The 41,748-nt window shown below is 67.7% G+C and carries 40 protein-coding genes, 2 tRNA genes, 2 pseudogenes and 1 riboswitch; of the genes and pseudogenes, 19 read left to right on the top strand and 25 right to left on the bottom strand.

Features of this window, described 5'->3' with window-relative positions; all coding sequences use genetic code 11:
* Positions 1 to 62 precede the first annotated feature (62 nt).
* From ABD810_RS16425 to galU, 7 genes are all read right to left on the bottom strand, one after another.
* Positions 63 to 136, bottom strand: a tRNA-Ala gene (locus ABD810_RS16425).
* Positions 137 to 399: 263 nt separating this feature from the next.
* A complete protein-coding gene (gene sepX / locus ABD810_RS16420) occupies positions 400 to 1,467 on the bottom strand; it encodes a divisome protein SepX/GlpR (RefSeq protein WP_344940018.1) in 1,068 nt (355 codons plus the stop codon).
* 273 nt (positions 1,468 to 1,740) lie between these two features.
* A complete protein-coding gene (locus ABD810_RS16415) occupies positions 1,741 to 2,373 on the bottom strand; it encodes a GNAT family N-acetyltransferase (protein ID WP_344940015.1) in 633 nt (210 codons plus the stop codon).
* A 71-nt stretch (positions 2,374 to 2,444) separates the two neighbouring features.
* Positions 2,445 to 2,921: a MogA/MoaB family molybdenum cofactor biosynthesis protein gene (locus ABD810_RS16410; RefSeq protein WP_344940012.1), complete on the bottom strand. Its 477-nt coding sequence runs from the start codon at positions 2,919 to 2,921 to the stop codon at positions 2,445 to 2,447.
* A complete protein-coding gene (gene moaC / locus ABD810_RS16405) occupies positions 2,918 to 3,388 on the bottom strand; it encodes a cyclic pyranopterin monophosphate synthase MoaC (RefSeq protein WP_344940009.1) in 471 nt (156 codons plus the stop codon). The genes ABD810_RS16410 and moaC overlap by 4 nt, the downstream gene beginning before the upstream one ends.
* On the bottom strand, positions 3,385 to 4,623 hold the full coding sequence (gene glp, locus ABD810_RS16400; RefSeq protein ID WP_344940006.1) for a molybdotransferase-like divisome protein Glp: 1,239 nt from the start codon (positions 4,621 to 4,623) through the stop codon (positions 3,385 to 3,387). Before glp ends, moaC begins: the two co-directional genes overlap by 4 nt.
* A gap of 37 nt (positions 4,624 to 4,660) precedes the next feature.
* Complete coding sequence (gene galU, locus ABD810_RS16395; protein ID WP_344940003.1) at positions 4,661 to 5,566, bottom strand: UTP--glucose-1-phosphate uridylyltransferase GalU; 906 nt, start codon at positions 5,564 to 5,566, stop codon at positions 4,661 to 4,663.
* A gap of 24 nt (positions 5,567 to 5,590) precedes the next feature.
* Here galU and ABD810_RS16390 point away from each other — a divergent pair, with 24 nt between their 5' ends.
* Positions 5,591 to 6,151, top strand: a complete 561-nt coding sequence (locus ABD810_RS16390) for a 5-formyltetrahydrofolate cyclo-ligase (RefSeq protein ID WP_344940000.1) — start codon at positions 5,591 to 5,593, stop codon at positions 6,149 to 6,151.
* A 101-nt stretch (positions 6,152 to 6,252) separates the two neighbouring features.
* Here ABD810_RS16390 and ABD810_RS16385 read toward each other — a convergent pair whose 3' ends face one another.
* On the bottom strand, positions 6,253 to 7,320 hold the full coding sequence (locus ABD810_RS16385; RefSeq protein WP_344939997.1) for an LCP family protein: 1,068 nt from the start codon (positions 7,318 to 7,320) through the stop codon (positions 6,253 to 6,255).
* 126 nt (positions 7,321 to 7,446) lie between these two features.
* Between ABD810_RS16385 and ABD810_RS16380 the strand changes: the two genes are divergently transcribed.
* The 4 genes from ABD810_RS16380 (at position 7,447) to ABD810_RS16365 (ending at position 12,528) form a co-directional block, all read left to right on the top strand.
* Positions 7,447 to 8,949, top strand: coding sequence for a potassium/proton antiporter (locus tag ABD810_RS16380; protein ID WP_344939994.1), 1,503 nt, complete (start codon positions 7,447 to 7,449; stop codon positions 8,947 to 8,949).
* 641 nt (positions 8,950 to 9,590) lie between these two features.
* On the top strand, positions 9,591 to 9,935 hold the full coding sequence (locus ABD810_RS16375) for an FmdB family zinc ribbon protein (protein ID WP_344939991.1): 345 nt from the start codon (positions 9,591 to 9,593) through the stop codon (positions 9,933 to 9,935).
* A 526-nt stretch (positions 9,936 to 10,461) separates the two neighbouring features.
* Entirely contained in the window at positions 10,462 to 11,268 is an 807-nt protein-coding gene (locus ABD810_RS16370; protein WP_344939988.1) for an S-methyl-5'-thioadenosine phosphorylase, read from the top strand.
* Between the two features lie 612 nt (positions 11,269 to 11,880).
* Positions 11,881 to 12,528 (top strand): RcpC/CpaB family pilus assembly protein, encoded by a 648-nt coding sequence (locus tag ABD810_RS16365; RefSeq protein ID WP_344939985.1) that lies wholly within the window; start codon positions 11,881 to 11,883, stop codon positions 12,526 to 12,528.
* Between the two features lie 263 nt (positions 12,529 to 12,791).
* On the opposite strand, the gene ABD810_RS16360 is transcribed toward ABD810_RS16365, so the two are convergent.
* Entirely contained in the window at positions 12,792 to 13,826 is a 1,035-nt protein-coding gene (locus tag ABD810_RS16360) for a D-alanyl-D-alanine carboxypeptidase family protein (RefSeq protein ID WP_344939982.1), read from the bottom strand.
* A 2,650-nt stretch (positions 13,827 to 16,476) separates the two neighbouring features.
* Between ABD810_RS16360 and ABD810_RS16355 the strand changes: the two genes are divergently transcribed.
* A tRNA-Arg gene (locus tag ABD810_RS16355) sits at positions 16,477 to 16,552 on the top strand.
* Positions 16,553 to 16,736: 184 nt separating this feature from the next.
* Here ABD810_RS16355 and ABD810_RS16350 read toward each other — a convergent pair.
* From ABD810_RS16350 to ABD810_RS16320, 7 genes are all read right to left on the bottom strand, one after another.
* Positions 16,737 to 17,939 (bottom strand): cytochrome P450, encoded by a 1,203-nt coding sequence (locus tag ABD810_RS16350; protein WP_344939978.1) that lies wholly within the window; start codon positions 17,937 to 17,939, stop codon positions 16,737 to 16,739.
* Between the two features lie 36 nt (positions 17,940 to 17,975).
* Positions 17,976 to 19,361, bottom strand: coding sequence for an NAD(P)/FAD-dependent oxidoreductase (locus ABD810_RS16345; RefSeq protein WP_344939976.1), 1,386 nt, complete (start codon positions 19,359 to 19,361; stop codon positions 17,976 to 17,978).
* Positions 19,351 to 19,560, bottom strand: a complete 210-nt coding sequence (locus ABD810_RS16340; RefSeq protein WP_344939974.1) for a ferredoxin — start codon at positions 19,558 to 19,560, stop codon at positions 19,351 to 19,353. The genes ABD810_RS16345 and ABD810_RS16340 overlap by 11 nt, the downstream gene beginning before the upstream one ends.
* A gap of 547 nt (positions 19,561 to 20,107) precedes the next feature.
* Positions 20,108 to 21,037, bottom strand: a complete 930-nt coding sequence (locus ABD810_RS16335; protein ID WP_344939971.1) for a tyrosine-type recombinase/integrase — start codon at positions 21,035 to 21,037, stop codon at positions 20,108 to 20,110.
* Positions 21,038 to 21,096: 59 nt separating this feature from the next.
* Positions 21,097 to 21,477 carry a hypothetical protein gene (locus ABD810_RS16330; protein ID WP_344939969.1) on the bottom strand — a complete coding sequence of 127 codons (381 nt, stop codon included), beginning with the start codon at positions 21,475 to 21,477 and terminating at the stop codon, positions 21,097 to 21,099.
* Positions 21,474 to 21,665 (bottom strand): helix-turn-helix transcriptional regulator, encoded by a 192-nt coding sequence (locus ABD810_RS16325; RefSeq protein WP_344939966.1) that lies wholly within the window; start codon positions 21,663 to 21,665, stop codon positions 21,474 to 21,476. Before ABD810_RS16325 ends, ABD810_RS16330 begins: the two co-directional genes overlap by 4 nt.
* A complete protein-coding gene (locus ABD810_RS16320) occupies positions 21,662 to 21,835 on the bottom strand; it encodes a hypothetical protein (protein ID WP_344939964.1) in 174 nt (57 codons plus the stop codon). The genes ABD810_RS16325 and ABD810_RS16320 overlap by 4 nt, the downstream gene beginning before the upstream one ends.
* Positions 21,836 to 21,864: 29 nt before the next feature.
* Here ABD810_RS16320 and ABD810_RS16315 point away from each other — a divergent pair.
* The 4 genes and pseudogenes from ABD810_RS16315 to ABD810_RS16300 all read left to right on the top strand — a co-directional run.
* A pseudogene (locus tag ABD810_RS16315) lies at positions 21,865 to 22,176 on the top strand (ATP-binding protein); the annotation flags it as partial.
* A gap of 141 nt (positions 22,177 to 22,317) precedes the next feature.
* Positions 22,318 to 22,728 (top strand): HIT family protein, encoded by a 411-nt coding sequence (locus ABD810_RS16310; RefSeq protein WP_344939961.1) that lies wholly within the window; start codon positions 22,318 to 22,320, stop codon positions 22,726 to 22,728.
* Between the two features lie 333 nt (positions 22,729 to 23,061).
* A complete protein-coding gene (locus tag ABD810_RS16305) occupies positions 23,062 to 24,324 on the top strand; it encodes a hypothetical protein (RefSeq protein WP_344939958.1) in 1,263 nt (420 codons plus the stop codon).
* An 85-nt stretch (positions 24,325 to 24,409) separates the two neighbouring features.
* Positions 24,410 to 25,345, top strand: coding sequence for a hypothetical protein (locus ABD810_RS16300; protein WP_344939956.1), 936 nt, complete (start codon positions 24,410 to 24,412; stop codon positions 25,343 to 25,345).
* 304 nt (positions 25,346 to 25,649) lie between these two features.
* On the opposite strand, the gene ABD810_RS16295 is transcribed toward ABD810_RS16300, so the two are convergent.
* Positions 25,650 to 26,147, bottom strand: coding sequence for a DUF6933 domain-containing protein (locus ABD810_RS16295; RefSeq protein ID WP_344939954.1), 498 nt, complete (start codon positions 26,145 to 26,147; stop codon positions 25,650 to 25,652).
* A gap of 149 nt (positions 26,148 to 26,296) precedes the next feature.
* Between ABD810_RS16295 and ABD810_RS16290 the strand changes: the two genes are divergently transcribed.
* Positions 26,297 to 26,767, top strand: a complete 471-nt coding sequence (locus ABD810_RS16290; RefSeq protein ID WP_344939951.1) for a UPF0158 family protein — start codon at positions 26,297 to 26,299, stop codon at positions 26,765 to 26,767.
* Positions 26,768 to 27,317: 550 nt separating this feature from the next.
* Here the strand turns inward: ABD810_RS16290 and ABD810_RS16285 are convergent.
* The gene (locus ABD810_RS16285) at positions 27,318 to 28,076 is read right to left on the bottom strand and encodes a phosphotransferase enzyme family protein (RefSeq protein ID WP_344939948.1); all 759 of its coding nucleotides are present in this window, start codon (positions 28,074 to 28,076) and stop codon (positions 27,318 to 27,320) included.
* Between the two features lie 133 nt (positions 28,077 to 28,209).
* On the opposite strand from ABD810_RS16285, the gene ABD810_RS16280 reads away from it, so the two are divergent.
* Positions 28,210 to 29,019 (top strand): HAD-IA family hydrolase, encoded by an 810-nt coding sequence (locus ABD810_RS16280; RefSeq protein WP_344939946.1) that lies wholly within the window; start codon positions 28,210 to 28,212, stop codon positions 29,017 to 29,019.
* An 80-nt stretch (positions 29,020 to 29,099) separates the two neighbouring features.
* Here the strand turns inward: ABD810_RS16280 and ABD810_RS16275 are convergent, their stop codons facing one another.
* Both ABD810_RS16275 and ABD810_RS16270 read right to left on the bottom strand, forming a co-directional pair.
* Positions 29,100 to 30,722 (bottom strand): AMP-binding protein, encoded by a 1,623-nt coding sequence (locus ABD810_RS16275; protein WP_344939943.1) that lies wholly within the window; start codon positions 30,720 to 30,722, stop codon positions 29,100 to 29,102.
* Between the two features lie 8 nt (positions 30,723 to 30,730).
* Positions 30,731 to 31,441 (bottom strand): sulfotransferase family protein, encoded by a 711-nt coding sequence (locus tag ABD810_RS16270; protein ID WP_344939940.1) that lies wholly within the window; start codon positions 31,439 to 31,441, stop codon positions 30,731 to 30,733.
* A gap of 1,022 nt (positions 31,442 to 32,463) precedes the next feature.
* Here ABD810_RS16270 and ABD810_RS16265 point away from each other — a divergent pair.
* Positions 32,464 to 32,634 carry a hypothetical protein gene (locus tag ABD810_RS16265; RefSeq protein ID WP_344939937.1) on the top strand — a complete coding sequence of 57 codons (171 nt, stop codon included), beginning with the start codon at positions 32,464 to 32,466 and terminating at the stop codon, positions 32,632 to 32,634.
* A gap of 222 nt (positions 32,635 to 32,856) precedes the next feature.
* Here the strand turns inward: ABD810_RS16265 and ABD810_RS16260 are convergent, their stop codons facing one another.
* Complete coding sequence (locus ABD810_RS16260; RefSeq protein WP_344939934.1) at positions 32,857 to 33,468, bottom strand: NAD(P)-dependent oxidoreductase; 612 nt, start codon at positions 33,466 to 33,468, stop codon at positions 32,857 to 32,859.
* 102 nt (positions 33,469 to 33,570) lie between these two features.
* On the opposite strand from ABD810_RS16260, the gene ABD810_RS16255 reads away from it, so the two are divergent.
* The 3 genes from ABD810_RS16255 to ABD810_RS16245 all read left to right on the top strand — a co-directional run bounded on the left by ABD810_RS16255 (position 33,571) and on the right by ABD810_RS16245 (position 35,708).
* Positions 33,571 to 33,864 carry a putative quinol monooxygenase gene (locus ABD810_RS16255; RefSeq protein WP_344939931.1) on the top strand — a complete coding sequence of 98 codons (294 nt, stop codon included), beginning with the start codon at positions 33,571 to 33,573 and terminating at the stop codon, positions 33,862 to 33,864.
* A 62-nt stretch (positions 33,865 to 33,926) separates the two neighbouring features.
* Positions 33,927 to 34,601, top strand: a complete 675-nt coding sequence (locus tag ABD810_RS16250; protein ID WP_344939928.1) for a TetR/AcrR family transcriptional regulator — start codon at positions 33,927 to 33,929, stop codon at positions 34,599 to 34,601.
* 351 nt (positions 34,602 to 34,952) lie between these two features.
* Positions 34,953 to 35,708, top strand: coding sequence for a ZIP family metal transporter (locus ABD810_RS16245; protein WP_344939925.1), 756 nt, complete (start codon positions 34,953 to 34,955; stop codon positions 35,706 to 35,708).
* 54 nt (positions 35,709 to 35,762) lie between these two features.
* Here ABD810_RS16245 and ABD810_RS16240 read toward each other — a convergent pair.
* From ABD810_RS16240 to ABD810_RS16230, 3 genes and pseudogenes are all read right to left on the bottom strand, one after another.
* Positions 35,763 to 37,342, bottom strand: a pseudogene (locus ABD810_RS16240) (IS1182 family transposase).
* 127 nt (positions 37,343 to 37,469) lie between these two features.
* Positions 37,470 to 37,985 (bottom strand): DUF2247 family protein, encoded by a 516-nt coding sequence (locus ABD810_RS16235; protein ID WP_344939922.1) that lies wholly within the window; start codon positions 37,983 to 37,985, stop codon positions 37,470 to 37,472.
* Between the two features lie 90 nt (positions 37,986 to 38,075).
* Positions 38,076 to 38,336 (bottom strand): hypothetical protein, encoded by a 261-nt coding sequence (locus tag ABD810_RS16230; protein WP_344939919.1) that lies wholly within the window; start codon positions 38,334 to 38,336, stop codon positions 38,076 to 38,078.
* Between the two features lie 344 nt (positions 38,337 to 38,680).
* A riboswitch (ZMP/ZTP riboswitch) is annotated at positions 38,681 to 38,764 on the top strand.
* A gap of 23 nt (positions 38,765 to 38,787) precedes the next feature.
* On the opposite strand from ABD810_RS16230, the gene ABD810_RS16225 reads away from it, so the two are divergent.
* Positions 38,788 to 39,672 carry a bifunctional 5,10-methylenetetrahydrofolate dehydrogenase/5,10-methenyltetrahydrofolate cyclohydrolase gene (locus ABD810_RS16225; protein WP_344939915.1) on the top strand — a complete coding sequence of 295 codons (885 nt, stop codon included), beginning with the start codon at positions 38,788 to 38,790 and terminating at the stop codon, positions 39,670 to 39,672.
* 162 nt (positions 39,673 to 39,834) lie between these two features.
* Here ABD810_RS16225 and ABD810_RS16220 read toward each other — a convergent pair whose 3' ends face one another.
* Positions 39,835 to 40,137 (bottom strand): transposase, encoded by a 303-nt coding sequence (locus ABD810_RS16220; RefSeq protein ID WP_344939912.1) that lies wholly within the window; start codon positions 40,135 to 40,137, stop codon positions 39,835 to 39,837.
* 190 nt (positions 40,138 to 40,327) lie between these two features.
* Here ABD810_RS16220 and ABD810_RS16215 point away from each other — a divergent pair, with 190 nt between their 5' ends.
* Together ABD810_RS16215 and ABD810_RS16210 are read left to right on the top strand one after the other, a co-directional pair.
* Positions 40,328 to 41,005: a DUF4328 domain-containing protein gene (locus ABD810_RS16215; protein ID WP_344939909.1), complete on the top strand. Its 678-nt coding sequence runs from the start codon at positions 40,328 to 40,330 to the stop codon at positions 41,003 to 41,005.
* Positions 41,006 to 41,318: 313 nt separating this feature from the next.
* Positions 41,319 to 41,748 (top strand): cellulose binding domain-containing protein (locus ABD810_RS16210; RefSeq protein ID WP_344939906.1); only part of this gene is annotated, 430 nt, incomplete at its 3' end.

Here is a 41,748-nt window from a genome sequence, read left to right as displayed (position 1 = left end):
ATCGCAATGATCAGACGGGATCCCGTCAACTTCAGTCCAGCCGTCTCAAGAACGGCCCTGGGTGGAGCTGAGGGGATTCGAACCCCTGACCCCTTCGATGCGAACGAAGTGCGCTACCGGACTGCGCTACAGCCCCTAGGACTCGACCAGATTAGCAAACATTCACCACCACCGGAGCCACCCAGTCGGGTGGCAGGCCGCCGGCGGCATGATCGCCGAGGTCCGGCACCCGTCAACGGGGAGAGGGCCGCGCGGTCCCGATATGTCTGACCGACCGGCGTGGACGCGCAGGCCGTACGGCCGGGCACGGCGGACATGGAAGCGTGTTCGGCCGAGCGGCGTGGGCGTGACGCAGTGGGCATGCGGTTGAGGGTCACCCCGAGGGATGCGTGGCCGGGGTTAGTCGCCTACGGCGCGACGGGAGCGGTCGGCGTACTGGTCGAAGGGCTCGGCGCGCCTGCGGAACTCGAGGATCTCGGCCTCGGCCTGCTGCGCGGCGAGTTCGAGCTCGCGCCGGCGCTCCTGCTCGATCCGCTCCAGCCGCTCCCGCTCGGCACGGGCCTTCGCGGCCTCGACGCGCCGCTCCGTGTCCACGGTGACGGCGATGCGCAGTACCGCCAGGTAGGACACCAGCAGGAGCCCTGCGGGTGCCACGCTCCACCAGGGCGCCACGCCGACAGCCGCCGTCACGATCGAGGCGATCTGGAGTAGCACGGTCCAGAGCAACCACCGGCGGCGGCGTGCCATCACCCGGGCCCGGCGACGGCACTCGGTCGGAGACGGGTTCTCGAGGTGAAGATCTTCGTACGAAAGGCTCTCGTCTGACGGCGAGGTCTCGTGTGACGAGCTCTCCTGTGAGGGAGTCTCACCTGATGGGCTCTCTTTGGAGAGCTCAGGAGAGACGGTGCCACCGGATGCGTCCTGCCTGGCAGGAGGAGTGCCGGCGGGCGCCTCCTGGCCCGAGGCCGAGCTGTGGCCGGAGCCGCCGAGCTTTCCTTGGTTATGCGTTCCCGGCTGGATGGGAGACTCACCGGGCCTGGCCACGGACTCGCTACGCGTTCCCGGCCGGACGGCGGCCTCGCTACGCGTTCCGGGCTGGGCGGTGGAGTCGCTTCGGGTGCGGGGGGCGGTGGGGAGGAGGTCCATGGTGATCTCGTCGTCGGCGGGATCGGTGCCGATAGCGGCACGGGCGCCGGGGACTCCGGACACCGGGACGTCGGTGAGGGTGTCGCCGTCCTTGCCGTCGGACCCTTCGCCGTCGAAACCGTTGCCGTCGGACCCGGAATCCTCGCCGTCGGAGTCGTTGTCGGACTCGTCGCCATCGGAACCATCGGAACCGTCGCCGTCGATCTCCTCGTTGTAGAGCTCGGCGATGTCGACCGTGTGACGGTCACGGCGGAGCCACATCGGCACCAGGACGCACAGCCACATCACGACGATGCCGAGATAGAGGAAGGCACTGCTCATACGCCCACCTCTGCACCGTGTGCGGGGACAACGAGAAGAGCGCCGCTCAAGCGGCGTGCGAGATCGGCCCGGTGGGCGCGACCCCGGAATGTGCTACCCATGGGACCACCCCCAGGCAGCATGAACACACCACGGGACCGGTGCCGTCGCAAATGTGTTCACGTCACGCACCGTAGGACCGCGTGTCACTGGTTGACGAGCATTCGGTGCGGTGTGTCGCGAGATCGTCAACCTGTTTATCACCAGGCCTGGCTCAAAGCTGTCCATGCCCCTCTAGGAGAAGCCGTCGTGAGCTGTTTTCTCCCGAGTCTGCCGCCACTGGGCCATCAGCCCTCGGGGCACGTCTTCCAGGGTCAGGGCGTAGCAGATGTGGTCGCGCCAGGCGCCGTCGATGTGGAGCTGCCGGCGGCGGACCCCTTCCTCGCGGAAGCCGAGTTTCTCCACGACGCGCCGGCTGGCGTGGTTCTCCGGGCGGATGTTGGCCTCCAGCCGATGCAGGCCGACCGTGAAGAAGCAGTGATCGACGGCCATGGCGAGCGCGGTGGGGATGATGCCGCGCCCCGCGAGCGCGCCGCTCACCCAGTAGCCCACCTGGGCCGATCGGGCCGAGCCCCAAACGATCGCGCCCACGGTGAGCTGGCCGGCGAACGCCCCCTGCCAGGTCACCACCCAGGGCAGCGCGAGGCCCTGCCGTGCCTCACGGCGCAGGGTGCCGACCATGGAGATGTACGGCCCGAGGCCGGTGCGGAAGAGCGGGGTCTCGGGGTTGCTGGGCTCCCACGGACGGAGCCAGTCGGCGTTGCGCAGCCGTGTCTCACGCCAGGCACCGACGTCGCGCAGCCGCAGCGGCCGGAGTCCCACCGGTCCCTCGTTAAGGGTCGCCGGCCAGCCGCGAAGTCGGTCCACACGTCAATCATCCCCTGTCGGAACCCATATTCGCCATGGTGCCCCCCAGACCTCCGCTTTGACAGGGCGTGTCAGTGACGGGGGTGGTCGCCGCCCCTCATCTGGTCGACGGCGTGCCTGAGAATCGGGGCGAGGACGGCCATGCCGTCGCGTACGCCGCCGGACGATCCGGGAAGGTTGACGATGAGTGTCGTCTCCGCCTGACCGGCCAGCCCGCGCGACAGGATCGAGGTCGGCACCTTCTCGCGGTTGGCCTGCCGTATGGCTTCCGCGATGCCCGGGATCTCCCGCTCGATCACCCGGCGGGTCATCTCCGGGGTGAGGTCCTGCGGGGTCAGCCCGGTGCCTCCGGTGGTGACGATCAGGTCGTATCCGTCGCGTACGCCCGCTCGGAGGGCGGACTCGACCGGCTCTCCGTCGGGGACGACCTGAGGACCGTCGACCTCGCAACCCGCTTCAACGAGCAGCTCAGCCAGCAGTTGTCCTGATTTATCGGGGTAAATGCCCGAGGCGGCGCGGTTCGAAGCGGTCACCACCAGAGCTCTCATGGCCGGGTCCAGACGCCGGTCTTGCCACCGGTCTTCTCCTCGACCCGCACATCGGTGATCACCGCCGCCGGATCCACCGCCTTGATCATGTCGATCATCGCCAGCCCCGCGACGGTGACGGCCGTGAGCGCCTCCATCTCCACGCCCGTACGGTCGGCCGTCTTCACGCGGGCGGTGATCTCCACGCCCGTGTCGACCACAACGATCTCCACCTTGACGCCGTGCAGCGCGATCGGATGGCAGAGGGGGATCAGATCGGGAGTGCGTTTGGCGCCCTGGATCCCGGCGATGCGGGCGACCCCGATCGCATCGCCCTTCGGAACCGTGCCCGATCTCAGGATCTCCACGGCCTCGGGCGACAGCAGCACCCGGCCGGTCGCGCACGCCGTACGGACGCTGACGTCCTTGGCGGACACGTCGACCATGCGCGCGGCACCCGACTCGTCGATGTGCGTCAACTCGCTCATAGCGGGATCACCTCCACGACCGTGCCCTCGGGCACGTCGGTGACGTCCTCGGGGACCACGATCAGCGCGTTGGCCAGGGCGAGCGCCGCGAGCTGGTGGGAACCTTGCCCGTGCACCGGAGCGACCACGGCCCCGCCGCCCCGCTCATCGGCGACTCCACCTCCAGCGGCACCTCCGCTGAGCACTCCTCGCAGGAACGAGCGCTTGCCCGCCGGGGAGCGCAGCGCCGATGTCGTCGTCGCCGGCACGGTGACCGGGGGCCCGGCGGGCAGGCCGCGCATCCTGTCCAGCGCGGGCTTCACGTACAGCACGAACGAGACGTACGACGAGACCGGATTGCCCGGCAGGGTGAAGATCGGAACGTGCCGCTCGCCCAGCAGGCCGAAGCCCTGGGGCATGCCCGGCTGCATCGCGACCTTCTCGAACCGTACGGTCCCCAGGGGAGACAGCGCCTCCTTCACGGGCTCGTAGGCGCCCATCGAGATGCCGCCGCTCGTGATCACGGCGTCGGCCTCGCCGATGACACCGTTCAGGACCGTGGAGAACTCGTAGGGATCGTCGCCGACGGCGCTCCGCCGGGACGCCTGCCCACCGGCCTGCTGAACCGCCGCGACCAAGGTGTAGCTGTTGGACTCCCAGATCTGCCCGTGGCCGAGCGGCGTACCCGGCTCGACCAGCTCGGCTCCGGTGCACAGTACGACCACCCGGGGACGCGGATGGGCCAGGACGGCGCGCCGCCCCACCCCGGCGAGGATGCCCAGCTGGGCGGGGCCGAGCACGGCGCCCGCGCCCAGCACGAGATTCCCGGCCCGGACGTCCTCCCCCGACCTGCGGATGGCGTTGCCCACCGGGGCGGGCCGGCGGATCGCGACCTTGACGGTGCCTCCGTCGGTCCACTCGACGGGCACGACGGCGTCGGCGCCCTCGGGCACCGGCGCCCCAGTCATGATCCGCGTGACGAACCCGCGCTCCACCGCGCGCGGCTCCAGGTCACCTGCGGCCACGTCGGCGGCCACCGGCAGCACCACGGGCTCGTCTTCGGTCGCCCCCGCGACGTCCTCGGCACGTACGGCGTAACCGTCCATGGCCGAGTTGTCGAAGGGCGGCAGCGCGACCGGCGAGGTGACGTCCTCGGCCAGGGTCGAGCCGAGCGCCGCCTCCAGTCCGAGCTCGACCGGGTCGAGCGGTCGCACCGCTTCGAGAATCTCGGCCAGATGGGCGTCAACCGTCTTCATCGCATCCGTCCCCGGAAGGTCATCCAGCGCACCGGCTTCACCGGGGAACTTCGTCCAGGAACTCGCGCAGCCACGCTATGAATTCGGGGGCCAGATCAGGCCGGTCCGCCGCGAACTGGACGACCGTGCGCAGGTAGTCGATCTTGTTCCCGGTGTCGTAACGGCGACCCCGGAAAAGCACGCCGTGCACCGGGCCGCCCTCGTCGTTGCCGCGGCCGGCGAGCTCGAGCAGCGCGTCGGTGAGCTGGATCTCGCCGCCGCGCCCGGGCGGGGTGTTCTCCAGCACCTCGAACACGGCCGGGTCGATGACGTAACGCCCGATGACGGCCCAGTTCGACGGGGCGTCCTCCGGCGCGGGCTTCTCCACCAGGCCGGTCACGCGGACCACGTCGTCCTCGGAGGTCGGCGAGATCTCCGCACAGCCGTACAGGGAGACCTGCTCCCTCGGGACCTCCATCAGCGCGACGACGCTGCCGCCGTAGGTGTCCCGCACCTCGATCATGCGCTTGAGCAGGTGGTCGCGGTAGTCGATCAGGTCGTCGCCGAGCAGGCAGGCGAACGGATGGTTGCCGACGTGCTGCTTGGCGCACAGAACCGCATGGCCGAGGCCCTTGGGCTCCCCCTGCCGCACGTAGTGGAAGGTGGCGATCTCGACCGGTTCGAGGACCTGCGAGAGCCGTTCGGAGTCGCCCTTGGCGGCCAGCACCTCCTCCAGCTCGTACGCTCTGTCGAAGTGGTCCTCGATGGAGCGTTTGTTCCGGCCTGTCACCATGAGGAGGTCGAGGAGCCCGACCGAGACCGCTTCCTCGACGACATACTGGATGGCCGGCTTGTCGACGATCGGCAGCATCTCTTTGGGGGTCGCCTTGGTCGCCGGCAGGAATCTCGTACCGAGACCCGCGGCCGGGATGACAACTTTCGTCACTGGATCGTAGTCAGCCATGGATGCACCTTAATGGAGGGCCGAGTGGACAAAGCGGAGCTGCGCCGGAGGATCGTCGCCGCACGAGCAGGGCTCTCCGATCCACGCGGCTCGGCGACCGCGATCAGAGAAACGCTACTCGACCAACCGTGGGTGCAGATGGCCGGGCTGGTCGCGTGCTACTGGTCGATGGGTGACGAGCCCGCGACGCACGGCCTCGTGTTCGCCCTCTGGAAGCACGGCGCCACGGTGATCCTGCCCGTGCTGAAGCCCGACAACGATCTCGATTGGGCGGTCTACGACGGGCCCGACTCGATGGCCCTCGGGCCGCGCGGTCTCATGGAGCCCGTCGACACGCGGCGGGGCGTGGGCACCATCCGCACGGCCGCGCTGGTGATCGTCCCCGCACTGGCGGTCGACCCCTCCACCGGGATCAGGCTCGGGCGCGGCGGCGGTTCGTACGACCGTGCGCTGGCGAGGGTGGGGCCGAACGTGCCGACGGTGGCGTTGCTGCACGAGGGCGAGCTGGTCGAGGGCATCCCGGCCGAGCCCCACGACCGGGCGGTGACGATGGCGGCGCTTCCTTCGGGGATCGTCACTATCTGATCGTCCGGGATCGGCGGTCAGGGGAGGATCGTCGCCTTCTGGTCCGCCACGATCACCTGTCAGGGGAAGATCATCCCCACCTGGTCCTCCCCGACCACCCGTCAGGGAAGGATCGTCAGGTCGTTCAGGCCTCCGCTGTCCTCGAAGTACTGCTCCAGGCTGTCGTTCCTGATCGCCTCGTAGAACAGCGCGCCTGCCCGCTTGTCCAGGCGTACGACGCTGGCGCCCTTGACGGTGGCGGTGCCCAGCGTGGGAATGGTGGCGGAGTCGACGTTGTCCGGCCGAATGCTCCTGAGCTCCAGCGCCAGGTCGCGCAGCGTGCTCAGCGTCACGCCGGAGTCGACGCTGACGGCCCGCGTGAGCGCTTCGAGGAAGCCGTTCAGCTTGAACGGATCCGTCAGCAACTCCCTGCTGATGATCTTGTGCCCCATCGCGCCGATGAAGGCCTGCTGCCGCTTGATGCGGTCGAAGTCGCCCCCCGGCAGGTTGTACCGCTGCCGTACGAACAGCAGCGCCTTCTCGCCCTCCAGATGCACCTGGCCCTGCGGCCATGTGATCTTGTTCATCGGGTCGTAGACCTTGCGGGACACGTAGACGTCCACGCCGCCGATCACTTCGGTCATGCTGACGAAGCCCTGGAAGTCCAGCGCCGCGAAGTGGTCGATGCGCACCTTGGTGAGGCTCTCCACAGTCTTGATCAGCAACTGCGGGCCACCGAAGGCGTACGCCGCGTTGATCTTGTTGTTTCCGTGACCGGGGATGCGGACATAAGAGTCGCGGGGGATGCCGATGAGGGTGAGCCGATCCCGGCCGGCCGGGACATGGACGATCATGATCGTGTCGGCCCGCTGGCTGCCCGCCTCACCCGGCCGCTTGTCCGATCCGATGAGCAGCCAGTTCTGCGCGTCGCCCACGGTCTTGGCGGGGCGCCCGGCGTCCTCGGGGAACGCTCCAGGGATACGCTCGATATTGCCATTGAGCGTGACCTGACGCTCCATCACCAACGCGAACCCGGCCGCGAACACCATGGCGAAGATCAAACCGGTCACGATCAGCAGCCGGCGCAGCAACCGCCGCTTCTTCAATCGCTTGGCCGGAACGGCCTCCTCGCCATCGGCCGAATCGTCCTTCCTCGTGTTCTCCAGAACCGGGGAAGTCTCGTCGGTCACTTTGCCACCTGATGCCCGTCCATATAGCTACCGCTGTCTCGCGTGTGACGGTAGCCCATACGTGTTCATCGTGGTAGGGCCGTATACGAATACGACACAATGGGCGGGACGCGAGAAGGGAGGCCGGTGAACCTGAACGTCTGGTTGCTCCTAGCCTCCGTCGTCGTCATCGCCGCCATCGCGTCCGTACGAGTAGCCCACCGCACCGGACTGCCCAGCCTGCTGATCTATCTCGGGATCGGCCTGCTGATCGGCGAGGCGGGCCTGGGCATCCACTTCGAGAACGCGCGCCTGGCCCAGCAGATCGGCATGGTCGCCCTCGCCGTCATCCTGGCCGAAGGTGGCCTCACCACGAACTGGCAGCACGTCCGCGAAGCCGTACCGGCCTCGATCGTCCTGGCCACGGTCGGCGTGGGCGTGAGCATCTTCGCGCTGGCGGGGGCCGTGTACTGGCTGCTGGACATGGACTGGCGCACGGCGCTGCTGCTCGGCGCCATCCTCGCCTCGACCGACGCGGCGGCCGTCTTCTCCGTGCTGCGCCGGCTACCGCTCCCCCCGCGACTGTCCGGCATCCTGGAGGCCGAGTCCGGATTCAACGACGCGCCCACCGTCATCGTCGTCGTCATGCTCAGCCAGGTGAACGCGCCCTTGCCGAACGTCGGGTACGTCATCCTGGACGCCGTGTTCGAGCTGGGCGTCGGCTCCGCGGTCGGTCTCGTGATCGGCCCGATCGGGGGCTATGCCCTGCGCCGCGTGGCCCTGCCGTCGTCGGGCCTCTACCCCCTCGCCGTACTGGCCCTGGCGTTCGTCGCCTACAGCGGTGCGGCGCTCCTGCACGGAAGCGGCTTCCTCGCGGTGTACCTGGCCACGCTGGTCCTCGGCAACACGCGGCTGCCCCACCGGCAGGCGACCCGGGGATTCGCCGAAGGCGCCGCATGGCTCTCCCAGATCGGCCTGTTCGTCATGCTCGGCATACTCGCCAGCCCGCACGAGCTGCCGACGGCGGTCGCTCCCGGGCTGATCGCCGGACTGGTCCTCCTGCTGTTCGCACGACCGCTGTCGGTCGCCGTCTCGGCGTTGATCGTGCAGCTGGCGGGCGTCGACAGGATGTCCTGGCGGGAACAGGCCTTCCTGTCCTGGGCGGGACTACGCGGAGCCGTGCCCATTGTGCTCGCGACCATCCCATGGGCGGCCGGGATCGCCGGCGCCAAAGGCGTGTTCAACGAGGTCTTCATCATCGTGATCGTCTTCACGATGGTTCAGGGGCCCACGCTGCCGTACCTCGCGCGGCTCCTTCGCGTGAGCGCCCCCGACGAGGCCCGCGACCTCGGCGTCGAGGCGGCCCCCCTCGAAGAGCTCAACGCCGACCTCCTGCAGATCACCATTCCCCCTGGCTCCGGCCTGCACGGCGTCGAGATCTTCGAACTCCGCCTGCCGTCGGACGCGGCGGTCACCATGATCGTACGAGAGGGCCGTTCGTTCGTCCCCGAGGGCTCAACGCGCCTGCGGGCAGAGGACCAGCTCCTGGTCGTCACGACGGCCGCCTACCGCCAAACCGTCGAACGTCGCCTACGCGCGGTAAGCCGCCGCGGCAAACTGGCCGGCTGGTACGGCGAACGCGGCGAGTAACCAGAACGCAACGAGCACCCCAACCCCACCAACAAACCGCCCAGCGTCCGCTGTACGGCGACTGACCGCTGAGAGCCGACGGCTGCTGTACGGCGACTGACCGCTGACAGCCGACGGCTGCTGTACGGCGACTGACCGCTGACAGCCGACGGCTGCTGTACGGCCGACTGACCGCTGACAGCCGACGGCTGCTGTACGGCCGACTGACCGCTGACAGCCGACGGCTGCTGTACGGCCGACTGACCGCTGAGAGCCGACGGGTATCGCAGCGGCCTCATCCTCCGGGGGTATCGGGCCTTGTGACATGTCGTGAACAGTCCGCTGTCACAAGGGTTCCCCAGTACGCTGACCACGCCACCCCAACCCGGACACACCCGGCAGCCCCAGTCCGCCGGGCCGTCCGGCGCCCGCCGCTTCGCTGTCTTCGCCATGGAGGCACTCCCGGACCTGACGGGATACAGCGATCAGGCAGCGGAAGCGGCACCGGGTCGGCTCCCGCCGATCCCCTTGAGGGGGCCTGCCAGCGAGCTCCTGACGGGGATTAGAACTCGCCTGGGTGGCGTTTATCCTAATCGGCTGCGTACCATTAGCAGTCGCATCGGTAGAGTGCCAGTCTGCGTGAGCCATATGAGGAGGAGTGCGTGCCCACCTACCAGTACGCCTGTACCGCTTGCGGTGAAGGGCTCGAGGTCGTCCAGCGATTCACGGACGACCCGCTGACCGAGTGCCCGAGCTGCGACGGCCAGCTGCGCAAGGTGTTCTCGGCCGTCGGCATCGTTTTCAAGGGCTCGGGCTTCTATCGGACCGACAACCGCTCGTCGAGCTCCTCCGGGTCCTCGACCTCGTCGTCCGCCGCCAGCTCGTCTGGCTCCAGTTCCGAAAGCTCCAACGGCTCCGACTCCGGAACCACCTCCACCAAGAAGGAGCCCGCCGCTTCGGCAAGCTCCTCGGCCCCCGCGCCCGCGAGCAGCAGCTCCGCCGCCTGACGCCTCCCGGGTTGTACGGCGCCCCACCATGCCGTACAACCCGCCCGCACCTGCCGACTCGCTACCTCACGCGACCGTCACCCCTCATCGGCAACGGCCCGCCAACGGCGCCAACGGCTTAACCTTGCAGGCACGCTCCCCCGGGAACAGCACGACCCGCCCACACCCGCGGACTTGCCGCCCATTAGCCCCTCATCGGCGACCGCTCGCCCACCTACCGACGGCATAACCTCACAGGCTGCGCTCGCCGCGGACAGCACGACCCGCCCACACCCGCGGACTTGCCACCCATTAGCCCCTCATCGGCAACCGCTCGCCCACCTACCGACGGCATAACCTCACAGGCTGCGCTCGCCGCGGACATCGTGACCCGCCCGGGCCTGCCCGCACCGCTCAGCCCGATGCCGACCCGCCATCCCCCCGCCGAGCCGTAGCCTCCATTCCACAGCCGCTTCACGTCGAAGGTTTTCCACAGGTGTCGGTGCGGGTCTCAACGGCGCTGGTGCGGGGCGCTAATGTCTGCGCCATGGTCATGAGAGCGGACATCGGGGTCATCGGCGGTTCGGGCTTCTACTCCCTCCTCGAGGATGCCGAGGAGATCGACGTTGCCACGCCGTATGGGCCGCCGAGTGACACGATCACCGTCGGCCACATCGGCGCGCGCGCCGTGGCCTTCGTACCCCGCCACGGGCGCGATCACCGCCATCCTCCCCATCGCATCCCCTACCGGGCGAATCTATGGGCACTCCGGTCCCTCGGCGTCCGCCAGGTGCTCGCGCCCAGTGCCGTCGGCTCTCTCCGCCTCGAGTACGGCCCCGGCACTCTAGTGATCCCTGATCAGCTCGTCGATCGCACCTCCGGCCGAGTCCAGACCTTCTACGACGCAGGCGGCGCGGTCCACGTCCCCTTCGCCGATCCGTATTGTCCCGTCGGCAGAGCCCTGTCCTATTCCAAGGCCGAGGCCGAAGGCTGGGATGCCGTCGACGGGGGCACTCTCGTCGTCATCGAAGGACCCCGATTCTCCACCAGGGCCGAGTCGCGCTGGTTCACGTCCAACGGCTGGTCGATCGTCGGCATGACAGGCCATCCCGAGGCCGTCCTCGCCCGCGAGCTCGCCCTCTGCTACACCACGCTGGCCCTGGTCACCGATCACGACGCCGGAGTCGACACGGGTGAGGGCGTCACCCAGGACGAGGTCTTCGCCTTCTTCGCGGCCAACAGCGAGCGCATGCGCACACTCGTGAGCTCAGTCGTGGCCAAGCTCCCGTCAGAACGCACCTGCCCCTGCGGCGACGCCCTGAAAGGCATCAACCTGCCCTTCGACCTCCCATAACTCATCCTCAGCCCCTGCAGCCACGAGCCACCAATAGCCCTGGAACTCAGCCGGGCCTGCGGTGACGCCGTGAAAAGACATCAACCTGCCCTCGACCTCCCATAACACCGCCCTGCCTGCGCAGCCCCGTGACGCCAACCAGCCCTTTGAGCACAGCTGCCCCTGCGGTGGACGCCCTGAACTGCCCCTCGAGCTCCCATAGCCCTGTCCTCAGCCTCCGCAGCCCCGGCGTGACGCCAACCAGTCATTCGAATGCAGCTTGCCCCCGCGGCCACGCCCTGAAAGGCATCGACCTCCCATAACCCTGTCCTCAGCCTCCGCAGCCCCGGCGTGACGCCAACCAGTCATTCGAGTGCAGCTTGCCCCCGCGGCCACGCCCTGAAAGGCATCGACCTGCCCCTCGACCTCCCATAACCCCGTCCTCAGCCTCCGCAGCCCCGCGGCACCGCCACCAGCGAGGCGCGCAGTAGTACAACCGCCTCCGAACAAGCGACCCCCGGGGTTCCCGTGTCGTATGTGTGCGCGTGGCCCCAGGATCCGAACACCGTCCCGCTCACGCTCCGTTCTCAGCACCATCCCGTCCCATTCATCCATTCCTCCGCAGGAGCCACCATGCGGATCACGTTCCGTGCAGTTCGGATACTCAACCGTCGACGACGGCTCATAGCCGTCGTCCTCGCGGCGATGGCCACCGGATGTGTGGCGCTCGCCGTACGCCCGGCGGCCTCCGTTGAGGTCCTGGCCGCCGCTCGCGATCTCCGGGGAGGGGCGCTGTCGGCATCCGATCTCACGGTGATTCACCTGCCGGAACATGCTGTGCCTGACGGAGCGCTCCGCCCGGGGGCACGGGTCGCTGGTCAGGTCCTCGCCGCCCCGACCCGGCGCGGCGAGCCCCTGACCGACCTACGTCTGCTTGGTCCCGCGCTGATAGACGCCTACGGCTCGGGCATGCTGGCGACCCCCGTACGCATCACGGACGTCGGCTCGGCCCGTCTCCTGCGCACAGGCGATGTCATCGACGTGATCGCGGCCTCGGCCGGCTGGGAGGACGCCACCGCCGTCCCTCGCACAGCGACGGTTGCCCAAGCCGTCACGGTCATGGCCTTACCGGGCTCCACACGCGCGACCAACTCGGTCGACTCCATGGCGGACAGCGGCGCTCTGGTCGTCCTCGCCACCACACCGGACCAGGCCACTCAGCTCGCCCAAGCCAGCGCGGGCTCACGCCTGTCGATCACCATCCACGGCCACTCGAGGTGAACACGCACGCAGCCATCGCGACCGGCAGAGTGAACACCCACGCAGCCACTCCTCGCCCGCAGAGGCGAACACCTATGCAGCCCCCACCGGTAGAGGGGACATCCCCCACCAGTAAAGGGAAACATTCACCGCAGCCGCCCCCGACCCGCAGAGGTGAACACTCACGCAGCCACCCCTGACAGACGGAGGTCAGACCCTTGCAAGCCAACCGACCGTAAGCCGAGCCAAGAGCACCAGAGAATCACGCCAGGCTGCAGATCTCCCTACAGCAGAGATCCCAGCTTGGGGTCGTACTCCCAATGCCAGGGCTCGAACGGGCTGTGGTACGCCCAATCAGGATGTATCCATCCGAACTTCTTGCCGTTGGCCTCGAGCCAGTTGAACTGCACCGAGCGGAAGACATCGACGCCGCCACACAGGTCGACAGCGAGCCCGAGCCCATGGTTGCTGCGTCCCGGCACCGCGGCGAAGCCCGGCCTGCGGTAGAAGATCGACTGCTGCGCGCCGAGGCTGCGGTAGCTGTCCGTCACGCACATGGGCCGGCCGAACTGCTTCCTGTACGCCTCGTTGAGCGCCACGAAGGAGATCGCCGCATCGGCTCGCAACTCACGACCCCGCTGTTGCAGGGGACATAGGACGGTCTTGGGAAGCAAGCCGTTGGGATACTGCGCGGCCGCGCTGACCCGAGTCGGGTCACACGCCGCCCCAGTACGGCCGCCCTGGTTGACGCGCACTCCCAGCTTGGTCAACGCCTGCGACAACGACTTCACAACCGTGGCGGACCGCTTCCTCAGCGTGTCGATCTCAGCGCTGAGCTGCGCCTCCACCAGCAACTTCGTAGCCCGAAGCTCCTGCGCGTCGGCCGCCAGCTTCTGCTGCTCCTGGTAGAGCCGCCCTGCGTCCGCCAGTACTTTGTCTCGTCCTGACACGAGGTACGTCATGTCGCTGAGAGCACGAAGGCTGGACGCGTCATCCTGCCCTGAGAGGAAAGGAGCCATGTCGCCGCCCGACGGCTCCTGATACAGCGACTGCACCAGATCAGCCAGGGGCCTGCGCACCTTCGACAGCTCCACGGTGGCCGTACGCAACTGCTCCAGCTTGACCTTGAGCTCTTTGTCGGCCTTCGTCAGAGTCGCCTGCCGCTGCTCCAGTGCCTTGGTGGCGTCCGCCAGCGCCTGGGACGACCTCTCGGCGTCGCGACGCAACTCTGTCAGGTTCCCAGGATCCAACTCCTGGGTCCCCGCCTGGTGTGTCGGCGACTGCGCCTGGGCCGTGCCCGACGATGTCATGGTGACCATGGAAACCATCGCCATAAGGACCGCGACCAGGCCCGCTGATCGAGGAGATGGCACGTTACGGACCCCTCCGTTTGCGAACTTGTGACCTGAGCCCGGCACGCACGTTACTACAGCAACGTGTATGTCAGGGCGGAGTCGCGGCAGCTGTTATGTACGAATCACGGCATTTATACCTTCTCACCGCCACCCCACGGACCCAGTTCCCCATCCAGTGAGCGTCACCACAGCCACCCCTCCAACCGCCCAACTCCTTCACCACCCACCTGATCACCAACAACCCACCAAAGGCGATCCACCCCCCACCGTGGGTGATCCATCCGCCCATCCGCGATCTCCTCATGGGCGCTTAACCCCACCACAGGCGGTCCACCCACCCACCGGCGATCCCCCCACCGACGGTCAACCCACCACAAGCGATCCACCCACCCACCGGCGATCCCCCCACCGACGGTCAACCCACCACAAGCGATCCACCCACCCACCGCCGATCTCCCCACGGACGGTCAACCCACCACAAGCGATCCACCCACCCATCGGCGATCCACGCCCCACCGCCCGACCTTTCCAACTCACAACATCAACGCGCCACCCACAACCCCTGCACGTCAGCCATACGCCTGCGCTCGGCACAACCAGTCCAGCCATCGATAGCACATAAGAGATGCGGTACCACTCACCCCGGAACCCCGAATGCGAACGTCACCGACCTCAGCACCCATCGCCCCATGCAGAACGAGCGCCTACATGACAACTCGTCCCACCTGCACACCCTGGCCAGGCCAAACCCAGCACAGCTGCCCGCGGAGAGGGCCGCAGAGCAGACACGGGAAATCCGCACGCCCCAGCCAAACCCAGCACAGCACCCCGCGCAGAGAACCCCAGAGCAGACACCGAAAACCCCCACACCCCAACCAAACCCAGCACAGCACCCCGCGCAGAGAACCCCAGAGCAGACACCGAAAACCCCCACACCCCAACCAAACCCAGCACAGCACCCCGCGCAGAGGGCCGCAGAGCAGGCACGGGAATCCGCACGCCCTAGCCGATCCCGGCGCAGCTGCTCGCGGAGGTGCCAGCCTTCATCGGCAAGGAGTCGGAGCCGGCTCAGCACCCCGACACCTACCAACCCCGGAGAACACCAAGTCAGGCATTTCGACCTCACAGCACCGGCCGAACACCACTGACTCCCCTACCAACTAGGCACACGGATTCGTCGACACCACTAACCTCGGCGTCCGCGGGCGGCGGGGTCGACTTCTGCCGTGTCTACCGGGCCAACACTGACTGCTTTCCGGCGACTCTCGAGCTGCTTGTCGGCACCATCGGCTCCCTCATCGCCAAGCCAGCGTCGATCACCCGGATACCGCCGACTCTGACACCGTCCGCCCGGTCATTCATCTAGCCCTGGCAGTCCACCCAACTCGACGCACACTGCCTGCTCGAAGCGACAGCGTTTCTTTCCTGGTCCGCTCCGTACTACTGGAACGTTCGGCCCTCACCATTCACCTATCCACGCCAGCGCCGATCTCCTCCGCGACCTTCCCACCGGACCGTGCCCACCCTCTTGCCGGACAACGCCGCGCCCGCACGCCCATCCGACCGCGCGCCTGTCCACGTATCCGATCGCGCGCCCGCACGCCCATCCAATGCCGCTCCTACGTGCCCACCCGGCCCCTCGCCCGTCCACGTATCCGACCATGCTCCCGCGTGGCCACCGGAGGCCCCTCCAGCGCGCCGATCCGACGGCACCCATCGCGTACGTTCTACGTGTTGCCCGTCCGGCACGGGACCTGCCGTCTCCACCGCCCCCGCACGGCCATCCGTACCCGGCGCGCCTGCACGGCCATCCGTACCCGCCGCGCCTGCACGGCCATCCGTACCCGCCGCGCCTGCACGGCCAATCGTCCTCACCACTCCTGTACGGTCATCCGGCCCCACCACTACTCCACGCACACCACGCGGCACCACACCCGCACACTCATCCGACCGCGCCCACTGTCCACGCCCCGCCGAATGACCACGACGCGTCTCAGACTGCCTCCCCGACGACTCCCGCCCGAATGCTGCCGCCTGCGGATCAATACCTGAAGTCCCATCGCGACGACCGCGTCGAAGTCCCCCAGCCCACTCATCCCGGCCGACCTCCAGGTACGGATGCGTCGACGGTTCCGCTTCGGCCGATCCCCCCGAGTTGCCGCCCCACACGCCCTCGCCTTCCGAGGTCAAAGGACCTGGTACCACGCCCTCATACTCAAGATCAGGATGCGGAGGAGCCGGCACAGGTGTCAGAAAGACCCTGCTCGGCACCTGCTGCGATCGAGATACGGCTCTCACCTTCACCACCTGCCGCGGCCCACCCCGCAACTGCTCCTCATAGCCGGTGAGCTCCGCCACAAGGAGCCCCACCGCGAGGACCGCAGGCGCCAACATCGCGGCTACCAGCACACCAGGCCGGACACCACGGCGCTTCTGAACTCGCATTCGTCGCCGACCTGTCACGCTACGTGACAGTAGTCACCGACCGCCACCCTGCGTCGCCGGCATGTCAGCCCTTTACCCCAGCTCAGAGCACACATGGGATACGAGCCACAAGCCAAGCCCCGCCTAGTCACACATGGTGCCCACCTTTCGGTACGCTTACTGCAGCCCCGCCTCCGTAGCTCAGGGGATAGAGCACCGCTCTCCTAAAGCGGGTGCCGCAGGTTCGAATCCTGCCGGGGGCACCACCCAACCAGCCACAACAGGTCCCACCTGGGCTTCTTCCCCCACCGCCCCGCCGATCTTGAGCAGCCATGTGCAGCCGTAGGCAGTCACATGTCAGCGCTCGTGCAATATACGTGCAATGATCTTGACCACGTTTTGCCAGGTCAGCCCAGAAATGAACTGGCATGGATGAGAGTCGAGGAGTTGTCAGAGGTCGATATGGAGGTGTCTGGGACCGCGGAGCATGGCGTTGTGCCGGTAGGCCGGTGGGTCCTGGAGGAGGGTCGCGGTGCTGAGGCGCGGGATCAGAGCGCCGAGCGCGGTCTGGGCTTCGATCCGGGCGAGTGGTGCGCCGTAGCAGAGGTGGATGCCGCCGCCGAAACCGAGGTGCTGGTTGTCGGTGCGGGTGGGGTCGAACCGCTCGGGGTCGCGGAACCGTCTGGGGTCGCGGTTGCCTGAGGCCAGCACCAGTACCAGGGGCGCACCCTTGGGGATGGTGACACCGGCGACGTCGATGTTGGCCAGAGGCGTGCGCTGGCGGATCTGCAGCGGGGGCTCGTAGCGCAGCAGTTCCTCCACCGCCAGCGGGAGCAGATCGGGCACCCGGCGCAGCCGGTCCAGTTGGTCGGGGTGGCGCAGCAGGGTGAGTGCCCCGTTGGCGATCAGGTTGACCGTGGTCTCGTGTCCGGCGACCAGCAGGAGCACGGCGGTGGCCGCCAGCTCCTCCCGGGTGAACGCCCCGCCGGGACCAGGCTCGTTGACGAACGCCGAGAGCATGTCGTCACCGGGGTGGCCGCGGCGGTCTTCGGCGAGGTCCACCAGGTACCGGCCCATCTCCGTCAAGGCTTGTTCGCCGATCGTCCGCCGTTCGGCAGGATCCTGGCCGGGCCTGATGTCGGCGAAGTCGATGATCGTGGCGGACCACTCCCGGAAGACCGGCTCGTCCTCCCGGGGCACACCGAGCAGCCGACAGATGACGGTGACCGGCAGCGGGTAGGCGAAGTCCTCCACGACGTCGATCCGCGTACGGCCGTCCAACGCCTCGAGAAGTTCCGCGGTGATCGAGGCGATCTGACTGCGCATCGCGTCCACACGTCCCGGGCTGTGCGGCGGGCCGAACGGCCGCATGGCCAGGCCGCGCAGCCTGTGATGCTCGGGGTCGTCGAGCCGGATGAAGGAGAGCATCCCCTCCTCCGGGGCCAGGTCGCGGTACGGGGCGGCGAGGTTGCGGGGGTCGGAGCTGACACGAGGGTCGTGCAGCAGCGCGGCGATGTCGTAGTAGGTGCCGACCAGGTAGCTTCCGTCGGTCTGCCGTACTACCCCTGCCTCGCGGAGTTCGGCGTACAGCGGGTAGGGGTCGGCGCGGTTGGCGTGGTCGGTGATCCGCTCCAGCAGGGTGTCGACGGCCATGCGGGGCTCCTGGTGGCAGGCAAGGGACGGAAGAGGTCAGCCGCCGGGCCGGATGCCGCCGGGCCGGACGAGGGTCAGCCGGCGGTCGGGCAGGTGGCCGGTGAGCGCGACGGTGGGACCGTGCAGGAGTCCCCGAGGGTCGGGCACGTTGGAGGGGACGGGAAACTCGGTCACCAGCGGGCTGCCGTCAGCCGCGCCGGGCCCGGGCGGGAACGGGGCCGCGGCCTCGATCAGGCCCTGGTAGTACTCCAGCCACTTGGCCATGTTCACGGTGACCGCGGCGGTCACGCGGCCCCGGTAGCCGTAGACCGCCACCAGACGGCGTTCGCCGAGCGAGCCTTGGGCGATGACCACCTGGTCGGAGAAGGAGGGGACGCCGACGGACTTGATGTTCACCCCGAACTGGCTGGACCAGAAGACCGGGACCGTCAGGTGCGGGCGCCGCAGCGGCCCAGGGCTGACCATGTTGTGCGCCGCCACCTCGGCTTGCGCGACCGCGTTTCCCCAGTGTTCCAGGGCGAGCATCTGGTACTCGAACAGCGGATGCGGGAAGCGTGCGACGTCGCCGGCCACGAAGACGTCGTCGGTGACGATGCCGTAGGCGTTGAAGACGCGGCACCCCGCGTCGCAGGCGACCCCCAGCCGCCCCGCCGCCAGCCCGGAGTCCGCCAGCCACTCGGTGTTGCGGATCGCCCCCATGGCGACGACGCACACGTCCGCGTCGACGCGGCTGCCGTCCGACAGGTCCGCGCCGGTGAAGTGTCCGTTCCCGCGCAGTGCGGTGACCGTCACCCCGCAGCGCAGGTCGACGCCGTGAGCCCGCTGCAGACCGGCGGCGAGCTTCGCGAACGTCCCGCCGAGCGCGCCCACCAGCGGGGCGGGGCCCCGTTCGGCGACGGTGACCTCGATGCCCCGCTCCCGGCAGGCCGAGGCGATCTCCGATCCGGTGAAGCCCCCGCCGATCACCAGCACCCGCCGCGGCCCGGCCGTCAGCCGCTCAGCCAGGCGGGCCGCGTCGTCGCTGGTGCGTAGGGTGAGAACCCCGTCCAGGGCCGCCTGCGCCGGGTCGGGCCAGGGCCTGGCCCGCGTCCCGGTGGCGATCAACAGCCGGTCGTAGGGCAGTGACACGCCGTCGGCCAGCAGCACCCGCTTCCCCGCAGGATCCAAACCCGTAGCCGCCACTCCCAGCCGCCAGTCCGCGTCCGGATCCCGGCGCGTCGGCAGCACGGTGGCATCCGCCGCCGCCTTGCCAAGCAGCACCTGTTTGGACAGCGGCGGCCGGTCGTAGGGCGGGTGGGGCTCGTCTCCCACCACCGTCAACGAGTCGGTGAAACCCTCCTCGCGCAGCGTCTCGGCGGCCCGCAACCCGGCCAGCGACGCCCCGACGATGACAATGCGGCCCTGGTCAAGGTCACCGGACATCGGCCCTCACTTGGTCACCCACGAGGATCGCCTGGACCGGGCACGCTGCCGCTGCCTGGCGCACACGGTCGAGTTGGCCGGCGGGGACGGCAGGGTTGTACAGCAGCGCCTCCTCACCGTGCAGCTCGAACACCTCCGGAGCGAGGAACACGCACTGCGCATAGCCCTGGCAGCGGGCGAGGTCCACCACGATCCGCATCACCGCCACCCCCTCAGCTGCCGCAACTCCCGGCCTCTCACATTCGGGAAAATCAAGCGCCCGCCCGGCTGTTTCACCGGAGGTCCCAGTAAGCCGCAGCGATGTGGGTGTCATCCGTTCACACGAGTCACCGTCCTCGCATCGGCGCCGTGGTCATCGTCCCCGAGGAGGCCGCCGACTTCGCTCTTGGTGAGCAGTCTCGCGCGTCTGGTCCTAGGCACCGTCACGCCGAACCGGGCCGTTGCCACAACTCAGACGATCAGTTGGGCTGAACGAGACGGTGGCAGTGGCCGCGGGTGACATCACCGCCACGTCACCGGCCAGGTGATCGCCGCGGGGCGGACAGCAGCTTCCCGCCGTGCCAGTTCCTCCAGCAACGAGCCCACCGCCACCACTGCCTTACACGCTTGCACACACGAAGAGACGCGACGCCTCAACCAAGACAGTCATGACCACAAGCCAGTTCAGAAACTCTCATTGAGAACGAGCTACACCCAAATTCGGAAGACCCCGGGGGCAACCTGAGACCATTGCGCAACACTCGCGATCACTCCTCCAGAGCGCTCATGATCTTCGCGTTCGCTAGCTCCTGTTGCCCGTCGATCACTTTGGCGTAGACCCGCTGAAGTACCTCAACGCTGTGCCCCGCTCGTTTGGCAACCTCGGTCGGAGCCACGCCAGAGGCCAACCAGAGGGAGACGGCCGCATGCCGGAGGTCGTACGGCGTCGCCGCCAACGAAGAGGCCACTTGCTCGGGCGTGAACGCCTGCATCCGTACGGAGTTCCAGATACGGGAGATTGCCGAGTTCGTGTAGAAGCCGCCCTTGCTCGTGGCGAACAGCCTGCCGTCGCCGGCCACGCCGAACTCTTCGATGTGCTCGCGCAGGACCTTCACCAGAGCCGGAGGAATTGGCACCGGCCGCGTGTCCTTGTCCGCCCGGTGCTTCAAACCGCGATCGTCGTGCGCGGCGCCCGAGTCGGTATAGCGCTTGTTGGCGAAGGGCCGTGCCGTCTCCAAGGTGAGCAGGCCCCACCCCTCCCGCGGCAGTTCGCAGTTCTCGCGCTTGAGGCCCGCGGCCTCTTCCGGACGAAGGGCGGCGTAGTACATGCACGCGTACATCGCCCGCATCCGAGCCCCCCGCGTGCGGCCGACGCGAGGCGCGGCATCGAGCAACGCTCGAGCCTGACGAGGATTGACCACCGTCCGGGGGTCAACCGCGTCCACCGCTTCCGGAGGCGTCCACTTGACCCCGTTGAGCGGGTTGACACCGAACACCTTCTCTTCCGCAGCCAGTTCGAGGAGATGGTGAAAGACCTCTCGCTTACGTAGGACCGTGTTCGCCGCCGCCCTCTCCCCCTTGAATGTCACAGAGATCGCATCGAGGCCCAGACGGATCACGCGCGCCTGTTCGAGGTCCGCCAGCGGCAGCGACGCCGTTTCAAGCCAGCGCAGAACCGGAACTTGCTCGGCCGGCAACTCTCGGCGCCGCTCTTCGGGGAAGCAGGAAGTATTCCCGCAGGACCCTGCGCATGTCGTCAGGGCCGGGTCGGCCGGGCAGGTCCTTCACCAGTGCCGGGACCAGGGCCAACAGGGCATAAACGTCCGTCTCCCTCGTCCGGGCAGCCGAGGTCTTCCATCGCTGGGCTATGAACCGTTGAGCAAAGGCCAGGAAGGTAGTCGTTCTGGGCCGGCTCAGGTGCCAGCATCGACTCGGGAAGCCCGGTGTCGATGTCGAACGCCTCGCCATTCTTGGCGGCCAAGCGAAGGTCACGCATGTGGCTGTTGGCGAGTTCCTTGGTCCGGAAGGTCTTCGACGTCCGACGACCTGCGACAGACCACCGCGCAACGTAGGACGGCGTCTTGCTGGACCGGTTGCGGTAGATCTCCCAGAACTTCACGTCATAGCTGGCGTTCACGCGACCTCCCGCCGGGACTCAAGCCACACCGTGAAGTCGCTGCGCCAGACCATAAGGTCACCGTTCGGCAGCTTGACGCAGACGGGCGCGCGGCCCAGCTCACGCCAGCGGTAGAACGTCCGGCGAGAGATTCCGCCCAGCTCTTCGAGCACCTGGGACAACGGCATGAGTTCGTCGCGGCGGTTCATGGGCCCACCTCCGCCAGTGCCGACGTAGCAGACTCAGGCCGCCCGGTCAGGTACGAAGCGAGGACCTGTTCTCCGGCGGACAGGCCCTTCCCGGCGGACTCCCAGTGCGCGACGACGAGGACGGTGTCCTCGTCGGGCGAGTTGATGCGCCGGTCGATGTGCCGACGCATTCGGCGGCCTTGGTTGCATACTTGGCGATGCCGACGACAAGCAGCTCACCAAGACCATCAACCGCTACGGCCGCGTCGACCTCCTCTGCGTCGACGAGCTCGGCTACATGGAACTCGACCGGCGCGGTGCCGAGCTCCTGTTTCAAGTCCTCACCGAGCGAGAGGAAAAGGCCAGCGTCGCCATCGCCTCCAACGAGTCCTTCAGTGGCTGGACCAAGACCTTCACCGACCCCCGCCTCTGCGCCGCCATCGTCGACCGACTCACCTTCGGCGGCAACATCGTCGAGACCGGCACCGACTCCTACCGCCTGGCCCGAACCCGCGCAACCCAGCAAGCCTGACCAGGCCATCATGCCTGCTATCAGCCTCGGGACCACCGACGCCATCGTTATCTGGTTTATCAAGCGAACTAGCTGGTCAGCCGCTTGAAGGTCGCTAAGGCACGTCAGGCAAGCAGGTGGCCGGATGCGATCATTGCGTGGGTGAGCGACTGCACCTTCTGCAAGATCGTGGCCGGTGTGTTGCCGTCCTATCGAGTCCTCGAGGACGAGCACACCCTGGCGTTCTTGAACATCCGACCCGCGGCTCCGGGACACACGTTGGTGGTTCCGCGCGTGCACGTGCGTGACGTATGGGAGATTTCCAAGGTTTCTCATGGCGAGGTCGCCGACATGGTGCACCGAGTTGCCGCTCTGCTGAAGGCGACCCTTGCCCCCGAAGGCGTGAACGTGAAACACAACACAGGCCAGGCCGCCGGCCAGGACGTCTTCCACTACCACGTGCATGTGGTCCCGCGCTGGCGCGAGGACGGACTGCGTCTGACGTGGAGCTCCTCGTTGGCCCCGTCATGCGATCTGGAGAAGGTTCTGGAGTGCGTCACCGGGGGCGGGTGAGAGGGGCTACCACCAGGTGCGGTCACTTCTCGCGAACATTGATCATGGTTTCCGCTCCTAAGCGCGGTCAGAACTCGCGAACATTCGCGGCCACTTCTCGCGAACAAAATCAGACGCTCAAGTCTGCCGATGGTCGGATGTCTGCCTGCGGTTTTATCTGCGCTGTTCTGGTTCTCCTGACCCGCCCGGCTGCTGGGCATCAGATCGACTTGACGTACGAAGCTCGATGGGCGGGCAGTCCCCCCAAGCGCGATGGAACTACGGAAACCGGCGAGTCGTGCGCGTGGGCGTGTGCAGACTGAGTGCATCGTCAGACGGACGGAGGTCGAAGCGATGGCAACGACGTCAGCAACGCTCCCCGAAGGCGTCATCGAGGTCGACGGGATGCTCTGGAAGCCAAAGCCCGGCGCGACCGCCACGGCCGAGGAGTTCATCGCGGCGCGGACGCGCTTTGTCGAGATCAACCGCGACGGCAGATGGAACCCGTGGGTGCTCGACGAGCGCCAGGCCGAACTCGATGAGGCGATCGCCATCATGGGTCAGTGGACGCGAGCCGAACCCGGACACCGCCGGCTGACGTTGAAGCAACTGGAAGCGCGCTGGGAGCGCGGGGACCGCAAGCTGGAACGTGAGCGCGCCGCTGCCGACAAGCAGCGCGAGGCCCGCAAGCAGCACTACGACCCGGAACGGGCGCAGGCACGGCTCTCGCTCATCGAGAACCTGTCCATCCTCGACCACCTGCAGACGGAGCCGGCTGCGTTCCGGGACGGCTCGCGCTTCCCGGGCATGGAGCCGGATAATCGTCAGAAGGAGATGGCCGAGCTTGAGACCAAAATCGAGCGTGTCCAGAAGTTCGTGAAGCGCCTTGAGGCCGAAGTGGGTGACCCGGAGGAGGTCATCGACAAGAACGGCTGGTTGCCCGGGGAGCGGCGCGAGGCCTTGCTCTTTCAGTACAAGTACGACCGGCAGTTCGCGGTTCGGGACCTGCGGAAGCAGCTTGCCGAACTGCAGTCCACCTACAAAGCCTCGAAGGACCGAAAAGAGCGCTCAGACCTGCGCTTCAAGATCAGCATGGCACAGCACAAGCTCGATGATCTGCTGGCGGTTCCCGAGCTTGCCGCCGAGCAGATGTGCAGCGAGTGCGCCACGCCGATGTTCAAGCACGGTTGGGTGACGCCGCCGTACGACGGCCCGTGTCCGGCCTGGCCAGGGTGGGCGAAGCGGATACACCGGGCGCGGGAGATGCTCGCAACAGCCGTCGAGGCGAACAAGCGGCGCAAGAAGCCACGGGCGCCGCCACCCCTCAAGCCGGAACCGCTGGCCGTCATCCCGTCGGGTTGCCGATTGCGGAGATCACGGCGCGACTGGCCGAGCTGCAAAAGCAATTCCCTGATGCCGAGGTGCGGCGCGGACGGGCGAACCGATGGGAGCTGTGGCCAGCGAAGAGCTAGACGCAGCAGCGCTCATGGTCAGCAGAAACGAGACAGTGCTGGTCAAGAACCGGGGTACCCGTCGCAGTCCGGCTCGGGCGGGAAGGGGGCTCCCGCCATACTCCGCCGGTCATGGCCGGTTTTGCTGCTGCGTGCAACCGCTTGAGATGGACCGTTCGCCTAGAGTCGAGCGCATGTATTTCGTGTCCCGGTGGCGGGAGGAATCACCGTTCAGTAAGCGGGTAGTCACCGTGCCCGACACCACTGTACTCGGTTGGTTCCAGCGCGGCTGGAACCGCGACGACCCGGAGGCTTGGATCGACAGCGAGTTGGGCGGCGACGTCTACGGCCTCGATTCGATCTTCGATGCGGCTCGGAAGCGGAACCTGCCCCGGCCGGAGAGCATTGACGTACTGCGCGAGCTACTGCACGAGCACCTGTGGGTCGAGGGGGATGACGACTTCATCCGACTCGGCGATCATGCCCTGAGAGTGCGTACCGATGACGACGAGGTGGACCTCGCCTACTACTTCATCGACGACGAGACCGCCGCCGCCTCACCCGAACGGCTCACGTTCCTGCTGCACGACACCTGGCCGCTGCCCACCGGTGCGGCCGCGTCCGGTGCGGTCTTCAGTCATGGCGTACCGGTCCGTACCGTCCGGCTCGCCCCACCGGGGCCCGAGTCAGTCTTCTCGGTCCGCCTGTGCTGGGAATCGCCCGACGGCCATCGGAACCTGGACCTAGCTGGCGCCCTGGCCTTCCCCGGCCTGACCCTGCCTGATCTCGCCGCCCACCTGCGGGGCGTCGACGGTCCCGGCGCCCACCGCTGGCCGCACGACGCCCAGCTGCTGCGAGCACTGGTCGCTCCCGGTGAGGAGGACATCGCCCCAGCGATGGAACGCTACGCCCGGATGGACGGATACGCCCCATCCCCCGCTAGCATCGACCGAGAGCTTACGCACAAGGAGATCCACCGAGAGACGCTGGAAATGCTTCACCCGGAGCGACCCGCCAAGTCCCTGATCCGGTGGGAGACGCACATCGCGCAGGTCGCCCGATACATCGACGAATTCTTCGGGTTCGATCAGTGGTTCGTCTTCGATACCCGGTGGGCGGCAGCCCACCCGGACCTGGCCCGCTCGCTGCTGCGCTACGCCGCCAGCTGGGACCCATACGCAGTCTAGGAATTCTTCGCCGACGCCCCGGAACTGGACGACCGGGGAGAACTCAGCCAGCAGCACGCCGAGGGTCGCACCGCCACATTTCTCCACCGCTACCGCACCAGTGCGCTTTCCTCCCAGAGAAGGGACACCTGGATCCTGAGAGCACGCGCTCCACTGGCCTCCGGCAGCCGGGCATGATCAGCCACAACGCACAACGCTCTCTTCTGCCGCGAACGCGCGTGTTTGCTGCCGCACCCCTTCCGGGGCGGCGGCTCTTGAGGGGGCGCCCTCGGAGCCCGGCGCTGGGGAGGCGAGGCGACTCCTATCAGGTCGCGATGGAGCGCAGGAACGCGGCCAGTTCTCGGTCTGGACTGATGTTCTTGGTGTACAGGGGTCCGCAGGGTGTCGTGGCCAGCCGCATCGCGAGGTCGAGCGGATCCTGGCCGGGATGGTGATCGCGGTAGGCCTCGGCGAGATAGGTGAACTCGTTCATGATGCCGACGACACTGCGGTTGGTGGTCCTGGCGAGACGGCAGTCTCGCATGTGCCGCAGTTCCTCATCGATGACCGACGTTGGTGTTCCGTGCGCGGTGAGCACCGCGGCGACCTGCTGAGCGATCCGGGCCGGCCAGGTGGCTGCGGGCGCCAGCGGCATCAACACGGGTAGCAGCGTCGGTTCGTTGACCAGCAGGGCGATCTGGGGCTTCCAGAACAGGGCGGTGGCGTACCACTGGCCCAAGAGCGTGGTCGACTGGTCGCCTTCCTGCAGGGTCGGTGGGCCGATGCGTTGGAGCAGCTTCTTCGTCGCGCGTACGATGAGCACCCAGTCATCCTGCCCCGGACTCACGACGAGGACGACCAACCATCGCGTGTGCGGATGAGACCAGCATCCGCAAGGGGGCCAGCCGGCAGGCCAGCGGACTCCGGGCACACCTGCCGCGAGTAGCGGGCTGCGCGGACTACGGTGGTCCGGTGCTTGATCTGAACAGCCTCGACCTTGAGGAGATCGCCACCGCACTGGCGGACCGGACCGACTACGAGCACCGGTGGCTGATCAACCCGCAGACTGGTGAAGTCGTGTTCTGGACGTCCGACACCGGCATCGATGGCCAGATACCTGTGGACCTCGACGAGCTGGACCTGATCAGCATCGATCCGCTGCCGTCCTACATCTGGTACCAGGACATGGCCGACTTCGCTGAACAGATCACCGACGAGAAAGCCGGGTGGAGACTGGCGCGGGCCATCCAGGGCAGTGGAGCCTTCCGCCGGTTCAAAGCCGAACTGCACGACGAGTATCCGCACCTACTGCCCGCCTGGTACGCCTTCCGCGACGCCCGCGCCCACCGCCGCGCAGTCGAATGGCTCGCCGACAACTCCCTCATCGATGACGACACGGCCACCCGCTTCTTCGACGAGCACCCCGAGCCCAACCTACCCTGACCAGGACAACTCACTGAATCGATGATCTCTGCGGGGAACACGCGCACATCTGCCGCTGGTCGCGCGGTCATGCCCAGCCTTGCACCCCCAACGCGACTCCAGAGTGATGATGTCAACCATCAACCGAGGCCGCAGTGGCAACCCTCAACCGGCGCAACACGGGCTAGCAAGCAAGATCGAAAGTGACTTATCTCTACCTGTATTAAAGGCGGCCCGCTGCGCGGCCCGCCGGGCGCGCCGGCCGGTCTGCGTGCCCGGCTGCGGCTCTCCGGCCGGTCCGGGCACGCACCGCCCGGCGCGCCCGCAAAGGCAGCGGAGGTTACCAAAGGCCGTGACGATCGCTCACTTCGGTTCTCGTCTTATCTTGAGTTGATCAACAAGGAGGGGTTCCTATCTGCGCTTCTGCCTTGCAGGCCATATCGTCGACAGGTGGTGATGCAAGCAGGACGGCCGGTGATCAGGGGCCAATCGTTGTCGAAGAGTGATGAGCTGGCTCGGTCACTGTGACTGGCCCCGCCAGGTGGCCACTGGCAGCTTGGTGGGTTGTTGCTCAGCGGACGGTGGTCAGGTGTGCGGTGATGGCAGGGCCTTCGTTGTGGATCCAGGCTTCAGCCCGAGGTAGGCGATCCTTCGCGCCCTCATCCCAGAAGCGTTTGAACACCTGGTCGACCTCGGCGGCTGCGCGCATGTTGACGTGGAAGCGGTAGATCATGGCGGTCGCTGCGGGGATCAGGGCCCGGCGCTGCGGCGGGGTCATGCCGTAGGCGTCGGCGAACACCGCGACGCGGCGTGAGATGTTGAGGTCTGCGAATGCGGGTGCCCTGTCCTTCGGGTGTAGCAGTGGCGCCCAGTAGTAGAGGACGTTGGCGAGGTCGTCGATCCTCGTTGTCGGCTTGGCGAGGTCGAAGTCGATGAGCGCCGCGGGCAGGCCGTTGCGGAAGACGACGTTGCCAGGGCAGTAGTCGCGGTGGCTCACCAGCAAGGGCTCGCCATCAGGGGTCGAATTCGTGCTTCGCGCCCCGGGAACTCCTCCCCAGACAGCGTCCGCAGGTGGCACCCAGCCCTGAGCAGCGTCATGAAGGCGGCGGATAAGCCGCGCGAGTTCGACTAGGACCGCTTCACCTGCGGTGTCCGACGGGAGGGGGTCGCGTGGGACGTCACCGGGAACGAACGACAGTACCTCGCGGCCCTGGTCATCCAGGCCCAGGGGAACCGGAGCTTCGGAGAAGCCTGCGGTGTGCAGGTGCGCCAGGTATGCCTGGACTGTCGCGGTGAAGGGCCGGACCGGGCGGCGGACGGTGTCGCCCACTCGCACGATTCCCTGAGTGACGCCATCGCCGATCAGCGGCTGTTCGTTGTGCTGACTGACGTCACGGTTCCGGTCTGTCATGGGGCTTCACGGTAGCGAAGGCGATCCGTTGCTGTGTCAATGATCAGATGCCATGCCATGCTCGCGTTTGAGATCGGGTGAGTCGATCGCTCTGGACCGGGACGGCGTTCCGCACCGTGAGGTGTTCTTCGCTAAGGTCCGTGAGCGCTTCACGCCGCCTGAGCCGGCCGAGGAGCTGTGGCGCCGCTACCGTACGCGCATGCCGTACCTCGTGCACTGTCGGCCTGAAGTCCTGGACGGCCTGCCCCGGCTACGGGCTATCGGGTGGCGCGTTGCGATCGTGACCAATGGGACGGCGGACAACCAACTCGGGAAGATCCAGCAGACGGGGTTAGCCGAGGCAGTAGACGCCTACGCGCTTTCGGGAGTCGAGGGGTTTCGTAAGCCTGAGGTCGCTCTGTTTGAGATCGCGGCTAAGCGCTGCGGTATGACCCTTGCCGAGGGCGGTTGGGTGATCGGTGACAACCTCGCCGCCGACATCGCTGGCGGACATGCTGCGGGTCTCCGAACGATCTGGATCGACCGGGGCACCTGCCCCGATGTTGACCACCAGGCCAACCACGTGGTCACGGATGTACTCCACGCCATTGGGATCTTGCAAGTGTGGGAGATGACGTCATCAACGCGAAGCGGTGGGGCCGGGGTATCCCGGGATACCGCGGGCGACCTGGCCTCCTACCGGGAGTACGTGATCAACCACGAGGTGGGGCACGCGCTCGGGCGCGGCCACGAGTTCTGCCACGGCGCCGGCAGGCGGGCTCCGGTGATGGCGCAGCAGACGATATCCCTCCAACGCTGCCGCCCCAACGCATGGCCCTTCCGAAACGCCGAAACCCCTGCGAACAACCCAGCCGATCGCTGAGCCGACCGGCTCGGGTACGTGCGTCGACACACCGCTAACTGGACGATCATCCGCATACCGCCAGGCCGGCTCGGTTGTGGTCACGCTTCGGTGGGTGTTCGGAGGTGGTCGCGGAGTTTGTTCTTCATGACTTTGCCCAGGGGGTTGCGCGGGAGGGCGTTGACGCAGGTGAGGTGGGTGGGGAGGTACCACTCGGTCATGCCGCGCTGAAGGAGGTGGGCTCGCAGGCCGTCCAGAGTGGGCGGGGTGCCTTCAGGTACGACGACGGCGCACACCATCTCCACACCGTCGGCGTTCTGGCATCCGACGATGGCGACGTCGGCGACGGCCGGGTGTCCCAGCAGTTCGTCCTCGACCTCCAGGACCGGGATCGGGTGCGGGCTGCCGATGCGGTCGGCGACCCTGGACAGGTAGCGCAGGCCGCCACGCCCGTCCTCCCCGACGAGGTCGCCGGTGTCGTACCAGCCGCCGGTGGTGTCCGGGGCCCACGTCAGCCGCCCGCTGCTGAGCTCGAAGGTCCCCACGCACACCGATGGACCCCGTACCTGCAACCGGAACACCGTGCCGCCCGCCTCGCGGCCGTCGGAGTCCGGGGTGTCGGGGACGAGGCGGGCTTCGCGGCCTGGGGTGGGGCGGCCGATGCTCTGGCCGGGCCAGTCCGGCGGGTCGTCGACGGCCGTCAGGGTGAGCCCGCCGGTCTCCGTCATGCCGAAGCCGTTGACCAGGCGCGGGCAGAGCAGTTCCCTGAGCGGAGCGACGAGCGAGGCGGGCAGTGGGGCGCCGGTGCTGGTCACCACGCATAGGTCGGGCAGTGGACGGCGTCGCCGCCGCTGCGCTCGGGCCAGGTTGCCCAGCATCTGCGGCGCCCCGAGGAAATGGGTGACGTGGTGCCGTGCCAGGAGGTCCAGCCAGATCTCCGGGTCGCGCGTGTCGGCGAACACGGAAGTGCATCGCGCCACCAGGGGCGTGAGCACGTTGGTCCGCATCCCCACCGAATGCGTCAGATCGGCCGGTGTGGCCACCCTCGGATCGCGCACGTCGCGTAGAGCTCCATGCCTCGGCCGGGTGGACGCGTACTGCGTGTTGGGGGTGTGCAGCACACCCTTGGCCTCCCCCGTCGTCCCGGACGTGAACAGCACCAGGGACACCTCGTCGCTTCCTCCGTCCCCGGCTCGCGAGAGGGGTGTACGCGGAGCGCGGGAGCCCGCGAGGAGGTCGGTGAAGGGGATCACCCTGGTCGTATGGGAGTTGCCGAAGGCCATGCGCAGGGGGAGCTGGTCGTCCCGATGGTCGACGGTGACGCGGACGGTCGCTTGCGTGCCGGCGAGTACGCGTTCCACCTCGCGCGCCCCCAGCGTCATCATCATCGGCACGGCGACCGCACCGGCGTCCAGGCAGGCGAGGGTCAGCGCCGCGGTCTCCCACCAGTTGGGAAGCTGGAAGGCGACCGCGCCGCCAGGGCGTACCCCGAGCTCGCGCAGCCCCGACGACAGGCGGCCGACGTACTCGGCCAGCTCGCCGAAGGTCACCGTGACCTCGCGTCCCTCGTCACGGCGCCAGTTGATGAACGCCGTGCGGCCGGGGACCGCGGACGCCGCGTCGCGGAGGTCGTCGACGAACGACTCCCGGCGCCACCACCCCTGCGCGTAGTACGTCTCCGCCATCGCCGCCGGCACCCGCCGCGCGCCGGCCAGGGAACGCATCCCCCCGTTCACCGGACCGCCGTGTGGCCGCCGGCCTCGGGTGAGCGCAGGGTCAGTACCCGTCTGCGACGCCGGGCCGCCATCTGCTGGAACGCGGCCGTGTCGTTCAGGTGGGGGAACGGCTCGTCCGGTACGGGGACCTGGAGGAAGTCGCACAGCGGCTCCCAGCCCTGGCCCACCTCGTACACCAGCAGCCGGTCGGCGGGCACCTCGGCCAGCACGTGGGCGGTATGCCACTCGAAGACGGCCATCGCGTAGTCGGGGTCGCCGAACCGGTCCCCGAAGGTGCCCTCCCAGATCACCCTCTCGCACATCCGGCGGCGGCAACGAAGCCCCCGGCAGGCCCAGCCCTCCAGCCGCATCAGCATCCCGGGCCATCCCGGCTGCCGGTGGCTGGACCGGTAGATCGTGTCGCGCACGCTCGCGTACCACCTGCCGGTGTCCCGCACGGTGAGGATCACCCGTGCTTCCTGGTACACGTCCAGCAGTTCCCGCCAGAAGTAGCACGACGGCCAGTCGACGGTCGCGCGGTATCCGTCCAGCAGCTCGTCCCATGCCACCCGTTCGCCTCGGGCCGCCGCCTCCCAGGCCCTGATCCGGTCGACGTCCCCGTCGAGAGAGGACATGTGATGACATGGCCCGTGGCCGAGGAGTTCCAGGGCCGCCTTGAGCGAGTACGTACCGGTCCGGCCCATGCCGGCCCCGATGACTTCCAGCATGCGTTCCCCCTGTGTGGAACGGCGTTTCCGCACGCCTGGCGGGGATTCAGTGATCGCGCACCTGATCGGTGGCGCTGCGAGGGCGACTCCGCGCCCCCCATTCATCCTTACACGGCGGGAACCGGCTCCCCGAGGCCGGGGATCGACCTCCAAGGCTCGGCAATACTCCTTGACACGCCGTATTACAAGAATGGGATCGCATCGCAAGATCCCGTATGGCGGCGCCGTCGACGGGGTGATCTTTCATAGCGACCGTGGCAGATGTGATGCTCGGTCTTCTGGGAAGCGATGAAGGCCGCCACGCTCACCGGCCCGTCGCTTCCTTCACCCAGAGGACCACCGAGCGCTTGAGGACACCCGCGCTCCATCTCCAACTCGGCGCGTTCCTTGGCCCACTCGGCCTTCTGCCTGCGCAAACGCGCCAGTTCCTCACGTTTGGACTCGACCAACTCCCCGCCCGAACCGGCGTCCTGCTCCGAGCCAGCCGATCCATCTGCACCCAGTTGGCCAGCGTGCCCGCATTAATGCCCAGGTCCCTTGGCAACCTGAGCGATCGACTTTCCCGTCTCCCGGACGATGCGCACCGCGCCCGCCCGGAACTCCGGATCGAACCTACGTCTGGCCTCTCCCACGCCCAACCCTTCTTAGGTCAGGCCTCCACGCTACGAGGGGAGAGCCAGGACCGGCCTGCCCTACGCCGGCAAGCACCTGCTGGAGTGCTACCGGGCCGCGGCCGAGGCGTTCGGCTGGGCCTGGCGCAACCCCAGGCCGGTGACGACCAGGGACGGCGACGAGTACGTCGGCTGGGGCATGGCCACCGAGACCCACACCTATGGCTGCCGCTCGACCACGTCACGACGCTGCTCGGCGACACCACGTACCCGCCCGCGTCCGTGTCGGCGGGGTCGTCCACGATACCCAGCGTGGTTGGCCCGGCGTCCCAGGCGGCGCGGATGTCGTGACCGCGCACGACCCGGGACGGGTGCTCAACCACCGGACCGCGCGGGCAGGTCATCGGCGGCGTGACCTGGAGGATCGGCTTCGCGCTGATGGAGCACACGATGGTGGACCCGAACACGGCGCGGGTCGTCAACCCGAACCTGTCCACCTATCTGGTCCCGGTCTGCGCGGACACGCCGTCGGTGGAGGCCTTGTTCGTTGACCGGCCGGCGGTCGAGGAGCTCGTTCGGTAGTACACCAGGACCATCCACCACCCCGACGTCGGCACGCTCCCCCTCGACTGCGACGCCCCCAACGGACTCGCCGAGGTCCGGGCGCCTGGGCAGGCCAGAGCCGACACCGGTCGATGATCAATGGGTGCGAAAATGCAGTGGGAACTGACACCGCCGGCCTCCCGCGGCGATGACCTCCAGGACTCCTACTCGCGCAGAGCACGTTGCGCAGCCAGAGGCCGTTTAGGAGGTGATAGCGACGCCTTGGCGCAGGTAGGCGTTTTCTTCGAGTTCGGACAGCATGAATTCGGCGATGTCCGCGCGGGACACCTTGGAAGTGAAGGTCAGCCGGAGGTCGGTACCGGTGCGGTAGCGACCAGTACGCGGTCCGTTGGTCAGGATCGGTGCCCGGACCAGCGTCCACTCGGTCTCGCTTGGCCGCACCAGGGCTTCCATGTGTTCTTTGTCGCGGAGCACTGACCGCTCCAACAGCCATGAGGCGGCGACGTACAGGCTGCGGTGACGGCTTTCCGCGACGCCGTAGTTGGTGAGGATGAGGAGCCGACGTGGTCGATCGGCGGCCATTGCCGACAAGATGGTGCGGGTTCCTTCTGTGCAGATCGCTGGTCCGCGCCGCTGCCTGCCGAGAGTGCTGATGACGGCGTGCGCATCTTCGATTGTCTGCGCGACCGTGGTGAAGTCACGTACGTCACCGGTCACCACGTGGAGGTGTTCGCGGGGCGGGATGGCCGCTGGGTCCCTGCTCAGGGCGGTCACGTGATGTCCACGCTGGAGGGCCTGCTCGACGAGGACGCGACCGGAACGACCCGTGGCGCCAAAGACGGCAAGACGCATGATGTCGCCTTTCTCAGGGGTGGTATACCGACACTTATACGGGACACGCGTCCCGCTTAAGTGTTATCCTGCCATGACACACCACGCGCACGGAGGTAGAACATGGTGATCGTCGCCGGTAAGGGCTACGTCGATCCGGGGCACCGCCAAGCGTTGCTCTCCAGCCTGCAAGCGTCTGTGCGACAGACGCGAGCCGAACCGGGATGCCTCGACTACGTGGTGGCCGCTGATCCGGTCGAGCCCGGCCGGGTCAATGTGTACGAGCGGTGGGAGTCCAAGGAGCACCTCGCAGCTCACCTGGCCGCGATGGCCCCACCGGCGCAGCCCACCCCGGCCGTACTCAGCATGGAGATCGCGCAGTACGAGATCAGCGGGTCCGAGCCCTTCCAGATATGACCGTCACGCCCGTCGACAGTGGACACTGCGACGGGCGCAACCGCTGTCTAGGATCGGCATCGATGCCACAGGAACGACACCCAGGCGAGCCAGAACCGAGCGCGACGGACGACCGACCTGCATCCAGACCGGTCAGACGCCAGCGTGCCGACGGCCGTCGCAACCAGGCGCGGCTTCTGGAAGCCGCATTCGCCGCCTTCGCCGAACACGGCGTCTCGGTATCCGTGCGCGAGATCGCACGGCGGGCGGGTGTCAGCACCGGCACCTTCAGCAGGCACTTCCCGACGAAAGAGGAGCTGTTCAAGGCCGTCGTCCTCAACCGCATCGAGCAACTCGTCCAACGCGCCGACGAACTCGCCGCCGACAACGACCCGGCCACCGCGTTCTTCACCTTCTTCGCCGTTCTGGTGGAGGAAAGCACAGCTGACCACGCGGTCGGCGACGCACTCAGCAGCGCAGGCTTCGACATTCAAGCCGCCGCGTCGACCGCGAACCGGGACTTCGGGAATGCCTTGCGCGGCCTACTGGTCAGGGCCCAGCAGGCCGGCGCGGTACGCCAGGACGTCGATACCGCCGACGTCAAGGCGCTGGTCGTCGGCTGCCTGGCCCGTGAACGCGACGGCCTCGACGACGCTGCACGGCAGCGTATGATCTCGATCGCCTGTCATGGACTCCGCGCCTGCTCACGGGCTGAAACTTCTGAAGCCCGAGGTGACTCATCCCACATCACACCCTGAGCGCCTCGGTTGATCAACTAGGTCATGGCTCGCCGATCAACGGCACAGTGAGATCAGTCGACCCGTAAGCCCGGCCCGGCTTCAAAATGGTCACGACTCTCCCCCGTCTGCGGCACGGCTGCATGGGGTCCATCAGGAGTTTCCACGTTCCATGTCTCCGCCCTGCCCCTCATATGTGCCGAAACCTGTGCACACTGGCATCCTGGACGGCGACACAGGCCCGTACGCGACCACCCAGCGGTTTCCCTGGCCTGGGCCGGGTACGCGGCACCTTCCGTAGCGGCACGGTGACGACACTCATGCCACTGACGACACCGGCACCTAACGACACTGTGGAACGGAGAGGCCGGCATGCCGCAATGGCTGCAAGCAGGGCTTTGGGGACTCCTCGCCGGAGGCGCGCTGGTCGCCGGAGCCGCGGTCGCCTGGCTGGTGCGGGTGCCGGCCCGGATGATCGCGGCGATCATGGCGTTCGGCGCCGGGGTGCTGATCTCCGCGCTGTCGTTCGAACTCATCGACGAGGCGGAGCAGTCAGGCGGGCTCGGTGCGGCCGCGACCGGCTTCCTGGCCGGGGCGGTCCTCTACGTCGCGGCCAACGCCTGGCTGGCACGCCACGGTGCTCGGCACCGCAAACGCTCGGGGGACCAGCAGGCCGGCGAACGTCAGCAGGAGGGGAACGGGGCCGCCATCGCGATCGGCGCCCTGCTCGACGGCATCCCCGAGTCCGTGGTGCTCGGCCTGTCCCTACTGCACGGCAGCGGAGTAGGTGTCGCCGTCCTGGCCGCGGTGTTCATCTCCAACGTGCCCGAAGGGCTGTCCAGCGCCTCCGGTATGAAGAAGGCCGGCCGCGATGCGCGTTATGTGTTCGGAGTCTGGAGCGGCATCGCCCTGGCCGGCGGCATCGCGGCGGCGATCGGCAACCTCACCTTGGGAGCCGCCTCCCCCGCCGTCATCGCGATCATCACCGCCGTCGCCGCCGGGGCCATCCTCGCGATGGTCGCCGACACCATGATCCCTGAGGCGTTCGAGCAGGCTCACCTCCTCACCGGCCTCATCACGACCCTCGGTTTCCTCACCGCATTCACCATCGAGCGCCTCGGCGACTAGGAGTGTCCTGAAGATCTTGGCGGGTGGGTCGGTATGAGATGGTCCGTCCGCCGCCTATGGGGTGGTGGCGGTGAGAGTCCAGGTGTTGTTGAGGTGTGAGTCCGAGGTTGACCAGGCGGCGGAGGTTGAGAGCGGCGGCGCGGTGGTGGAGCCAGCGGTCGTTGGCGTGGGTGCCGCGGTAGGGCAGGCGGCGGTTGCCGCGGGCCACCAGCCAGGCCACGGCGCGTTCGACCATGGGCCGCCAGCGCCGGTAGTCGTCCTGCCAGGCGGGATCGGTGGCGGCCTGGTGACGGGCGGCGGCCTGGAGATCGTGGTGCGGGCGGATGGTCACGACGCGGCCGGTCTTGGCGGTGGTGCAGCGATCGTGCAGGGGGCAGGCGGCGCACAGCCCGGTGAAGGTGGCGCGGCGCTGCTGGTAGCGGCCCTTGGGGGCGGCGAGGGGGACGGTGTGCCCGGCCGGGCAGGTGACCGTGCCGGTGGTGGTGTCGATTCCGAAGTCGTCCAGGGTGAACCCGCCGGGGACGGCGGGCTTGAGCGCGGGCGGTTTGATCAGTAGCCGGTGCCCGGCGGCCGTCAGAGCGGCGCGCAGTTCGGCGGCGGCGTAGGCGGCATCGGCCAGGATCTGCAGCGGGCCGCGCTCGTCGGCGAGCAGGTCGGGGGCAACGGCGGCCTCGTGGAGGGGCGACACCGGCGCCGGGGCGCAGGACGACCGCGGTGAACAGGCCAATTTCCGGCTCGACGGACAGGTGGCCCTTGTAGCCGTCGTCGCGCTGCTGCGCGCTTTTGTGGATGTGGCGGGCCTCGGGGTCGACGGTGGAGATGATCCGGCCCGGTGCGGTGCGGCGGGCGATCCTCCACCTTCCGTCGGTGCCGTCGCTGCCGTCGGCGGGCTCGACGTCATGCCCGGCGATCAAGGCCGGCAGGCCGACCGCCCTCGCGGCCGCCTGGTCCAGGTCCCGGCCGGCCAGCCGGTCCAACAGGGTGAGCGCGTCGGTGACCAGCCCACTGACCAGGGTGGTCTTGGCCTCCTCATCGTCCCAGGCAATCCTCGGCTTGCCCGGATCGGTGTAATCGTGGGCGCGACAGTGCGCCGCGACGAGCGCGGCGGCGCCGGGCACCTGGCGGGCCACCCGGCGGATCGCGGCGACGAGTTGGGTGATGGTGTCCTGAGTGGCGACCGCATCGAGCAGCACGGCCGAATCCAGCGCTCGCCGATTCCGGCCTGCCAGCACCCCGGTCTGCTCGATCACTCCCCGGACGATCTCGAAGATCCGGTCCGGACGCGAGGAGCGGGCCAGCCGCCGCCGGAAATACGTCAGCAGCGACGGATCGAACCCCTGGTCGTATAACCCCAGCCCACAGGCGGCCTTCCAGCGCAGATCGAACCGCAGCGCCGCGACCGCCTCCTCATCCGACAGCCCATACAGCGCCTGCAGCACCGCCACCGTCGCCAGCAGGTCCGGCGGCACCGACGGACGCCCATTGACCGGCGCATACATGTCAGCGAACGCCTGCGGCGGGAACAACACCCGCCGCTGTCCAGCCAGGAACGTGAACACGCTCCCGGCCGGGATCAACTCCCGACACACGACCCACACCTCAGGCCCGGCCGGAACCATCCGACGGCCCATCATGACCCGAGTCTGAATCCCCGATTCCAGTCTGAAAGGCCATCAAGATTTTCAGGACCCTCCTAGGGGACGTCTTACGAGCATCCGGAGATCGCGACAGAGCCAGTTCTCACCCGTCGTCGACACCGAGTCAGCCCGACGACGAATCGCCGCGGGTCCTGTACCAATCCGCCCACTCCGACAGGTAGGACTCCAGCCGCCGCAGCATGGCCGGCTCGCCGAACTCCTCACCCGGAGGCGGGGGGATGTGGTAGATGAACGGCTCCATCTCCTCCGGATAACCGAGATCGGACCACATCATCTCGATGACGTCCCAGAAGCCGGAGATCGTGTCCCGGCGCTCGTTCAGCTGCGCGAGCGCCAGATACCCCCAGACCTTGCCGATCTCTGGATCGGCACAGTCCACGTCGTCGCGCGCAGAGACGGCCGTCCCCACCTTCTCCTCGACCTCGCTCGGCAGGAGATACAGCATCTCCTCCTCGGTCGGCAGATCGGGCAGGTCCGCCGACACGTCCCTGGCGAGTTCGGCGAGCGCTGCCGGCGAAAGCCAGCCCTTTCTGTATCCACACACCAGCTCCTCGGTGGTCAGGGCGACTCGCGACGATATGAAGCCGGCCGGGATCGTGAATCTCACGAGATCGTTCATGGTTTGATTACTTTCCCGTTGATGGTGCCGTGCTTCACGAACATCTGGTGAGTGACAAGCCATTTTCCGTTTCGGAATTCCAGAATCCATTCAAAGCGCCCCGAGAAACGCTGGTTCCCAGTAATCGGAGGTTGCCTCCATGACCACGCGGGTGACTCCCAAGCAGCGCAGCCGATAAGCCATCGACAGCAGTGACCGTGTCATGGTCGTGTAGGTCTGTACCTCCTGCAGTCGCCGGCTCGGGTCCTTGTGGTCGGGGACCCGGGCGCAGCACACCAGGGTGGCTTTGCCGATATCCAGGGCGGCGACCCTTTCGATGATCTCTTCGGTGTCATGGGTCTGGTCGAGCATCGGGCCTCCTTACCGCCGGGAGAGCTGGGTGGTTGCCCGCGGGAGCCGCAGGGGACGGTATGCGAATCTGATCCGCGTGCTCGAAGCAACAGCGAAAAGGCCCACAGGCGCGGCTCCCGGCGTCCGACTAAAGCACGGCCTCAACGACCAAGGAGAGACGACGTCAGCGAGCACCCACCCCGATTTTCAGGCCCGAACGGCCTCCCCCACCAGGGGAGATTGGAGACTAAATCGGGTGCCGCAGACATCCGATCTGCGTAAGGGTCAAGACGTCGGCAACACACGCCCTGATCACCATGTTCGCGAGACCTCGTGCGGGTTGTAGCCGACTGTTACTAGGGTGGAGGTCGGGTCGTGACTGGCGCTGAGGTGGAGTACCACCGGGAAGCGACCCCACCACGTTTGTGCCGTGCGCCTGGGCCGAGTCATAGAGACCGCGCAGGAGTAGCCCGTGTCCCAGACACATACCGCCCGTCTCATGGATGGTACGGACCTAGCCCACCGCATCAGCGAGGCCAGCGCCTCTAGGGCCGCAGAAATCACGCGCGAAAGCGGTACGGCCCCATGTCTGGCAACCGTGCTGGTCGGAGACGACTCCGCATCGGTGACCTACGTCCGCATGAAGCGCGCCCGGTGTGAGAAAGCCGGCATCGTCTCCCGGCACCTGGGGCTGCCGGCCACCGCCACGACGGCGGAGTTGGTCGGTGCCATCACCGCCCTGTCACAGGACCCGGAGGTGCACGGCATTCTGCTGCAGCACCCGGTCGGGCCGTACATTGATGAGCGAGTCGCGTTCGAGGCCATCGCCCCGGACAAGGACGTCGACGGGGTCACGATGCGGTCGTTCGCTGCGATGAGCTTTGGGCTGCCGGGCTTTGTGTCCTGTACTCCCGGCGGCATCATGCGGTTGCTGGAGGAGTACGACGTCGACCCGGCCGGCAAACACGCCGTCGTGGTCGGCCGAAGCGCCATCCTGGGCAAGCCGGTCGGGATGCTGCTGCTCGGCCGCAACGCCACGGTCACCTACTGCCACTCACACACGACCGGCTTGGGGTCGATCGTGCGGCAGGCTGACATCCTGGTCGCCGCCGTAGGCCGGCCACGTTTCATCCGCGGCGAGGACATTAAGCCCGGAGCCATTGTGATCGACGCCGGTTACAACCCCGGCAACATCGGTGATGTCGACGTCGAGACCGCTCGGACCCGCGCGAATCTCATCACACCCGTGCCTGGCGGTGTCGGCCCTATGACCATTGCTGTCTTGCTCGCACAGACCGTGGAAGCGGCGGCTGAGCAACTGGGCCTGGGATCCGGGCGGTCGGTGCTCCGATCCTGACGACTGGACAGGACCTTTCACGCGGCCATGCTTACTCGATTAAAGGCTGCTGCTTCGTTGTAGAGCTGGCCGGTCTGCAGGCAGTGATCCAGGCAGCCGAGCATCTTGTTGAAGGTGTTACGAAGCGCACTTGAGTGCAGGTCACCGGCATCGCGGCGGTGGTCATAGTGCGCCGAGGACCAGGTGCTCGCAGGGAGGCGAAGGCCCAGACGTGGCCGGCGGCAGCCAAGCGCTGGTTTTCACCTTGCGATGGTGGACGACCAGGCTCTTGCCCGAGACGCGGATGACGGGCGCCACGCCGGTGTATGCCTTCAGCGCGCGAGCGTCGGCGAAGCGGGTGCGGTCGTCGCCGAGCTCGGCGAGCACGCGGGCGTCGGTCAGGTCGGCCAGGCCCGGGAAGCTGGTGATGACGGCGGCGTCAATGAACCCTCTACCGGAGACCTCACTACCTACAGACCACGACACACCGCCGCACAGCGAACTTCGAAATACGCTCTAGTCGATCATTAGGCGCTTCATCGTCGTGGTCCACCTGAGCAGCAGGAGTCCTCATGGCCTGTCTGCGGTGCGGGTTCGCGCTGCCCACCGATGCCGTGAAGTGCCCCACCTGCGGTCCCGGCGCGGACGCGCAGCTACGCCCCTCGCAGGGGCGCAGGTGCGTCCCGTCCACGGCAGGACGGTCGCGGTGATCGCCGCGTTGGTCCTGTGGAGCGTGGTGGAGCTGATCGCCGGGGTGATCGGGACGGTCAGGTCCCTGATCGGGCGGATGGCGGCCGGGGAGCCCTCCTCGGCCGGCGAAGTCGAGTTGCTCGACGAGCCCGATGACCTGAGCTCGAACCTGCGGCTGGGTGTTCTTACGGTCGCCGCCGTGGTCTCCATTGTCTGGCTGTTCCCTGTCCGGGCGAACGCCGAGGGGCGGAGCTGGCACCGTCACGGCAGGCCATGGCTGGTCCTGGCGTGGGTCGTCCCCATCGTCAACCTGTCCGTGCCCAGGCGGCTCATCGACGACATCTGGCTGAGCAGCCGGCCCGGCCCACCGCCAGACGGCAGGCGGCAGGCGGGCCGAGCACCCGTCGTGGCTGGTCTTTTGTGGTGGGGCGGGCTACTGGTGTACTTCGTCGTAATCCGGGCCACCGAGGGCCGCCTTTCGTGGTTGCTGGAGGAGGACGCGCTCCCGTGGCTGGCGCGGCTGGAGATCATGCGCACGCTCGTCGGCATCGCGGCGTCGGTCCTCGCGGCACTGGTCCTGTGGCGGATCAGCAGCTTCCAGGAACCGCGCCGGACCGCTCACATTCCCGCCGACGCACGCCCCGGCGCGCTCGACGCGGGCTGAACGTTTCAGCGCTGCGGCCAGGGCTCCTTTCGGTCGCCGATCGGCTCGCCGGATGGGTGGGCGGTCGCGTTCGCCCAGGCTGAGGCGGCCGTCGGCGCGGCGCGTGGCCGGCCCCCGCGCGCGGGGTGATCACACCGCGTCTCACACGGCGAACGCCGTGCCGGGTGACCGATCGCGGCCGTCCACGTGGTCGGTTAATTTCGGGAGGCTCGGTCGGCGGTGCGCCGCGTGGCGTGCCGGTGGATGCCGCCCCCGACCGGCACTCTGACGCGGGCGGCGGCGGCCTGTCGTCGTTCGCCGAAAGGACTTCCTGATGAGACGGAGTCTCGCCACTGTCGCGGCCGCCGGACTGGCCGCCGCGCTGGTCGTCGCCGGTGGAGTAGCAGCGGTGACGATGCCGGTGGCGGCCGCCGCCGGGTGCAAGGTGACCTACAAGATCGCCAATCAATGGAGCGGAGGCTTTCAGGGCGATGTGGCCATCACCAACCTCGGCGACCCGGTCAGCAGTTGGAAGCTGGAGTTCGACTTCCCCGACTCCGGCCAGAGAATCGGGTCCGGCTGGAACGCCACGTGGACGCAGTCCGGCGCGCACGTAACCGCTACCAGCATGTCCCACAACGGCTCCATCGCCACCAACGCCACGGCCAGTGGCATGGGGTTCACCGGAAGCCTCACCGGCGCCAACCCCGTGCCCAACACCTTCTGGCTCAACGGTGTCATGTGCAGCGGGCCCGTGACCCTCA

The sequence above is a fragment of the Sphaerisporangium flaviroseum genome (genome assembly GCF_039537005.1).
In the GTDB taxonomy this organism is placed as follows: Bacteria; Actinomycetota; Actinomycetes; order Streptosporangiales; family Streptosporangiaceae; genus Sphaerisporangium; species Sphaerisporangium flaviroseum.
Note: the sequence above shows the minus strand (reverse complement) of the source record. Positions and strands in the feature narration are given on the sequence as shown.

Excerpts from the sequence above, each read along its gene's own strand:
- sepX (WP_344940018.1), bottom strand. The coding sequence starts at position 1,467 with ATGAGCAGTGCCTTCCTCTATCTCGGCATCGTCGTGATGTGGCTGTGC.
- ABD810_RS16410 (WP_344940012.1), bottom strand. The coding sequence starts at position 2,921 with ATGAGAGCTCTGGTGGTGACCGCTTCGAACCGCGCCGCCTCGGGCATT.
- moaC (WP_344940009.1), bottom strand. The coding sequence starts at position 3,388 with ATGAGCGAGTTGACGCACATCGACGAGTCGGGTGCCGCGCGCATGGTC.
- glp (WP_344940006.1), bottom strand. The coding sequence starts at position 4,623 with ATGAAGACGGTTGACGCCCATCTGGCCGAGATTCTCGAAGCGGTGCGA.
- galU (WP_344940003.1), bottom strand. The coding sequence starts at position 5,566 with ATGGCTGACTACGATCCAGTGACGAAAGTTGTCATCCCGGCCGCGGGT.
- ABD810_RS16370 (WP_344939988.1), top strand. The coding sequence starts at position 10,462 with ATGGTCATGAGAGCGGACATCGGGGTCATCGGCGGTTCGGGCTTCTAC.
- ABD810_RS16365 (WP_344939985.1), top strand. The coding sequence starts at position 11,881 with ATGCGGATCACGTTCCGTGCAGTTCGGATACTCAACCGTCGACGACGG.
- ABD810_RS16360 (WP_344939982.1), bottom strand. The coding sequence starts at position 13,826 with ATGGTCACCATGACATCGTCGGGCACGGCCCAGGCGCAGTCGCCGACA.
- ABD810_RS16350 (WP_344939978.1), bottom strand. The coding sequence starts at position 17,939 with ATGGCCGTCGACACCCTGCTGGAGCGGATCACCGACCACGCCAACCGC.
- ABD810_RS16345 (WP_344939976.1), bottom strand. The coding sequence starts at position 19,361 with ATGTCCGGTGACCTTGACCAGGGCCGCATTGTCATCGTCGGGGCGTCG.
- ABD810_RS16340 (WP_344939974.1), bottom strand. The coding sequence starts at position 19,560 with ATGCGGATCGTGGTGGACCTCGCCCGCTGCCAGGGCTATGCGCAGTGC.
- ABD810_RS16325 (WP_344939966.1), bottom strand. The coding sequence starts at position 21,665 with ATGAACCGCCGCGACGAACTCATGCCGTTGTCCCAGGTGCTCGAAGAG.
- ABD810_RS16320 (WP_344939964.1), bottom strand. The coding sequence starts at position 21,835 with ATGCGTCGGCACATCGACCGGCGCATCAACTCGCCCGACGAGGACACC.
- ABD810_RS16305 (WP_344939958.1), top strand. The coding sequence starts at position 23,062 with ATGGCAACGACGTCAGCAACGCTCCCCGAAGGCGTCATCGAGGTCGAC.
- ABD810_RS16280 (WP_344939946.1), top strand. The coding sequence starts at position 28,210 with ATGCCATGCTCGCGTTTGAGATCGGGTGAGTCGATCGCTCTGGACCGG.
- ABD810_RS16275 (WP_344939943.1), bottom strand. The coding sequence starts at position 30,722 with ATGCGTTCCCTGGCCGGCGCGCGGCGGGTGCCGGCGGCGATGGCGGAG.
- ABD810_RS16270 (WP_344939940.1), bottom strand. The coding sequence starts at position 31,441 with ATGCTGGAAGTCATCGGGGCCGGCATGGGCCGGACCGGTACGTACTCG.
- ABD810_RS16260 (WP_344939934.1), bottom strand. The coding sequence starts at position 33,468 with ATGCGTCTTGCCGTCTTTGGCGCCACGGGTCGTTCCGGTCGCGTCCTC.
- ABD810_RS16255 (WP_344939931.1), top strand. The coding sequence starts at position 33,571 with ATGGTGATCGTCGCCGGTAAGGGCTACGTCGATCCGGGGCACCGCCAA.
- ABD810_RS16250 (WP_344939928.1), top strand. The coding sequence starts at position 33,927 with ATGCCACAGGAACGACACCCAGGCGAGCCAGAACCGAGCGCGACGGAC.
- ABD810_RS16245 (WP_344939925.1), top strand. The coding sequence starts at position 34,953 with ATGCCGCAATGGCTGCAAGCAGGGCTTTGGGGACTCCTCGCCGGAGGC.
- ABD810_RS16235 (WP_344939922.1), bottom strand. The coding sequence starts at position 37,985 with ATGAACGATCTCGTGAGATTCACGATCCCGGCCGGCTTCATATCGTCG.
- ABD810_RS16230 (WP_344939919.1), bottom strand. The coding sequence starts at position 38,336 with ATGCTCGACCAGACCCATGACACCGAAGAGATCATCGAAAGGGTCGCC.